53 protein-coding genes and 1 tRNA gene (1 of these 54 running past the window's edge) are annotated in these 57,671 nt (G+C 60.5%); 36 read left to right on the forward strand and 18 right to left on the reverse strand.

Going from position 1 to position 57,671, the window contains the following annotated elements:
• Positions 1–488 (forward strand): plastocyanin/azurin family copper-binding protein (locus tag A6A03_RS09560; RefSeq protein WP_066787041.1); only part of this gene is annotated, 488 nt, incomplete at its 5' end.
• Positions 489–559: 71 nt separating this feature from the next.
• Here the strand turns inward: A6A03_RS09560 and rlmD are convergent.
• The 3 genes from rlmD to thrC form a co-directional block, all read right to left on the reverse strand.
• Positions 560–1,750: a 23S rRNA (uracil(1939)-C(5))-methyltransferase RlmD gene (gene rlmD, locus A6A03_RS09565; protein ID WP_066787044.1), complete on the reverse strand. Its 1,191-nt coding sequence runs from the start codon at positions 1,748–1,750 to the stop codon at positions 560–562.
• A gap of 66 nt (positions 1,751–1,816) precedes the next feature.
• Positions 1,817–2,809: an STAS domain-containing protein gene (locus A6A03_RS09570; RefSeq protein ID WP_066787049.1), complete on the reverse strand. Its 993-nt coding sequence runs from the start codon at positions 2,807–2,809 to the stop codon at positions 1,817–1,819.
• Between the two features lie 41 nt (positions 2,810–2,850).
• The gene (gene thrC, locus A6A03_RS09575) at positions 2,851–4,179 is read right to left on the reverse strand and encodes a threonine synthase (RefSeq protein WP_066787052.1); all 1,329 of its coding nucleotides are present in this window, start codon (positions 4,177–4,179) and stop codon (positions 2,851–2,853) included.
• Positions 4,180–4,607: 428 nt separating this feature from the next.
• Between thrC and cpaB the strand changes: the two genes are divergently transcribed.
• The 13 genes from cpaB to A6A03_RS09640 all read left to right on the forward strand — a co-directional run bounded on the left by cpaB (position 4,608) and on the right by A6A03_RS09640 (position 16,994).
• The gene (gene cpaB, locus A6A03_RS09580) at positions 4,608–5,372 is read left to right on the forward strand and encodes a Flp pilus assembly protein CpaB (protein WP_172812299.1); all 765 of its coding nucleotides are present in this window, start codon (positions 4,608–4,610) and stop codon (positions 5,370–5,372) included.
• Positions 5,373–5,400: 28 nt separating this feature from the next.
• Positions 5,401–6,651 (forward strand): CpaE/TadZ family protein, encoded by a 1,251-nt coding sequence (locus A6A03_RS09585; RefSeq protein WP_066787058.1) that lies wholly within the window; start codon positions 5,401–5,403, stop codon positions 6,649–6,651.
• Between the two features lie 42 nt (positions 6,652–6,693).
• A complete protein-coding gene (locus A6A03_RS09590) occupies positions 6,694–8,091 on the forward strand; it encodes a TadA family conjugal transfer-associated ATPase (RefSeq protein ID WP_066787060.1) in 1,398 nt (465 codons plus the stop codon).
• Between the two features lie 30 nt (positions 8,092–8,121).
• A complete protein-coding gene (locus A6A03_RS09595; RefSeq protein ID WP_082908949.1) occupies positions 8,122–9,096 on the forward strand; it encodes a type II secretion system F family protein in 975 nt (324 codons plus the stop codon).
• 9 nt (positions 9,097–9,105) lie between these two features.
• Complete coding sequence (locus A6A03_RS09600) at positions 9,106–10,041, forward strand: type II secretion system F family protein (RefSeq protein WP_066787065.1); 936 nt, start codon at positions 9,106–9,108, stop codon at positions 10,039–10,041.
• 20 nt (positions 10,042–10,061) lie between these two features.
• Positions 10,062–11,354, forward strand: coding sequence for a VWA domain-containing protein (locus A6A03_RS09605; RefSeq protein WP_066787068.1), 1,293 nt, complete (start codon positions 10,062–10,064; stop codon positions 11,352–11,354).
• Positions 11,317–11,730: a TadE/TadG family type IV pilus assembly protein gene (locus A6A03_RS09610; RefSeq protein ID WP_066787071.1), complete on the forward strand. Its 414-nt coding sequence runs from the start codon at positions 11,317–11,319 to the stop codon at positions 11,728–11,730. Before A6A03_RS09605 ends, A6A03_RS09610 begins: the two co-directional genes overlap by 38 nt.
• Before the next feature lie 15 nt (positions 11,731–11,745).
• Complete coding sequence (locus A6A03_RS09615; protein ID WP_082908950.1) at positions 11,746–12,147, forward strand: TadE family protein; 402 nt, start codon at positions 11,746–11,748, stop codon at positions 12,145–12,147.
• A gap of 19 nt (positions 12,148–12,166) precedes the next feature.
• The gene (locus A6A03_RS09620; protein WP_066787077.1) at positions 12,167–13,315 is read left to right on the forward strand and encodes a pilus assembly protein TadG-related protein; all 1,149 of its coding nucleotides are present in this window, start codon (positions 12,167–12,169) and stop codon (positions 13,313–13,315) included.
• A gap of 181 nt (positions 13,316–13,496) precedes the next feature.
• Positions 13,497–14,579: an endolytic transglycosylase MltG gene (mltG, locus tag A6A03_RS09625; protein WP_066787079.1), complete on the forward strand. Its 1,083-nt coding sequence runs from the start codon at positions 13,497–13,499 to the stop codon at positions 14,577–14,579.
• The gene (aroE, locus tag A6A03_RS09630) at positions 14,558–15,415 is read left to right on the forward strand and encodes a shikimate dehydrogenase (RefSeq protein WP_066787191.1); all 858 of its coding nucleotides are present in this window, start codon (positions 14,558–14,560) and stop codon (positions 15,413–15,415) included. Before mltG ends, aroE begins: the two co-directional genes overlap by 22 nt.
• A complete protein-coding gene (locus A6A03_RS09635) occupies positions 15,412–16,152 on the forward strand; it encodes a prepilin peptidase (RefSeq protein ID WP_066787082.1) in 741 nt (246 codons plus the stop codon). Before aroE ends, A6A03_RS09635 begins: the two co-directional genes overlap by 4 nt.
• Before the next feature lie 29 nt (positions 16,153–16,181).
• The gene (locus tag A6A03_RS09640) at positions 16,182–16,994 is read left to right on the forward strand and encodes a nucleotidyltransferase family protein (protein ID WP_245668933.1); all 813 of its coding nucleotides are present in this window, start codon (positions 16,182–16,184) and stop codon (positions 16,992–16,994) included.
• A gap of 22 nt (positions 16,995–17,016) precedes the next feature.
• Here A6A03_RS09640 and A6A03_RS09645 read toward each other — a convergent pair whose 3' ends face one another.
• Together A6A03_RS09645 and A6A03_RS09650 are read right to left on the reverse strand one after the other, a co-directional pair.
• On the reverse strand, positions 17,017–18,309 hold the full coding sequence (locus A6A03_RS09645) for an adenylosuccinate synthase (protein ID WP_066787088.1): 1,293 nt from the start codon (positions 18,307–18,309) through the stop codon (positions 17,017–17,019).
• Between the two features lie 103 nt (positions 18,310–18,412).
• Positions 18,413–19,615 carry an aspartate aminotransferase family protein gene (locus tag A6A03_RS09650; protein ID WP_066787090.1) on the reverse strand — a complete coding sequence of 401 codons (1,203 nt, stop codon included), beginning with the start codon at positions 19,613–19,615 and terminating at the stop codon, positions 18,413–18,415.
• Between the two features lie 775 nt (positions 19,616–20,390).
• Here A6A03_RS09650 and A6A03_RS09655 point away from each other — a divergent pair.
• The 5 genes from A6A03_RS09655 to A6A03_RS09675 all read left to right on the forward strand — a co-directional run bounded on the left by A6A03_RS09655 (position 20,391) and on the right by A6A03_RS09675 (position 24,226).
• On the forward strand, positions 20,391–21,011 hold the full coding sequence (locus A6A03_RS09655; RefSeq protein ID WP_066787091.1) for a class I SAM-dependent methyltransferase: 621 nt from the start codon (positions 20,391–20,393) through the stop codon (positions 21,009–21,011).
• The gene (locus A6A03_RS09660) at positions 20,989–21,627 is read left to right on the forward strand and encodes a ribonuclease HII (RefSeq protein ID WP_066787095.1); all 639 of its coding nucleotides are present in this window, start codon (positions 20,989–20,991) and stop codon (positions 21,625–21,627) included. Before A6A03_RS09655 ends, A6A03_RS09660 begins: the two co-directional genes overlap by 23 nt.
• Positions 21,624–22,190: a hypothetical protein gene (locus tag A6A03_RS09665; RefSeq protein ID WP_066787096.1), complete on the forward strand. Its 567-nt coding sequence runs from the start codon at positions 21,624–21,626 to the stop codon at positions 22,188–22,190. Before A6A03_RS09660 ends, A6A03_RS09665 begins: the two co-directional genes overlap by 4 nt.
• A 22-nt stretch (positions 22,191–22,212) precedes the next feature.
• Entirely contained in the window at positions 22,213–22,701 is a 489-nt protein-coding gene (locus A6A03_RS09670; protein WP_066787098.1) for a hypothetical protein, read from the forward strand.
• A 274-nt stretch (positions 22,702–22,975) separates the two neighbouring features.
• Complete coding sequence (locus A6A03_RS09675; protein ID WP_066787100.1) at positions 22,976–24,226, forward strand: hypothetical protein; 1,251 nt, start codon at positions 22,976–22,978, stop codon at positions 24,224–24,226.
• A gap of 81 nt (positions 24,227–24,307) precedes the next feature.
• Here A6A03_RS09675 and A6A03_RS09680 read toward each other — a convergent pair whose 3' ends face one another.
• Both A6A03_RS09680 and A6A03_RS09685 read right to left on the reverse strand, forming a co-directional pair.
• A complete protein-coding gene (locus A6A03_RS09680) occupies positions 24,308–25,387 on the reverse strand; it encodes a GAF domain-containing protein (protein ID WP_066787104.1) in 1,080 nt (359 codons plus the stop codon).
• Positions 25,388–25,492: 105 nt separating this feature from the next.
• A complete protein-coding gene (locus tag A6A03_RS09685) occupies positions 25,493–27,973 on the reverse strand; it encodes an ATP-dependent Clp protease ATP-binding subunit (RefSeq protein WP_066787109.1) in 2,481 nt (826 codons plus the stop codon).
• Positions 27,974–28,108: 135 nt separating this feature from the next.
• Here A6A03_RS09685 and A6A03_RS09690 point away from each other — a divergent pair, with 135 nt between their 5' ends.
• The 10 genes from A6A03_RS09690 to A6A03_RS09735 all read left to right on the forward strand — a co-directional run bounded on the left by A6A03_RS09690 (position 28,109) and on the right by A6A03_RS09735 (position 38,026).
• Positions 28,109–30,040 (forward strand): hypothetical protein, encoded by a 1,932-nt coding sequence (locus tag A6A03_RS09690; protein ID WP_066787112.1) that lies wholly within the window; start codon positions 28,109–28,111, stop codon positions 30,038–30,040.
• A 272-nt stretch (positions 30,041–30,312) separates the two neighbouring features.
• Positions 30,313–31,272 (forward strand): cytochrome c biogenesis protein, encoded by a 960-nt coding sequence (locus A6A03_RS09695; RefSeq protein WP_066787114.1) that lies wholly within the window; start codon positions 30,313–30,315, stop codon positions 31,270–31,272.
• A 2-nt stretch (positions 31,273–31,274) separates the two neighbouring features.
• Positions 31,275–31,478, forward strand: a complete 204-nt coding sequence (locus A6A03_RS09700) for a CcmD family protein (RefSeq protein WP_066787115.1) — start codon at positions 31,275–31,277, stop codon at positions 31,476–31,478.
• 60 nt (positions 31,479–31,538) lie between these two features.
• Entirely contained in the window at positions 31,539–31,958 is a 420-nt protein-coding gene (locus A6A03_RS09705) for a cytochrome c maturation protein CcmE domain-containing protein (protein WP_066787118.1), read from the forward strand.
• Between the two features lie 63 nt (positions 31,959–32,021).
• A complete protein-coding gene (gene ccsA / locus A6A03_RS09710) occupies positions 32,022–34,415 on the forward strand; it encodes a cytochrome c biogenesis protein CcsA (RefSeq protein ID WP_066787121.1) in 2,394 nt (797 codons plus the stop codon).
• A gap of 148 nt (positions 34,416–34,563) precedes the next feature.
• On the forward strand, positions 34,564–35,664 hold the full coding sequence (locus A6A03_RS09715; protein ID WP_066787125.1) for a J domain-containing protein: 1,101 nt from the start codon (positions 34,564–34,566) through the stop codon (positions 35,662–35,664).
• A 33-nt stretch (positions 35,665–35,697) separates the two neighbouring features.
• Positions 35,698–36,537 carry a redoxin domain-containing protein gene (locus A6A03_RS09720; RefSeq protein ID WP_066787128.1) on the forward strand — a complete coding sequence of 280 codons (840 nt, stop codon included), beginning with the start codon at positions 35,698–35,700 and terminating at the stop codon, positions 36,535–36,537.
• A 32-nt stretch (positions 36,538–36,569) separates the two neighbouring features.
• Positions 36,570–37,253 (forward strand): response regulator transcription factor, encoded by a 684-nt coding sequence (locus A6A03_RS09725; protein ID WP_066787195.1) that lies wholly within the window; start codon positions 36,570–36,572, stop codon positions 37,251–37,253.
• A 44-nt stretch (positions 37,254–37,297) separates the two neighbouring features.
• Positions 37,298–37,373 (forward strand) — tRNA-Gly (locus A6A03_RS09730).
• A 224-nt stretch (positions 37,374–37,597) separates the two neighbouring features.
• Positions 37,598–38,026, forward strand: coding sequence for a GxxExxY protein (locus A6A03_RS09735; protein ID WP_066787131.1), 429 nt, complete (start codon positions 37,598–37,600; stop codon positions 38,024–38,026).
• A 186-nt stretch (positions 38,027–38,212) separates the two neighbouring features.
• Here A6A03_RS09735 and A6A03_RS09740 read toward each other — a convergent pair whose 3' ends face one another.
• From A6A03_RS09740 to A6A03_RS09760, 5 genes are all read right to left on the reverse strand, one after another.
• A complete protein-coding gene (locus tag A6A03_RS09740) occupies positions 38,213–38,929 on the reverse strand; it encodes an ABC transporter ATP-binding protein (protein ID WP_066787132.1) in 717 nt (238 codons plus the stop codon).
• Positions 38,930–39,027: 98 nt separating this feature from the next.
• Positions 39,028–39,807, reverse strand: coding sequence for an ABC transporter ATP-binding protein (locus tag A6A03_RS09745; RefSeq protein WP_066787134.1), 780 nt, complete (start codon positions 39,805–39,807; stop codon positions 39,028–39,030).
• 27 nt (positions 39,808–39,834) lie between these two features.
• Positions 39,835–41,160 carry a branched-chain amino acid ABC transporter permease gene (locus tag A6A03_RS09750; RefSeq protein WP_066787137.1) on the reverse strand — a complete coding sequence of 442 codons (1,326 nt, stop codon included), beginning with the start codon at positions 41,158–41,160 and terminating at the stop codon, positions 39,835–39,837.
• Positions 41,161–41,163: 3 nt separating this feature from the next.
• Positions 41,164–42,330, reverse strand: a complete 1,167-nt coding sequence (locus A6A03_RS09755; RefSeq protein ID WP_066787142.1) for a branched-chain amino acid ABC transporter permease — start codon at positions 42,328–42,330, stop codon at positions 41,164–41,166.
• 78 nt (positions 42,331–42,408) lie between these two features.
• Entirely contained in the window at positions 42,409–44,838 is a 2,430-nt protein-coding gene (locus A6A03_RS09760; RefSeq protein ID WP_066787145.1) for a branched-chain amino acid ABC transporter substrate-binding protein, read from the reverse strand.
• A gap of 285 nt (positions 44,839–45,123) precedes the next feature.
• Here A6A03_RS09760 and A6A03_RS09765 point away from each other — a divergent pair, with 285 nt between their 5' ends.
• The 3 genes from A6A03_RS09765 to tsaD all read left to right on the forward strand — a co-directional run bounded on the left by A6A03_RS09765 (position 45,124) and on the right by tsaD (position 47,603).
• Positions 45,124–45,708 (forward strand): hypothetical protein, encoded by a 585-nt coding sequence (locus A6A03_RS09765; protein ID WP_066787147.1) that lies wholly within the window; start codon positions 45,124–45,126, stop codon positions 45,706–45,708.
• Positions 45,705–46,439, forward strand: coding sequence for a YggS family pyridoxal phosphate-dependent enzyme (locus A6A03_RS09770; RefSeq protein WP_066787150.1), 735 nt, complete (start codon positions 45,705–45,707; stop codon positions 46,437–46,439). Before A6A03_RS09765 ends, A6A03_RS09770 begins: the two co-directional genes overlap by 4 nt.
• Before the next feature lie 99 nt (positions 46,440–46,538).
• Entirely contained in the window at positions 46,539–47,603 is a 1,065-nt protein-coding gene (gene tsaD / locus A6A03_RS09775) for a tRNA (adenosine(37)-N6)-threonylcarbamoyltransferase complex transferase subunit TsaD (RefSeq protein ID WP_066787153.1), read from the forward strand.
• Between the two features lie 32 nt (positions 47,604–47,635).
• Here tsaD and A6A03_RS09780 read toward each other — a convergent pair whose 3' ends face one another.
• The 4 genes from A6A03_RS09780 to A6A03_RS09795 are packed head-to-tail and all read right to left on the reverse strand — an operon-like array spanning position 47,636 to position 51,722.
• Complete coding sequence (locus A6A03_RS09780; protein WP_066787156.1) at positions 47,636–48,268, reverse strand: glucosaminidase domain-containing protein; 633 nt, start codon at positions 48,266–48,268, stop codon at positions 47,636–47,638.
• 15 nt (positions 48,269–48,283) lie between these two features.
• Positions 48,284–50,461, reverse strand: coding sequence for an HD family phosphohydrolase (locus tag A6A03_RS09785; protein WP_066787160.1), 2,178 nt, complete (start codon positions 50,459–50,461; stop codon positions 48,284–48,286).
• Between the two features lie 23 nt (positions 50,462–50,484).
• Positions 50,485–51,036, reverse strand: coding sequence for a GatB/YqeY domain-containing protein (locus tag A6A03_RS09790; protein ID WP_066787163.1), 552 nt, complete (start codon positions 51,034–51,036; stop codon positions 50,485–50,487).
• A 56-nt stretch (positions 51,037–51,092) separates the two neighbouring features.
• Positions 51,093–51,722: a guanylate kinase gene (locus A6A03_RS09795; protein WP_066787166.1), complete on the reverse strand. Its 630-nt coding sequence runs from the start codon at positions 51,720–51,722 to the stop codon at positions 51,093–51,095.
• Between the two features lie 59 nt (positions 51,723–51,781).
• Here A6A03_RS09795 and A6A03_RS09800 point away from each other — a divergent pair, with 59 nt between their 5' ends.
• From A6A03_RS09800 to A6A03_RS09810, 3 genes are all read left to right on the forward strand, one after another.
• The gene (locus A6A03_RS09800; RefSeq protein ID WP_066787169.1) at positions 51,782–53,530 is read left to right on the forward strand and encodes an Rqc2 family fibronectin-binding protein; all 1,749 of its coding nucleotides are present in this window, start codon (positions 51,782–51,784) and stop codon (positions 53,528–53,530) included.
• Positions 53,531–53,612: 82 nt separating this feature from the next.
• Positions 53,613–53,849, forward strand: coding sequence for a ferredoxin (locus A6A03_RS09805; protein WP_066787170.1), 237 nt, complete (start codon positions 53,613–53,615; stop codon positions 53,847–53,849).
• A gap of 67 nt (positions 53,850–53,916) precedes the next feature.
• Positions 53,917–54,207 carry a hypothetical protein gene (locus tag A6A03_RS09810; protein ID WP_066787176.1) on the forward strand — a complete coding sequence of 97 codons (291 nt, stop codon included), beginning with the start codon at positions 53,917–53,919 and terminating at the stop codon, positions 54,205–54,207.
• Here A6A03_RS09810 and apaG read toward each other — a convergent pair whose 3' ends face one another.
• Positions 54,208–54,621, reverse strand: a complete 414-nt coding sequence (apaG, locus tag A6A03_RS09815; protein ID WP_066787181.1) for a Co2+/Mg2+ efflux protein ApaG — start codon at positions 54,619–54,621, stop codon at positions 54,208–54,210. It abuts the gene before it with no gap.
• A gap of 68 nt (positions 54,622–54,689) precedes the next feature.
• Positions 54,690–57,071, reverse strand: a complete 2,382-nt coding sequence (locus A6A03_RS09820) for an alpha/beta hydrolase family protein (RefSeq protein ID WP_066787183.1) — start codon at positions 57,069–57,071, stop codon at positions 54,690–54,692.
• A 263-nt stretch (positions 57,072–57,334) separates the two neighbouring features.
• On the opposite strand from A6A03_RS09820, the gene A6A03_RS09825 reads away from it, so the two are divergent.
• On the forward strand, positions 57,335–57,671 hold the 5' end (the start) of the coding sequence (locus tag A6A03_RS09825; protein WP_066787187.1) for an LCP family protein. 1,052 nt of this gene lie beyond the right edge of the window; only the first 337 of its 1,389 coding nucleotides appear in the window; its start codon is at positions 57,335–57,337; the stop codon falls past the right edge of the window.

Below are 57,671 nucleotides of genomic sequence, written 5' to 3' on the forward strand. Positions count from 1 at the left end.
CCGCCACCCCCCGCCCCACCGCGGCGCCGGCCGCTACTCAGCCGACCCAAGCCCCAGCCGCTCAAGCCACCAACGCCGCTGGCGGCGCCAATGTGGTGAACGAAACCCCGGCCCAAACGATCCAGATTCAAGCCGATCCGAATGCTTTGGCCTTCGCCCAGACTTCACTGAGCGCACCTGCGAACACCGTCGTGAAGCTCGATTTTGTCAACCAAAATAATCTCGGCGTCCAACACAACTGGGTGCTGGTCAATGGCGGTGATGATGTGGCCGCCGCCGTGAACAACGCTGCGCAGGCCAACGCTGATGCCCTCTTCGTGCCGCCGCCCGATACGCCCGGCGCTTTGGCGTGGACGCCGATGCTCAATGCTGGCCAGACCGGCAGCGTTACCTTCCGCACGCCGCCCCCCGGCACCTATCTCTACATCTGCACCTTCCCCGGTCACTATCTGGCTGGCATGAAGGGCACGCTGACGGTGACGCCGTAAGGCGGACAAGCTCGACTCTGGCAGAGCGCAGGCGCGGATGCTGGCGACACTAGCATCCCGCTGCGCTCAGTTTATGCTGCTCGCTCTAATACCGCAATCGCCTCGACATGCGGCGTGTGCGGGAACATATCGTATCCGCGCAGGCCGATCACGCGGTACGACACCGTTAATATCTGGAGATCAGCGACTTGGGTGAGCGGGTTACACGAGACGTAGACGATCCGCTGCGGCCCAATTCTGAGGAGTTCTTGGCACACCTGCGGCCCTAAGCCGGTGCGCGGCGGGTCAGCCACGATCACCGGCAAGCTGCCCGCTGGCTGCGCGCGCAAGTACTCCAGCGTATCGGCGCAGATCGGGTTCAAGTTTGCTACGCCATTGGCGATCGCATTGCGCTGCGCCAACGTGACGCTGTCCGCCACCGCTTCAACGCAATCAACGCTGGCTGCCCGCCGGGCCAGATGTAACCCTATCGCGCCGACCCCTCCGTAGAGATCGGCTACCCGCATGGTTGGCTCAACTGCCGCCGCCTCAACCGCATCGCCGATCAACCGATCCGCGAGATAGACATTATTTTGAAAGAAGGTATTGGGGCCAACGAAACAGACCATCTCGCCAATGCGCATCGCCAGCTCGGCAGCGCCCCAATGCCGGCGCGGCTCGCCGAACGATAGATCGGTGAGGGTGTCATTAACCAACCAGTGAAAGCCTGTCACCCCCGGCTGGGCCAGCGCCGTCTCTGCTAGCGCAGCCATCGTTGCTTCATCACCGCCGGCAGCCGTCACCGCCGCGATCAGCAATTCGTCGTTTAGGTTGCGCCGCACCACCACATAGCGTAAAAAACCGGTATGGGCCCGAATATCGTAATCGGGCAAGCCCAACTCGCCGGCCCGCCGCCACACCGCTTGCGCCGCGGCAAATGCCGCCGGTGGAATCAAATGGCATGTCGTGAGTTCGATAATGTAATTAAACTTGCCGCGCGCTCGCAAGCCAAAGCGCCCCTTCGTAGCGACGTAATCCATCCGGGTGCGGTAGGCAAATGGGTTCGGCGAGGGCACAACCACAAACCCATCAACCCTGATCCCGCTGCTCGCGTACAGTTCGCGTAAGACGGCAGCTTTCGCCGCCACTTGATCGGCGTACGCTCGATCTTGAAATGCGCACCCGCCGCATTCCCGCGCATGCGGGCACAATGGCGACGTTGGTTGTCCGGCCAATGCCCGGTCAACAATCGCCTTGCGCAGCGTCTTACTGGTCAATGTCATAGCAGATGCTCACATCCAGCGGCGCTGCCGGCGCTTTTTTCACCATAGCTACCCGTCTTGACCGCATCAATTCAACCCATGACGCTGATTGCGCGCCAGCGTGCTCTGCTCGCTCAGCCAACGCTGCAACGCCTCTTGCGGCGATGCCGCCACTTCCAGCTCATGCAACTCAATCCCAATGTGGGTCAAGGTCAACGCTACCTGCGACGAAATGCCGGTTAACGTCACCCGGCAACCGAGCAAACGCAACGCCCGCACCGTCTGCGTCAGCGCATTAGCGACTGCGGTATCGATCACCGGCACGCCGGCCACATCGAGAATCACCAGACTCACCCGCCGTTCATAGACCAGTTCGAGTAACCGGCTAGTGATCCTGCTTGCCCGCCGGCTATCGATCCCGCCCACCAGCGGCGCCAGCAACACCCCCTCGGCAATCCGCACCGCCGGCGTCTCAAGCTGGCTGACCAGCTCGAGCAGCTCTTGCTGGCGCTGGTTTTGCTCGGCCAGCTCGCGCCGCTGTTGCTCGATCGCCGTTGCCCGCGCCTCGATCTCCGCTTTGGCGGCTTGGGCTTGCGCGGCATTGCGCTCAGCTTCGATCCGGGCCGTATCAAGCGCAAAACGCGCCGCAGCAAAGGCGATCACTTGAACGAGATAACTGGCCCCGACGGCAAGACTGGCGTAGACGCTATCGAACACGCCATCAGCAATATCGCGACCGAGCAAAACGACCAGCATCGCCAACCCTACCCCGGCCACCCATTGCGTATTGGTGATCGCCACTGCAAACGCTAGCGGCGTAAAGAGCACCAGCGATTCTTGACTGAGCGGCAAACCAAACGCTACAACTAGCGCAACGCCAGCCGTGGCAAAAAAGCGTGCCCCTTCCCAACCCCGCCAGTAGAGCCAAGTCGCCACGCCGAAGATCGCCGAGACGATGAACGTTAAGACGATCGTTTGCAGCGGATCGCCGAAGATAATGTTCAGCAACCCGCGCACCAATGTGTAGCCGGCCATGCCGCCGAGAAGGGCGAAAGCTAGTTGGCGTTGATCGATTCTCACATGACCTCCTTCGCTGATAGGCGGGTAACGCCTCTTTGGCGTCATTCCCCAAACCGCTGCTCAATCGCGCGGCGCACGGCATCGACGTCGGGCGGCAATTCGATCGGTGGGTTGGCATAGTGCCCAACCACATCGCGCAATGTACCCTCATGATACTCGACTTTAAAGCGGCTAAACTTGAGCCCATGCGCCGTCGAGATCACCACGACCCGATCACTGCGCTTGATCTCGCCGCGTTGCACCAATTTAATCAACGCTGCTAGCGCCACCCCGGTGTGCGGACAGGCATACGCGCCGGTGCGATCGGCGCGGGCCGCGGCATCGGCTAGCTCTTGCTCGGTCGCCTGTTCCACAATCCCGTTAAACCGGCGCAAAATACTGATCGCGCGATTAATGCTCACCGGATCGCCGATCTGGATGGCGCTCGCCGCGGTCGGTTGCGCCTTGATCGGCTCATACTCGCGAAAGCCGGTGAGGTATGACCGGTACAGCGGGTTGGCATTTGCCGCTTGCGCGGTCACAATGCGCGGCAACCGGTTGATCAGACCGAGTTCATACATCATCAACAGACCTTTGCCGAGCGCAAAGGTGTTGCCGAGATTGCCGCCGGGAATGATGATCCAATCCGGCACTTCCCAATCAAACTGCTGCACAATCTCGATCCCAACCGTCTTCTGGCCTTCGACCCGCAGCGAGTTGAGCGAATTGGCGAGGTAGATGCCGTTGTCAGGGTTGGCCGTAATCTCGCGCACGATCCGCATGCAACCATCGAAATCAGTGTCGAGCGCCAGCACCAGCGCGCCATGCGCGACCGGTTGCACCAACTGGGCAATGCTGACCTTGCCTTTCGGCAAGAATACGATCGTCGGAATGCCGGCCGCCGCGCCATACGCCGCCAGCGCCGCTGATGTATCCCCCGTCGAAGCGCAGGCAATTGCCCGGATCGGTTTGCCTTCGCTGATCATCTGCTTGACGACGCTGACCAGCACGGTCATACCGAGATCTTTGAACGAGCCGGTGTGCGAATTGCCGCACATCTTGATCCAGAGGTCATCGAGCCCGATCTCACGCCCAAAGCGCTCGGCCCAAAAGAGATTGGTGCCGCCTTCAAACATACTGACCACGTTGTCGTCAGCAACGATCGGACAGACCCATTCCTTCTTCCCCCAGACGCCACTGCCGTATGGCCATGTGGTTCGCATCCAGCGCTCATCAAACAGCCGCTTCCACTCTTCCGGACTGCGCTGGGCCAGCGCAGCCATGTCGTGCTGAACCTCGAGTAACCCGCCTGACCGGCTGTAATACACCACTTCTGTCAGCGGATACCGCTCGTTGGGATCGTCTTGGGCGGCAAACCATGCGTGATACATTGTCGTGCGCTCCTCATATAGTGCTTGCGATTGGCGGCTGAGATTGTGAACGACGCTAACAAGTTGTCAGTTCTCTCATCAAAGAATCATACCATCCGCGACGCATTACGCCTACGTTTAACCCTCGTAGACACGTCGCCATGACACGTTTCCCTGTTTTTCTACATGCCATCAAAGCGAAGATACGACTTTTTGCTTTCTAACGCTGTAAAATCATTGTCATGATTTTGTAATGTTCTCGTATTGACAAGTTCAACCAACAAATAATTTCGTCGTCATGCTAAAAATGTTCATTTTTCCGGGTTATAGCACAAACTGATTAAAGGATTTGTTATTTCACAAATGCGCCTTCGCTCGCTATGATACGGTTGCCAAGATAACAGGCAAGTCTCACTATCGGTCATCAGTCTTGGTCAAGGAGAACAGCGGTGAATCGGCGATACGGTTGGCTTTTCATCGGTCTTGGCGCAATCCTCGCCATTAGTACAGGACTGCTCGTATTTTACCTCATCCGGCAACAAGAGCTGCGCGCCATCGAACAGGCCCGCCAAGAAGTGCAGCTTGCTGCGCAACGGTCAGCAGCCACTATCCCGATCCCAGTCGCGGCGCGCTCGCTGGAAATGGGGGCGTTGATTAGCAGCGCTGATCTGGTGTTAAAAGAGTTTCCGGTTGATTTAGTGCCGCCCACGGCGATTACTTCGCCGCAAGAACTCGAGAACCAGATCACGATCGCGCCGATTGGCGCGGGTGAATTCTTTACTGCGCGCAGCCTCGCTAGCGCCACCGATGCGCCGATCAGCAGCCAAATCCCCGCTGGCAAAGTATTGTTCGCCTTCCCCGTACTTGATCTGCTGGCTGAACTCGACATTATTCGCCCCGGCGACCGGCTCGATCTGCTGCTGAGTGTGCCAATTGAAGTTGATCCAGAGCGCGATCCGATTATCGCCACCGGGGTGACCCTGCAAAACATCGAGGTGTTTCGCGTGATCCATCCCACCGTTACCGATGGCAGCGAAACGGCGCCGGTCTCGCTGCTGCTGCTGGTTGATCCGGCTGAGGCCGTCTTGATCAAACAGGTGAAGGACGTTGGCGGTGTGGTTGACTTCACCCTGCGCTCGATCCGCGATCGTGAACCGTTTACTGTGCCCTCGATTGACACTGATACCTTAATGAGCCGCTACCGCCTGCGCTAGGCGTCTACCTACAAAGGAGTACTGCGTTATGACTATCGTGAATGAGCGTTCGATGCGGATTGTGGTCTTCACCGGCGCCGATCAACTGGATGCCGATTGGATCCGGCGATTGGCTGCCGAACCCGATACCAACCGGCTCGAACGGGTAGGCGTCGCCGCCAGCGGGTTGGAATTGGTGTGGCAGACCCGGCCCGACGTGGTGATTGTCGATCGACCGGTAGCGCAGACCGAACAACTGATCAGCCAAATCTACGCCAATTTGCCCTCGGTCGTGTGCATTGCGCTCGTCGAACAGCAGGATATGGCGAACCTCCGCCGGTTGATGCTGGCCGGCGCCCGCGATGTGCTGGCCAAGCCGGTTCGTTACAGCGAGCTAGTGTCGAGTGTACGGCGCGCGCTCGATGTTGAACTCAACCGCCGCCGCCAGATGGGCGGCACACCCACCGCACGCGGCCACGGTCGCGGCAAGCTGACCGCCGTGATTTCGCCCAAAGGCGGCGCCGGCACCACCTTTATCGCCACCAATTTGGCGGTTGCCCTGCGCCAGCTCAGTGGCAGCCGGGTAGCCTTGGCCGATCTGGCTTTGCAGTTCGGTCACGTCGGCACCCATCTGAATCTGTGGTCGCGCCATACGCTGGCCGATCTGGTGCTGCGCAGCGACGAGATCGATGATGACCTGATGGGCGCCGTGATGCAAAGCCACTCCTCGGGGGTTGATGTGCTGCTCGCCCCCACCACGCCCGAACTGGCCGGTGAAGTGACCGGCGCCCAGATCGAGCGCGTGCTCGATGCGCTGCTCGAACGCTACGATCACGTCATCGTCGATACGTGGAGCTTCCTCGACGAGATCACCCTGACCCTGCTGGCGCAGGCCGACCACATTCTGGTGGTCACTACCCCTGAAGTGCCGGCGCTCAAGAATGCCCGCCATTTCCTTGATTATCTCCGCCAGCACAATATCCTCAAGGGTTCGGTGTCAATTGTGCTCAACCGCTTCCCCAGCGTCGATGGCATCGCGCTCGAAGATGTGCAGCAGCATCTGCGCCAACCGGTCAGCGCCAATATTCCCAGCGCCGGTGAAATGGTGACGTACAGCATCAATCGCGGCATCCCGCTGGTGATGTCGAATGCGCAGAGCTGGGCGGCGGTGCGGCTGCGCAAGTTGGCGGCCCATATCGCCGGCGAGCAGGTTGAACTGCTCTCGCTGGCCCCCAACGAGGGCAAAGAGCAGCGCGGTTGGTTTGGCGGCAAGAGCTTCTTGCCGGCGTGGAAGCGATAACAATCCGTTCCAGCTTACATCATCTGCTAGCGAGGTTTCTCTATGGCTCGGCTGCGTTTCTCTCGCCCTGAATCGACCAATCTGCCTGAACCGGTTGCGCCGGCGCCCGCGCCGCAACCCGAAGCGCCATCACCGGCCCCCCGCGCTCCGACGCCACTCGTCGCTGCCCGCGAAGACCGCGAATTGGTGGCGGCGGTACAGGCCAAGTTGCTGGCGGAACCCGAACCGACCAGCGCCCGCCGCGACCCCGACTACTTTCCCCGCCGGATTGCGGCATTGGTGACGGAACAACTCGAAGGCAGCGGCCGCATCGTCTCTGAGCGCGAACGGGCCCGGTTGATCAAGTTCGCCCAAGCCGAATTGCTTGGGTTGGGGCCGCTCGAACCGTTCTTGCATGACGACACCGTGACCGAGATTATGGTCAACGGCCCCCATCAGATCTGGATCGAGCGCAATGGCAAGATCGAGGAGACCGGCGCCACCTTTATCGATGACGAACACGTGCGCCGGATCATTGACCGGATTATTGCCCCGCTTGGCCGCCGCTGCGATGAAACCACGCCGATGGTGGACGCCCGCTTGCCCGATGGCTCGCGCCTGAATGCCATCATTCCGCCGCTGTGCCTCAATGGGCCGACCTTGACCATCCGCAAGTTCTTCAAGCAGCCGTTGACCGTGCATGATCTGATTGCGCGCGGTTCGGCCTCGCCCGAAATTATGGAGTTGTTGCGGGTCTGCGTCCAAGGCCGGCTCAATATCATCGTTTCGGGCGGTACCGGCACCGGCAAAACGACGATCCTCAATGTGCTCTCGTCATTCATTCCCCCCGACGAGCGCATTGTCACGATCGAGAACGCTGCCGAGCTGCGTTTGCAACAACGCCACGTGGTGACGCTCGAAACCCGGCCGCCAAACATCGAAGGCAAGGGTGAGGTGACGATCCGCGATCTGGTCGTCAACGCGCTCCGCATGCGCCCCGACCGGATCGTGGTCGGCGAGTGCCGCGCCGGCGAGGCGCTCGATATGTTGCAGGCGATGAATACCGGCCACGATGGCTCAATGACCACGCTACACGCCAATAGCCCGCGCGACGCCATTCACCGCCTCGAGACGATGGTGCTGATGGCCGGTCTCGATCTACCGCAACGGGCCATCCGCGAGCAGATCGCCTCGGCGATTAACCTGATCGTCCAACTCGACCGCTTGAAGGACGGTTCGCGCAAGATTACCAAGATTTGTGAAGTGACCGGGATGGAAGGCGATGTGGTGACGATGTCTGAACTGTTCGTCTTCCAGCAGCAAGGCATGCGCGACGGGCAAGTGGTAGGCCGGATGGTGCCGACCGGCATTCGCCCGCGCTTCCTTGAGCAACTGGCCAGCCACGATCTCTACCTGCCGCCGCACATCTTCGGTTTTGGCGCGTCGCGCCACGAGCGCTAACTCATCGAGGTGGACACGATGTGGTAGCTGTTGGAACCTTCGATCTTGATTGCGCTGGCGGCGAGCGGCGGCATCTTGCTGAGCGTCGCGTTCGTGGTTATCGGTTGGCGCGCCTTCCAAAGCGATCGCGAAGTGCTGCGCAACCGGCTGCGCGATCAATATACCTCTGAACTCGAACAGTTGGCCCGTGAGAGCGCCGAACGCCAGCTCACCGGCGCGCAAATCGCCGAACGGCTGAATGAGTTGATGAGCCGGCGCAGCTTTGCCCGCCGCATTGCCCATTCGCTCGAGCAGGCCAATGTGCCGCTCACCACTGCCGAGTATTTGCTGCTGCGCGCCGCGGTGCCGGTGGTACTGGCCGGCGTGGCATGGTGGATTTGGCAACATCTGCTGGTGATCTTGCCGGCTGCTATCCTTGGCTTCCTCTTGCCGGCATGGTGGATGGCGATGCGGCAGAGCAGCCGTCGCCAAGAATTTAATGCCCAGTTGCCCGAAACGCTCACTATTATTGTCAATGGCCTGCGCGGCGGCTTTAGCTTGGTGCAGGCGTTGCGCTTGGTCGCCCAAGAAGCGCGCGAGCCGACCCGCCTTGAGTTTGAACGCACGAGCCAAGAAATCACGCTCGGCGTGCCGCTGGCCGACGCGCTCGACAATCTTGCCCAACGGATGGAATCAGACGATATGAGCATGGTGGTTACAGCGATCAAGATCAATGCCCGCGTCGGCGGCAACCTCGCCGAGATTTTGCAAAACATCAGCAGCACTATTCGCGAACGCAGCAAGCTGCGTCAAGAAGTGCGGGTGATGACCTCGATGCAACGCCTCTCGGCATGGATTGTCGGCTTGATCCCGATTGGCTTGGCGCTCTTTATCTTCACCATCAATCCCGGCTACATTCTCGCCGTCTTTAAGCCCGGCTGGCCGATCTTGATCCCGATTATCGCCGGCATCTTTTGGATCGCTGGCTTTATCGTCATCCGCCGCATTGCCAACATTCGCATCTGAGAGGCAACCATGTCGCTGACCATCTTGATCACAATGAGCACCCTCGCCGGGGTCAGTGTCTGGTTGATGGTGCTTGGCCTGACACAGGTACGCCGCCACGCTGATATTCGCCGCCGGCTCGATACCTTTCTGGTCAATGGCGAAGAGCATCCGGTCGTCGTCCGCGAGCAAGAACTGGCCCGCCCGTTCAGCCAGCGCGTGATTGTGCCTATTGCCGCCACCATCGCCCGGCTTGCGCTGTGGTTCTGGCCGCAACACTGGCTTGATACGCTCCACCAGCGGTTGTTGCAGGCCGGCAATCCCGGCGGCATGGGGGCCAACGAGTTTGCCGGCTTGAAATTGCTGATGGCCTTGATCGCAGCCGGCGCAGTTGGCGCCGGGTGGATCGGGTTGCAACCGCCGCTCACCTTCAATACGGTGGCTATCGCCCTGCTGCTCGTTGCCGTCGCGTTTGTCATCCCTGACTTCTGGCTTGGCCGCCGGATCAAGCAGCGCCGCCAGCAGATTATCAATGCGCTGCCCGATGTGCTTGATCTGATGGTGGTGACGACCGAAGCCGGCCTCAGCTTTGAAAGCGGCATGCAAGAGATCGTGACGAAGTGGTCGCATCCGCTGGCGCGCGAATTCAGCCGCACCCTGCGCGATTTGGCGATGGGCAGCTCGCGCCGTGAAGCCTTGAATGCACTCGCGCAGCGCACCCAAGTCGAAGATGTGCGCAGCTTTGTGGTTGCGATCAATCAGGCCGAAGAATTGGGCGTCAGCATTGGTCGCGTGCTGCGCACCCAAGCCGATGATATGCGCGTGCGCCGCCGGCAACGGGCCTACGAACAGGCCAATAAAGCGCCGGTCAAGATGATGTTTCCGCTCGTCTTTCTGATCTTTCCCGCGATCTTCGCCGTCCTGCTTGGGCCGGCCGTGGTGCGCTTTGCTGAACTTGGGTTATAACACACAGACAGGGTACTCGTATGACCGCGGAAACAACACCGCAGCCTTCGCTTGAGGAAGCCCTTAACCAGCTTCGCGCCGGCCAACTGGCAACCGCGCTCCAGACGCTCGAAGCGCTCATCGCTGCCGGTGATAACCGCCATGAGGTGGAAGAGCTGGCCGCTACCGTCCGCTTGCAATTGGCGCTCAGCCGGCGCGAACCACCCCGTGAAGCGCCAGCGCCTCGGCGCTGGCAGTGGCAGTGGCAGCGGCCATCGCTGCCGCGCGTCGCCGGCGCCGTCCTCTTCCTCGCCGTCTGCGTGATGCTTGCCGGTATGATTGGCCGCATTGCATCGCCTACACTGTGGCAAGGCGGGTCGGCGCATACTCTCACCCCGATCGGCCAAGCGGTCATTGCCGGCACTGTCACCGATCGCACTGGCGCCGCCAGCAATCTGCCGCCGCTCGCCCCTGAGATGGGCCGCATCGTGGTGATCAACGCTGGCGACGAGCCGCTCGTGCTCCCAACCGTCAGCCAGATTCATCTCATCCTCGACGCTTCCGGCAGCATGCTGGCGCGGTTGAATGGCGAACAGAAGATTGCCATTGCCCGCACGGCCTTGCAACAGCTCATTGACCGCTTGCCAGCCGACATCCCGGTTGGGCTGCATACCTATGGTCGCAATCGTCCGCACGATTGCAGCGACATCGAAATGCTTGCCGCCCCCGCACCGCTCGATCCGGCGGCCCTGCAAACGAAGGTGGCTGCGATCACGCCGGCGCCGTGGGGACGAACACCGCTCGCCGCTAGTCTCGCCGCAACGTTGCAACTGCTCGATCCGCAACAACCGGCCAGCATCGTGCTCCTCAGCGATGGCGAAGAGAGTTGCAACGGCGATCCGGTGACGGTGGCCGCCCAAATGCGCGCATCGCATCCGTATGCTCAGTTGCACGTGATTGGCTTTGCGGTGAATGACGAGCAAGAACGCAGTCTGCAAGCGATTGCCGCTGCGGCTGAGGGCGCCTACTACACGGCTGATAACGTCGAGCAACTGGTGGCCGCGATGTCGCGCGCGATCACGCCGGTCTTCCGGCTGTACGACCAGCAAGGCAACGAGCTGATCCGGGCGCCGTTCGACACGATTGTTGATGTCACGCCGGGACGTTACACCATAATGGTGGGTGATGAACAAGCCACGCCGTTGCAAACCCTCACGATTGCCGCCGGTGAAACCCTGCGCGTGGCAGTGACAGTGCGTAACGGGCAACTCCTAGCAACTGTAGAGGAGGCGAACGATGCAGCGATCTATTCGGCGCGGGCAGAGTCTCGTTGAATTTGCGCTGGTGGCGCCAGTGCTCTTACTGCTGATGCTGGGGGTGATGAATCTGGGTTACGTGCTCTTTGTCAATACTCAAGTCGAGTATGCGGTGCGTGAAGGCGCGCGCGCGGCCATGGTGCGCCCTTGCCCAACTAATGCCGATCTCGCCGCTATTCGCACCCAAGTGATTGACCGGCTGCCGGGGGTGATTGACCTCAATCGGGTGCGGAATGATCTGGTGATTACCTACACCGGCAACCGCAATTTTGGCACCCCCGTCACCGTCACCCTCACCTATCAGGTGCGGATGCTCGATCCGCTGAGCGGTGCAATGATGGGCGATCCAACGTTTACCGCCACCTCATCACGTACTATCTCGACCGGCTGTTAATGCACGGGGCAGGCTATGCATCTACCACGACCGAGAAAGCAAGGACAGGCCCTCGTTGAGACGGCCTTGATCGTCACGGTGCTCATCGTGTTGCTGATGGGCATGTTCGATGCCGCGATGGCGATTAACGTGCGCATGGCGCTGCGTTCGGCGGTCGCTGAAGCAGGCTACGTTGCCGCGCAAAATCCTGCTAATGACTCCGGCATCCGCAACCGGGTGCGCACCGAATTGAATTGGTTGCAACCGCCGGTCACCGATGCCATGATTACTATCGCGCGCAGTCAGTGCAACACGAATACGCCGCAAGCGCGCATCGAGATTCGCTATCCGTTTCGACCACTCTTTTTCAACATTGGCCCGTTAGGGAATCTAACGCTCAACAGTGAAACGACGGTGCCGTTAATTGGCGGCTGTTAAAAGGAATGGGGGGAGAGGAATGCGCTTCATAAGCACCCAATGGCGACGACGCGAACGTGGCCAATCGATTGTCGTCTTTGCGCTCGCGTTGGTAGCGATACTAGCCCTCACCGGCTTGGCGGTTGACGGTTCGTTTGTCTTCGAGCACCGTCGCCGCGCTTCAACCGCTGCCGATGCCGTGGCCCTCGCCGGTACCCGCGGCTTGTTGTTGGCCCGGCAGGCCAATCAGAACGGTACGGCGGTGCGTACCGCCATCGCCCAAGCGTTGGCAGCGCAAAATCTGACCGGCATTACCGATTTGACATGGACAGCGAACTACACCCGCCGTAATGGCTCGGTGATCGGCCCGGTGGTGGCAGGCGGCGCCATTCCCGCTGAAGCACGCGGGATCCAAGTCACCATTTCGTACCAGTTTGCCACGTTCTTTATTCCGGTGCTCGGCTTTGATTGGCTACCGGCTGATGCGCAGGCGACAGCCGCTTACGGCCCGATTGGCGCGCCCCCCGGCGCTGAACTCATCCCGCTCGCCGTGTCGCGGCAGGCCGCCGAAGCGATGCAAACGCAGGGTGGCAATGTGATTATCTTTGGGCCGCAGAGCGGGGCCTTTAAAGACCTGCCCGGCGCCTTTGGGTCGGTTGATCTGGTGCCCAACGGCAATCCGTCTAACGGCAATAGCAGCGACTGCGACAGTGCAACGCCACGAGACACCCAAACCTATTTCTGGTGCCAAGGCACCCGGCACCAAATCAACATTGGCGATCGCTTGCCGGTCAATACCGGCGCGCTGGGCAACGCCCTCACCAAAGAGATCGAGTATCGCGCGCGCACCCGTCCGGTGGGGCTAGTGCCGGTCTTTGATCAAGCCCAAGGCACCGGCAACAACATCTCGTACCGGATTATCGGCTTTGTCACGGTTGAGCTGCTCGATCCGGATGAGCGCGTCGATGCCGATGGAGATGGCTGGGTTGATGATCCGCCCTACAACCTCAACAGCAGCAATTCCCAAGCGTGTCGCACCGGCTTTCCCCCGCCGCCGCCCAACGGGCAAAACGGTACGCCCCGGTGCAGCTACCTCAGCGCCCGCTTTGTGAGTGTGCGGCTCTTTACCGGTGGCATTAGTTCGACCGCGTTTGAAGGCGGCGCCTACACCATTAACTTGATCCGCTAGACCAAGCAGTACTATCATCGCTTCCTGCCGGGCACGGCAAGCCGTGCCCGGTCGTTATTGCACGACAATCATCGCGCAGCGTTGCCCATGTCAGTGTACAATGGCAACTGATGGGCAGCATCCGCCCGTACCGCACCATTGCATACACTGCGCCCCCTGCGGCGCAAGGGAGGTTAGCGCAATGCGGCATGTCCGCGCACTGTTACTCGGCCTTTCGCTGCTGGCGTTGGTAGTTTCCTGCGCCGGCTATATCTTCCTCAGCGAATTGCGCGCGACGCCGGCCACATCCGGCACACCGGTTGAGTTTGTCGTCGCCCCCGGCGAAACGGCCAACGACATCGCCACCCGGCTCGGCGAGGCCGGTCTGATCCGCCAACCGGCCCTCTTTCGGGCGCTGGTGCGTTGGCGCGGTCTTGATCAACAGATACAGGCCGGGCGCTATGTGCTGAGCCCGACCATGACGATGAGCGAGATTCTGATCGTCTTGCAGAGCGGGCGCGTCGTCAACGATATTCAGATTACGATCCCCGAAGGGCTGCGCCTCGAAGAGATTGCCAACATTATTGCCGCCGCCGGTCTGGCCAGCGAGAGCGAATTTTTGGCCGTGGCCCGCGATGGCGACCGCTTCCGCGCCGATTATTTCTTGCTCAATAGCTTGCCGGCAGGCGCGACGCTCGAAGGCTATCTCTTCCCCGACACCTATCGCTTTGCTCCCTCGGCTGACGCCGAGACGATCGTGCGCAAGCTGCTCGATCGCTTTGTTGAACAGTACAGCACCATCGAGCGATCGGTGCGCGTGCCGGGGGTGACGGTGCATCAGATTGTGACCATGGCTTCGATTATTCAACGCGAAGCGGCTTTGCTCAGCGAGATGCCCCAGATCAGCGCCGTCTTCTGGAACCGGCTCAAGCCCCAGTATGCCCCGACGTTCGGCGGCGGCTTGCTCGGCGCTGACGCCACCGTCCAGTATGCGATCGGCTACGACGCCACTGAAGGCACATGGTGGAAGCGTAACTTAACCGTGACCGATTTGGCGATCCAAAGCCCGTATAATACGCGCATCACGCCGGGACTGCCGCCGGGGCCCATCGCCGCTCCCGGCCTTGCCGCCCTCACTGCGGCAGCCCAACCGGATGAGTCATCGCCGTATCTGTTCTTTGTCGCGAGTTGCGAACTCGACGGTTCGCATAAGTTCGCGACGACGATCGAAGAGTTTCGCGCTTATGAAGCGGAGTGGTTGGCGTGCCAACAGAATCGACCCTAACGGCTGAAATTATTTTGATCGGCGATCCGGTGGCCCATTCCCGTTCGCCAGCGATGCACAACGCGGCGCTGGCGGCGCTCGGCATTGCTGCCCGCTACCGCGCCGTGCAGACGACTGCCGCTGACCTGCCGGCCCGCATCGCCGAGCTGCGCCAACCGCAGTTCCTTGGCGCAAATGTCACCTTGCCGCACAAGCAGGCGGTGATGCCGCTGCTCGATGAGCTTGACCCGCTGGCAGCCCGCATCGGCGCGGTCAATACCATCGTGCGCCAACCTGATGGCCGGCTGCTGGGAACTAATACCGATGCGCCGGGATTGTTGGCCGATCTGGCCGCCGCCGAATGGTCACCCGCCGGGCAAGAGGCGGTGATTCTCGGCGCGTCGGGGGCAGCGCGCGCCGCTGCGTTCGCACTGGCCGATGCCGGCATCGCTGATCTCACTATCATCAACCGCAGCTTGATGCGCGCGGTCGATCTCGCCGCCGCTGCCGCCGCCAACCAACCGGCGTTGCGCGCGCGCGCGTTGGCGCTGGCCGATCCAGCCGTCGCCGAGGCTATTGCGGCCTGTACCCTGCTGATCAACGCCACCGCCTTGGGTTGGCGCGACGACGAAACCCCGCTGCCTGATCCGCCGGTCGGCCCGCAATGTCTGGTCTACGATATGGTCTACCGCGAGACAGCCCTCTTGCGCGCTGCCGCCGCTCGCGGCGCGCGGGTGCGTGATGGCCGCGGGATGTTGGTTGAACAGGGATCCCTCGCCTTTGAACGCTGGACGGGCCGTCCAGCGCCGCGGGCAATCATGTGGCAAGCCGCGTTTGGGGTGGAGCACGGGCCATGATCGAGCTGCTCGTCGTTGTTGTTGGTCTGGTGCTGGGAAGTTTGCTCAATGTGCTGATTATCCGCCTGCCCCGCGAGGAACGCTTGCTCGGCTGGCCGCGTTGTATTCGTACCGGCCAACCGCTGCAATGGTGGCAGTTGCTGCCAGTGCTAGGGTGGGTCTTGCAACGCGGCAAGGCTGCCGATGGCCGCCCGCTCCCGATCATCTACCCGCTGGTCGAAATTGGCAGCGCCATCTGGTTGTGGCGGTTGTACGACCTCTACGGATTTGGCCCGCTCTTCCCATATCTGGCCTTTGTCGGCGCGGTCTTGATCGTCACCGGCGTGGTTGATTGGCTCTACCGCTGGATCTACACCGTTGTCATTCTGGGTGGGGCGCTGATCGCCTTTATCTGGGGGTCGTTTGCCGGTGCGGGATGGCGCGAATTGCTTTTGGGCGGGTTGATCGGCGGGGTGGGGTTCCTGTTTCTCTACTTGCTGGCGCTGGTGCTGTTTCCCAGCAAATCGGCCCCGTTTGGGTTGGGTGATGTCTACCTCGCCATCTTTATCGGCGCGGCGCTCGGCTTGCGCCACCTCGGCCCGGCCCTTATCTACGGCATCTTTATGGCCGGCTTGGTCGCCGCCGGCATCCTCATTGCCCGCCGGCTTGGCCGCGCGACGCCGGAATATCTGCCCTACGGCGCGTACCTCTGCCTTGGGGTCTTGCTCTACGTGGCGCTTGGCTATTACCAATGGTGAGATCCGGCAGTGCTTGACATGAGGCGCGTTTGCGCCAGCAATTGCAAGGCATCGCTATGATCGGTCTCATTCCGGCAGGCGGGATGGCAACACGACTTGGCCCCTTGCCGTGCAGCAAAGAGCTTTTGCCGGTTGGCGCGTTCGTTACTCCCGATGGTATGCGCCCGCGTCCGGTCATCACCTATCTGCTCGCTCAATGGCAACGCGCCAGTATCGAACGCGCGTTGATCGTGGTGCGACCGGGCAAATGGGATATTCCCGCCTATTTAGGCGATGGACGCGCTTTCGGGCCGAATCTGGCATATCTCACGGTGCATGAACCGCACGGCGCCGCTTATACCCTTGCGGCGGCGCTGCCATTTCTTGCCGGCGAGACGGTTGCCCTCGGCTTGCCTGATGTCATTCTGGTGCCTGATGATGTCTACGCCACCTTAGTTGCCCATCACACGGCCCACCAACCCGATCTCACGCTTGGTCTCTTTCCCTGCCCCACCCCCCAAACCGCCGACATGGTGGCACTGGCTGGCGACCAGCGGCGAGTGACGGCTATCGAGATTAAACCTGCCCAAACGCATTTGCAGTGGACGTGGATGGCCGCGATCTGGTCGCCAACGGTAACAGACGTGCTTGCCGAGGTGGTGGCAGCCGACCGGCTTGCTAGGCAGCAGGAACCTAACCGCGTCGAGTTGCATATCGGCGTTGTGTTTCAAGCAGCGATTGCACGCGGATTGCGCGTTGACGGGGTGATATTTCCGCAGGGCAGTGCGCTCGACATCGGCACGCCAGCCGGATGGGCCGCTGTGACGGCATCGAACGGCGCACCACCCCGCCTGACCCCATAAGCTGAAGGTACACGTAACCCAATCAAAACACATCCGCGACCATAATCGTCTGATCACGTCCGGGGCCAACCGACACAATCCCTAGCCGCGCGCCGACCAATTGGCAGATGCGGGCCACATAGGCTTGCGCCGCATCGGGCAAATCGGCAAACCGGCGCACGTTGCGCGTCGATTCCGTCCAACCCGGCAGCTCTTCGTACACCGGCTCGACCTGCGCCAAAATGGCGGTTGTGGTCGGCGGATACTCGAGCACCGTGTCATTAAGTTTATAGCCAGTACAAATTTTTAGCGTCTCGATCCCATCCAGCACATCGAGTTTCGTAATCGCCAAGGTATCGATTCCGTTCACCTGCGCCGCATAACGAGCCATGACCGCATCAAACCACCCCACCCGGCGCAACCGGCCAGTGGTCGTACCGACTTCGGCCCACGGCGTGCCAATCTGGCGCAACGCATCGGCCACCGGCCCATCAACTTCGGTCGGGAACGGCCCTTCGCCGACGCGGGTGGTATAAGCCTTCACCACCCCGATCACCGAATTGATCCGGGTGGGGCCAATCCCGCTGCCTTGGCATGCGCCGGCAGCGCCGGGAGGCGATGAGGTCACGAAGGGGTAGGTGCCGTGATCAATATCGAGCAACGCGCCCTGCGCCCCTTCCAGCAACACCGGCAAATCTTTGTCGAGCGCCCGGTGAATGATGGGATGGACATCGGTAATGTGATTGGCCAACCGCCGGCCATATTCGAGATAGGTCAAGTAGGTATCGTGCAGCGAGAGCGGGCGGGCATTGTAGAGCTTGGTCAAAATCCGGTTCTTCTCTTCGAGCACGGTGCGCAACCGGTTGAGCAACGTCTCTTCGTGCAGCAAATCGCCCATCCGGATGCCGGAACGGCTCATCTTATCGGCATACGCCGGCCCAATCCCGCGCCCGGTGGTGCCGATGCGCCCCTCGCCGCGCGCCTCTTCCTGCAACTGATCGAGCTGAATGTGATAGGGCATGATCACGTGGGCACGATCGCTGATGAACAGCTTGGAAGTCGAAACACCCCGCGCCTCGAGGTCTTCAATCTCTTTGATCAGCACCTCAGGATTAATCACAACACCGGGGCCAATCACATTCACAATCCCCGGATCGAAGATGCCGGAGGGAACCAGATGTAATTTAAACGTGCCCAGATGGTTGACCACGGTATGGCCGGCGTTATTGCCGCCGCCGTAGCGGATCACCAAGCGGGCGCGAGCGGCCAACAGATCAACCAGATGGCCTTTGCCCTCATCACCCCACTGAGCGCCGATCAAGGCAAGCACAGGCATTGTTCTTCTCCCTGTTGGATTGCACACATCACGCCGGTCTATTCCTGCTGCAGCAATGCAACCGGCCTCCTATCCCCCAACCTCGCTGCGTTCAGCCGCGCCCTCAGGCCCGCAACGCTGCGCGCAAGCCGGCGATTGCCTCATCAACGTGCTGCGGTTCGATAATCAACGGCGGCAAGAGCCGGATCACGTCTTCCCCGGCGGTTGCCACCAACAACCCATGGCGATGGGCCGCTTCGCGCACCGCACCCGCCGAGCCGGCAATCCGCACGCCGCGCATCAAACCGCGCCCGCGCAATTCAAGCACCACATCGGGTTGCTCGGCGGCCAGATCGTGCAACGCCTCATCGAGATAATTGCTGACCTGCTGCACGTGGGCCAGAAAGGCCGGATCGCTAATCTTGCGGAAGACCGTCGCGCCTACCGCGGTCGCCAACGGATTGCCGCCGAAGGTGGTGCCATGGTCGCCGGGTTGGATCGCATCGGCCACGTGCTGGCCCATCAGGATCGCCCCGATCGGCAGACCGCCGGCCAGCGGCTTGGCCACTGTCATCAGATCCGGTTGCACGCCAAGCTGTTCGTGGGCCCAAACCGTACCGGTGCGGCCCATCCCGCACTGAATCTCATCAAAGATGAGCAAGGCGCCATACTGCCGGCACAACTCGCGCGCACCGCGCACAAACTCAGCCTCGGCGGCGCGCAAGCCCCCTTCGCCCTGTACCGGCTCTAGCACGACCGCGCAGACATCGTGCCCCATCGTCGCAGCCAACGACGCTAAATCGTTATAGCGGGCGAAGCGCACTCCCGGCATCACCGGCATAAACGGCTCACGGTACTTCTCGCGGGCCGTAATCGCCACCGCCCCCATCGTGCGCCCATGGAAGCTGCCGTCAAACGCAACAATCGTCGTTTTGCCTTCGCCGAAATGGGCCCGTGCATAGCGGCGGGCAAATTTAATCGCCCCTTCAATCGCCTCGGCCCCGCTGTTGCAGAAGAAGGCCTTGTTGAACGCCGGACTGCTCTGTACCAGCAACGCGGCCAACTCGACCGCCGGGCGGGTGTGGTAGAGGTTTGACACGTGGATCAGGCGCGCCGCCTGCTCGTTGATCGCGTTCAGCACATCCCGATCGCCGTACCCCAGCGCATTGACGGCAATCCCGGCCACAAAATCGAGATAACGCCGGCCCTCGCTGTCGTAGAGATAAACACCCTCGCCGCGTTCGATAACGAAATCGGCGCGCACATAACTCTGCAACAGATAGTCGTGATCGGCCTGAATCAGGTCTGCGGCGCTCTCGCCGGTCATAGCTCGTCCTTTCCTACGCGATGTGCGAACCCTCTCACGCGCAATTATACCACCTGCGGGCGGTTGAGGGGCGGACAGCGCATGTGGTCGATGACAACCGTTGGCGGACAGAACGTTTGATTGAGTACAACCGGTGATCGCTGCGCAATGCCGTACAGACCCGTGCTGCGCTCCTCATCACCCCTCCCCCAGCGGGGGAGGGGCAAGGGGTGGGGGCATCAACCCGCACAGCGGGCTTCGTACCCCTTCCAGACCGATGTGCTGTCCGCCCGTGAACCCCAGCGGGCGAAGGCTAGGGTGAGGGCCATACCCACCCCGTTTGTCATTGCGAGGGAGTGGCGGCCCCAGCGCAGCGCGGGGCCGCCCGACCGAAGCAATCTCCCACTTCAGCGGAGCGCATACCTGAGCGGGTATCTCTCGTGCGCGCGGGTTGAGGAACGGACCGAACAAGTGACCAAGTACAACCGGTGATCGCTGCGCAATGCCGTACAGACCCGTGCTGCGCTCCTCATCACCCCTCCCCCAGCGGGGGAGGGGCAAGGGGTGGGGGCATCAACCCGCACAGCGGGCTTCGTACCCCTTCCAGACCGATGTGCTGTCCGCCCTGCAACGGCAGACGGAAGGGGCGGCATAGCTTGCTCGCCCCGCCGTGCGGTTCCGAGATTATGGTATAACGATAGCAGCAGCCATCTCGCATGACCGGCAGCAGGGTGTATGGAGTGCGGCAGTTTCACTGCCGCCTGCTGAAACCTTGCAACGCCAGAGTACGCATCCTATGATCTCACTCTACCAGCGCCTCATCCGCTGGCTTTTCCAGCGTCTCTACCACGAATTCGCGTGGAGTTACGATCTGATCGCGTGGCTCGTATCGGGCGGCTACTGGCAACGCTGGGTGCTGGCCGCCCTGCCCGCGCTGCGTGGGCGTGTGTTGGAACTCGGCTGCGGGCCCGGCTACCTCCAGCGGGCCTTGGCGGCCCGGCCCGGCGTCGCCGGTCTCGACGCCTCACCCGCGATGCTGCGTCGCGCCGCGCGGTTCACCAACCGGCTCGTGCGCGCCGATGCCCGCCGCCTGCCGTTTGCCGATGCCAGTTTCGATACAGTCTGCGCCACCTTCCCCGCCGAATACATCCTTGATCCGGCGACCCACGCCGAAATCCGGCGGGTGCTAGCGCCCGACGGCCAATTGGTCATTGTTGATGGCGGGCGGCTGGAAGGAGGGTATGGGCGGTTGATTGATGTAATCTATCGCCTGATCTGGCTGGGGCGCAACCCGCGCGATCTGCCAGAGAGCATCACGTTTGGCGATGTTCGCCTGCGCGTGCAGCGCGTGACCATTGGTCACAGCAGTGTCCTTGTGCTGACTGGGAGGCCGCATGAGTCCGGATCTGAGCGTTGAACAGACCCTGCGTGCGCGCGGCTATCCGGCGCTGGCCGGGATTGACGAAGCCGGACGTGGCTGTTGGGCCGGGCCGGTAGTGGCTGCCGCGGTGGTGTTAGCGCCCATTGTCTACGAGCAGCCGCACCTCTTGGCGGCAGTCAACGACTCGAAGCAGTTAAGCGCCGTAGCCCGCGAACGCGCGTTTGCCACCGTCCAAACCTACGCCCAAGGCATCGGGGTCGGCATCGTGCCGGCCTTCCTCATCGACGCCTACGGCATTCTGCCCGCGACCCGCCTTGCGATGACGCAGGCCCTGCTCGCGTTGCCCTGCCCGGTTGATGCGCTGTTGATCGATGCCGAACACCTCCCCGGTATTCGCCTGCCCCAAGAATCGTTGGTGCGTGGCGATGCCCGTTCGCTCTCGATTGCCGCCGCCTCGATCATCGCCAAAGTCACCCGCGACCGGCTGATGCACACCGCTGATCACTGTTACCCGGCTTATGGCTTTGCCGTGCATAAAGGGTACGGCACTGCCGCGCATCGCCGCGCCTTGGCGCACCACGGCCCGTCACCCATCCATCGCTATACCTTCCAGCCGGTGATCGAGGCGCTTGAGCACTTGGAACCTGCATGAATCTTCGTGAACATCTCTTGTACTCGAGCATGCTGGCTGCCGGCTTGTACCCGCGCCAACCGGTCGCCGCCGCGCTCCTGATCGCCGGCGGCGTGCTGATCGATCTCGATCATCTCGCGCTGTACGTCTGCCGCACTGGTGATTGGAGCATCAGCGGCGCATTGGTGTACAACCGCTATCGCAACCGGCTGCCTCGTCACGGTGACAACCGGCCGCGCTATGGCTCGCTCCGCTCGTGGTTGCACCGGCCCCTCCTCGTCTTGCCCCCGCTGTGGATGCTGGCCCAGCGTTACCCGCAGCTCCGCCCGTTCGCGCTTGGCATCACCTTCCATCTCTTGCTTGATCACCTCCCCCTGCCCTTGATCTGGGCCGCCTACCTGCGCGCTGGCGGGCATTGCGGGCACTGCGGCAGCCGGCAACCGCTGGAAGTCTACCGCCGGCCACGCCTCCCCGATCGCCGCATGCACTGGATCGCGCTCTGCCGGCGGTGCGCAACCAAGAGAATGTGGTACACTGATCATAACACGCATGCTACCACCACTTCCGCGCTGCCCAACGATTGAATAAACCGGAAGGAGTGCATAGATGGATCCGGATGACGAGCTAACCCCGGAAGATCCGCTCACTGAACTGAGCCGGCTGGCGAGTGAAGCCATCGACGGCCAATCGAAGGGCGCTACCTCAGCCGAGCGTCGCCGGCGTTGCGATCGGGTGCTCGAACTTGAAGCGCAAGGTTTCATCACCGACGATCGCGCCTGCTTCCTCGCCGGTTTAGTCATGATCTGCGGCGAATCGGTGGCCGATTTTCACCACGCCCACCGGTTTGCCCGCCGCGCCACCGAATTGGGTGACGAACGCGCATGGACATTACGCGCAATGGCGTGGGATCGGTTGTTGATCGAATTGGGCCGGCCACAACACTTCGGCACCCAGATCATCCGCATGGGAGGACGCTGGTCGCTAGGTGAAGTCAACCCGCGTGTGACTGATTGGGAACGGGCGTTGTTCGGCGTGCCGCCGCTGTATGTGCAATTGCAGCGGGTCGAAGAATTGCAACGCTCTGAACAAGGGTGAAGGCAGGATGGCGGCGGGGCGATGGCAACCATTGCCCCGCCAGTTTACTATCGTTCGTGTTCGCTGATACCTCTAACCCCACTATCGTCTTTCCGGTTGCTTTTCTAGCAATCTGCCCGCATTCCTCGCCTGCATTGGGCAAGCTCTTTCTAAGGATACATCCTCTGTAACTATTGCGTAATCTATGCAGATTGTTCGTTAAACGCAATCCGGCGTACAGTTTCATTGTCCTATCAGGCATGTCTCAGGTTCAAAATAAGACAGGGGGGACACGATGAGACGCCTTTCGTTGCGTTCGCTGTTCGCTGTCGGTTTCGGCACGGCCCTCGCCCTTGTGCTGGCCTTGTTCACCTACGGCGCTGCTGCATCACGCGCCACCGTCGAGATCTTTACGCCGCAGGGGCAAGCCCAATGCGCAGCCACCGGCGCACCGGCGCCGGCTATCTTCCAAACCCAAACCTTGCTCGCTCGTTTCGACTACTACCGTGTGCTTGAACCGCCATTTGGGCCGGAACCCATCGAGGTTGACATCACCTTCCCTGATGGGCGCATTTTTACGGTCAGTGCCGCCCAATTTCTCGATGGTGTAATCGACATGCCCACGAACGTGCAATTCGCCCGCTTCACCAACAACGCCGGCCAACTCTCGCTCAACATTACCATTCCGGGCACATGGCCCTACGGTTGTTATCGCCTTACCGGGCGCGGGCTAAGTGTGGGTGGCGCTCACACAGCCTCGGCCTTCTTCGTCGTCATTCCCGGCGGACGACCCGGCCCGACCGGCAACGCCACCCTGCGGACAACCTTGAACGGGCAAGAGACGAATGTCCTTCAGCAAGGACAAATTCTTGAGGTCGACGGGCGCAATTTCTTGGGTGGCGAGTTGGTCTCGTTTTGGCTGACCGCCCCCGATGGCACCGTCATTAACTTCCCGCCCGGCCAGCAGGTCGTGCAAGCGACGCCAAGCGGAGCGGTATCAACATCGTTTCAGTTTGAGGGGAAGAATCCGGTGGGGCGCTACACCGTAACGGCGCTCGGCAATACCAGCGGCTTTCGCGTCTTTGCCCACTTCGAGCTCAAGTCGCGGCCTGTCACCCAACGCGGCCCGGCCCGGCTTGCGGTCGTGGTGCCATTTGGTGCCGAAGCGCCACAACGCTCGATCTTCTACGCCAACGGCGATCTCTTCTTCCCCGGCGAGCGGGTGGATCTATGGCTGACCATGCCCGATGGCTCGGTGCGCGGCTTTCCCTCAACCTTTGCCGATCCGGTGGCCGGCCAGTTTTTGGTTGAGCTCTTCCTCGATGAGCGGCTGCCGGTCGGATTCTACCAGTTGACGGCGCAGGGAGCGGTTAGCCAACAATTGGTCATTGCCACGTTTACCTTAACCCAAACCGCCGACACGATCGCCAATCCGCAACCAGTGCCGCAAATCGGCCTCGATAACAACCCCGTGACGCCGCCCAATCTCAGCTTCATCGATCCCAACCCAGCGGACATCAACGAGTACGGTAATCCTGACGAATAACCGTTAGCGGGCGTAGGGGCATAGCGTTGCTATGCCCCTACGCCCGCGTCGCTATGCCCCTACGCCCGCAGTACGATGCCGCTACGATGCCGGCGGTATCGCCATATTGAGGGAAAGGAGCTGTTGCACGTCACGCAAGCGAGCCAGTTGCATTTCGAGCTGGTCAAACGCTTGGGCATCACCAGCGCGGGCAGCGACCAACGCAGCGCTCATCCGCGCTTCAATGTCGTTGAGGAGTTTGGCGCTCTGCTTGCGGCGCGTTTCGAGATCAGCCGCATAAATCGCCAGCGAGATATGGCAAGCCACCAATTCTAACAAGTTAAGATGGGAGCTATCGAACTGGCGGCTCTGGGTCGTGGTCACAGTTAATGCGCCGAGCAAGCGCGGCCCCCACCGCAACGGAGCCGCCATCGCGCACCGCGTCGGCGCATCATACTCACGCATCCGCAACGAGAGCCAACGCCGGTCAGCATCGGTTTCATCAATAATCAATGGCTGCCCTTCGCGCAGGACAAAACCGGCAAAGCCGTGCTCGCGCACTTCGCGCGCGCGCTCAGGCGTAGCAACATGGCCGTTGCTCAACAACAACATCGGTGCGGCGCTGTTATCGAGCGGGAGCAAGAGCAATGATGCCCGTTCGCCTCCCACCATTGCTGGCACCTGTGTCGCTAATTGCAAACCCAAATGGAGCGGATCGGTCGTGGCGCTAGTCACCATGCGGCCAAACTGTAGCAACTGATCGAGCGTGTCGGCATGGGCGCGGGCTTGGTTGAGATACTGGTCAAGCTGGCCTTGCAACGACGATTGCTCAAGCACAACGCCGACAATCTGGCCCAACGCCGTCAACAACTCACGATCATCACTATCAAACGGCGGCGTCGATCGGGTGACTTCAATCCGCCCCACCACTCGCCGGCCAATCATGATCGGGCCAACCAACATGGTCGGCGCGTGTGCTTGCAAACTGCCAGTTCCGGCGGGAACAATAATTTCAACTTTATCGGCCAGCAACCACTCACCGCACAGATCGCGCAACATCGGCAACGGGTCAGATTGGCGCGCAGCAGCAAAAAAAGCGCCTACCGTCATTAAGGCATTGCGCAGACGGGCAGCCCGGCGCTGGGCGGCAATCAACTGAGTAGCAACATCGGATGCGGTCACAACCACTCCTGATCAGCGACACGAGACGCCTATCACTCTTGAGTCTTGATCATACCACGATGCCGGGCTGGGCAAGATGACAAACCCGGCATCGTAGATTACAGTTCAGGCATCAAGCGGTTCGGCGGGGCGGCGCTCTGCCATGGTCAGGATGCTGCCGCGGTGAAACACGAGCTGGCCATGCTCAACATCCACCTCGATCTGATCACCAGCGGCAAACGTTCCGCGTAGCAGCTCGCGCGAAATCGGCGTCTCGAGCAGGCGCTGAATGGTGCGGCGCAACGGGCGCGCGCCAAAGACCGGGTTGTAGCCTTCGTTGACGAGATACTCTTTGGCCGCCTGCGTTAACGTCAAGCCGATATTCTGTTCGCGCAGCCGGTTAACCAATTCGCTGATCTGCAATTCGACGATCTTGGTCAAATCTTCCATCGAGAGCGGATGGAAGAGAATAATCTCGTCGATCCGGTTGAGAAATTCGGGCCGGAAGGTCTGCTTAAGCGCCTCATCAACCTTCTTGCGCGCCTCGCGCAGATCGAACGCTTTTTGCGCCTTGCCGCCCACATTAAAGCCGATCCCGCCGCCTTGCAGATGCTCGGTGCCGGCATTGCTGGTCATGATGATGATCGTATTGCGGAAATCGACCGTGCGGCCTTGGCCATCGGTCAGCCGGCCATCGTCAAGCACTTGCAGCAAGGCGTTGAAGACATCGCGGTGCGCCTTCTCGATTTCGTCGAAGAGCACGACCTGATACGGACGGCGGCGAATGCTCTCGGTCAACTGGCCGCCTTCGTCATAGCCGACATAGCCGGGTGGCGCGCCGATCAAGCGACTGACGGTGTGCTTCTCTTGATACTCGCTCATATCGACCCGCGTCATCGCCTCTTCGCTGTCGAACATAAACTCGGCGAGCGCGCGGGCTAGCTCCGTTTTGCCCACGCCGGTTGGGCCGACGAAGAGGAACGAGCCGATCGGACGGCGCGGATCGCGCAGGCCGGAACGCGCGCGGCGAATAGCGTCGCTCAAGGCGACAATCGCCTCGTGCTGGCCGATCACCCGCTCGTGCAGCCGTTCTTCCATGTGGATTAGCTTTTCACGCTCGGTTTCGAGCATGCGGCTGACCGGCACCCCCGTCCAACTGGCAACGATCTGCGCGACATCTTCATCATCCACCACTTCATCGAGATTGTTGCGCGCCAGCCACTCGTTGCGCTCAGTCTCAAATTCCGCTTGCAGGGCCAAATAGCGCGCGCGCAGCATCGCCGCCCGTTCGTAGTCGCGGCGGGCCCCGGCTTCTTCCTCTTCGGCTTGCAGCCGCTTCAGCTCCTCTTCCTTCGCTTTCAGCTCAGGCGGCATCGAGAAGATGTCAATCCGCAGCTTGGCGCTGGCTTCGTCAATCAGGTCAATCGCTTTGTCAGGCAAAAACCGGTCGTTGATATAGCGGCTCGACAGTTGCACCGCCGCCCGCAACGCCTCATCGCTGATCGTCAGTTGATGGTGCTCTTCGTAGCGCTTGCGCAGGCCGCGCAGCATCTCAACTGTCGTCTCCGGGTCAGGCTCTTCGACAAACACCGGCGAGAAGCGCCGTTCGAGCGCCGCATCCTTCTCGATATGCTTGCGATATTCGTCAATCGTCGTCGCCCCAATTACCTGAATCTCGCCGCGCGAGAGAGCGGGCTTGAGCATATTCGAGGCGTCGATGCTGCCGGTAGCGGCGCCAGCGCCAACAACCGTGTGCAGCTCATCAATGAAAAGGATGATGCGGCCCTTCGCGTTGCGCACCTCATCCATCACTGCCTTCAACCGCTCTTCAAACTCGCCGCGGAACTTCGAGCCGGCCACCATCCCGGCCAGATCGAGCGCCAGCAGTTTGCGATCGACCAACGTCGGCGGCACGTCGCCACGAGCAATGCGTTGGGCCAACCCCTCGACAATCGCCGTCTTGCCGACGCCGGTTTCGCCAACCAAGACCGGATTATTCTTAGTGCGGCGCGATAGAATGCGAATGACGCGGGTAATCTCGGCCTCGCGGCCAATCACCGGATCGAGCTTATCTTCACGGGCGAGCTCAGTCAGATCGGTGCTATACTTAGTCAGAATTTCATAGCGGCTCTCAGCCGAGGGGTCATCGCTGCGCTGGCTGCCGCGAATCTCCATCAACACTTGATAGATCCGCTCCTGATCAATATGATAGCTCTGCAAAATCCGCGCTGAAGGGCCATCGCGCTCGCTCGCCAAGCCGATAAGTAAGTGGTCGAGGCCGACATACTGATCGCCTAGCCGGTTGGCTTCTTCCTCAGCGCGCTTGACCAACCGCTGCGTGCGCGGCGTAATGAAGACTTGACCACCGATGCCATGCGAATTCAACATCTTCGGGAGCTTCTCCAGCTCGCGCTCGATGCGCCGTTCCACCTCTTGCGGATCAACGTTCAAGCGCGCCAGCGCCCGCGTTGCCAGACCATCGCGCTGGCGGAGCATCGCCAAAAAGAGATGCTCGACATCGAGCTGCGAATGCTGGTGATCCTGCATAATCTCTTGGGCAATATGGAAGGCGCTCTGCGCCTTTTCAGTAAATCGCTCCAGTCTCATTGCTATCCCTCGTGCGTGTCTGCCGCAGGGCAGATGGGCAGATCACAAGATTGACCTGCTTTGGTAGTATAGCACAGCAAGTCGTTGAAAACAGGCTGAGTCTATTGGATTTGTGTTATCGTGCAGGGAGCATGTATGGGTAATCAACTGGCCAAACTGCGGCCTGATCTGTTCGTCGCGCTCGGCCTCGCCATAGTAGGCATCGTCTGCGCTGGTCTCGCCAGCCTGATTCCACCGGCGGGACGGCTCGATATTGGCACCACCTATGCCCAACCCTATATCACCGGCTTTCACAGTCTGGAACGTAACCAGTACTTTTCCTATTCGTTCACCAAAGCCAAAGCAAGTGTCTCATTCCCCGGCATCGGCTCAAACTGGACGACCATCGTCTTCCGGGCTAACGGCTACCGGCCCGAAGGCGCGCCACCGGCTGAACTGACCATCACTACCGATGAGCTAACGCCGGTACGGATCACGTTACGGAGTCATCCGGCGCGCTATTACTTGCTCGTGCCGCCGGGTGATGATGACCTTACGCTGCACCTGACCAGCTCAACCTTCTCGACCACCGCCGATCCGCGCCAACTAGGGGTCGCTATCGACTGGATCGAAGCGCATCAGCTAGAATATGGCTGGCCTTTCTGGCAAGCGATTCATTTCGCGCTCATAGGTGCGCTGGGCTATTGGCTGGCGCGCCGGGTGGCAGTCCAACCGTTGCCGGCAGCCATCCTCGTCGCCACGGCACTGGTCACATTAGGGAGTTTGTTGGCAGCTCACCGGATCTGGTGGGCCATGTTTACGCCGATGCTCTGGGGGTTGCTGGCAGGATTGCACCTCGCGCTCGGGCCGTTGCGTGCTTTTACCCGCTTCGCCTTTGCTCGCGGCGGCGAAACCTTGCCGCAACCCTACGAAACATGGCTCTGGCGGATTGTGCTGCTGGCGGCGTTGATCAAGATCGGCGGCGTGATCTACCCGCAAACCATTGTCTACGACGAACGCTGGCACGTGCCGCGCACCCAGATGGTGCTCGATGGCCGGTTTATTGAATTGGTCGTGCCCAGCCGGGTCACCCTGCTCGGCGATACGGTCGGCTTCGAGGGCGGTCATTTTCCCTATTCGCCATTGTGGTACCTCATTACTGCCCCCTTTGGTCTGGTGGGGATTGATCTGGGATTGGCCTCGAATGTGCTGAATACGGCGCTCGATGTCTCGCGTAGCCTGCTCATCGCCTATATTGCCCTCCGCCTGTTTGGCAGGCCGGAAATTGCCGTGGCCGCAGCAGGTTGCTACCATCTGCTCTTGATGCCCTACTTCTTAATCTCGTGGGGCAATTGGCCAACCCAACTGGGCTTGTGGGGCGCATTAGTCCTGATTGCGGCAGTGCTGGCTTCCTACGATCACCCCACTGATCGGCGCGCGCTCTGGGGGGTGGCGGCAGCAGCGACGCTTGCGATGCTCACCTACACCGTCGTCGGCATTATGGCGTTTACGATGATGGGCATCTATGCCCTCATCGAGCTGATCCGGCGCGAGAACCACGCCATGCAACGCGGCAGGCTGGCCCTGCTCGGAATGGTCATTGCCGAAGCGGCAGCATTCTTCATCTACCATATCTGGTATGTGCCAGTCATCGTGGCCGAAACCTTGCCGGTCATCGGCTCGGCCTTGGCGCGGCGGGCCAGCCGGGCCGAGGCGCTGCCCTTGCCGACCCCCGCGATTGATGGCGCATTTATGCTTAACCACCTTACATGGGTTGGCATCGCGCTGATCGTGGGTGGTGCCGTGCTGGCATGGTTGGCGGCGCGGCGGGGGCATAGCTTGTTCATCGCTTGGTGGGCGATCTTGATCCTTTACTCGCTGGTCAACTGGACAATCGCCGACATGATTCTCAAACATGTCTTCTTTATGCTGCCGCTCGCCGCGATCTGCATGGCGCTAGCGCTAGATTGGCTGTGGAAACAGGGGATCATTGGCCGCGCGGTGGCCGGCTTGTCAGTCCTCTACTTGGCGCTGAGCGTGGCGGCGCGCTGGTACCATTTCATCATGGAGAAGCGACATATTGTGTAATCAGCCGCCGTGCCCAACCGGTATGATCAGCATAGCATTGCGATCTTATCGCGTGCGGATCAGGCGCCGTCATGACACGCACCAATCATGATACAATGGTTAAGGCTTACTATATTATGATCGCTTGAGGCTGGTTCAAGCGACGCATCACCGGCTGCCGGCGAACCGGCAAACAATCTGTTGCCAATATTCCTTGCTTTTAAAGCAACAACGTTGTATGATGCGTCAAAGATGTATCGTTTGCAACCCTATGGGCTAGAAGGCAGGTTGCCATGATGCAACGGCTCGCGCAAGCGGCAAAGATCGGCATAGGCGTATGGATGGCCGGCGTGATCATTGCTACCTTTCTGATTGTGCCGCAGTATGAAGGGCTAGGCGAAGCCGGGCGAATTGTGATTGTGCATGTGCCGACGGCGTGGGTCAGTGTCGTTGCCTTTACGATCTCGGCGATCTTTAGCGGATTGTACCTCTGGCGGCGACGCGAGCGGGACGATCATATCGCGGTGGCAGCGGCTGAAGCTGGCTTGCTCTTCACCATTCTCGCCACCGTCACTGGTATGATCTTCTCGCAGGTGGCATGGGGCATCTTCTGGAATTGGGATCCGCGCCAGACTTCGATCTTCGTGCTCTTGTTGATCTACGCTGCCCTGTTTGCGCTGCGCGCCGCGATCGATGATGTTGACCGGCGGCGGCAACTCAGCGCCGTCTACTCGCTCTTCGCCTTTGTCACGATGCCGTTCCTCTTCTTCGTCGCGCCGCGCATCGCCGATAGCACGCTGCACCCTAACTGCGCCTTCATCCAAGGCAGCAACTGCGATGGCGTGGTGCTTGAGGTGGGCAAAGTCGGGCTGATCGGCGACCAAAAGGTGCAATTGCTCGGTCTTGAGCGGCAAGGCAATCTGATTGTCGCCGAAGTGAAGGTGAGCACGCCGGGCTTGCAGCAAGAGGCCATCCTGTATCCGAGCCTCGACCTCGTCGATGGCGGGATGGCAGCGCGGCCTGAGTTCCCCGGTTCGCGGTTCCAATTGGGCCTTGAGGAATACGATGAGGCAACTGGCGCGGTGCGGCTCAATATGGAAGCGCCGGGCACCCAACTCCTCGAAAACCGGCGGACGCTGTACACCTTCCTTGCCGCGAACCTTGGCTTTACCGCACTCTTCTTCTGGATGTTGCAAGTGCGTTCACTGGTGTTGAATGTGCAGTGGGCAGTAGCGCAACGCGGGAGGGCATAACTATGGATAACGCAGCTATTTTGGTGGCAACCGCTGCCGTGTTGTCAGTCTGGATTGCGATCTTTATTTACTTGTGGCGGATCGATGCCGCTGCGCGCGCGTTGCGCCGTGAATTGGAACGTGAGCGCGAACACAACGATGCCTCAACGCCTTCCGCAACCGTCAACCGGGTGCGCGAGGCCGGCGAGCCGGTCGAGCGCCGGTAACCTGTAGGGTTAGCGCACCGCAGCCCAGACCTAGGATGTACATGTAGTAAAGGTGATCGTATGGCAGTCGCAACTACTCCAGTTCGCCGCGGTTTGACCATCAAGCCGCTGCACATTGTCGGCCTCGGCATCATCATGTTGGCTGTTGTCTACGGCTTTTTCGGCTTCCAAGACGGGTTCCGCGCCTATACCACCAGCGTTGATGAGGCGATGCGCAGCACGCGCAGCGTGCAACTGGCCGGCTTCCTCGGCAGCACCGGCGAGATGGATGCCCAAGGCCGGTTTACCTTTATGCTGCAAGATGAAAACGGCAAGCTGATTAAGGTCATCTCTGATGATCCGCGCCCGGCGAATTTCGAGCAGGCGATTAGCATCGTAGCGATTGGGCGCTACGATCAGGCCGAGCAGGCCTTTATGGCCGATGACCTGCTCGTCAAGTGCCCGTCGAAATATCAAGAGATGAATCAAGCGAAGCCATAAGCGCCAGCCGGCCAGCACCACTGGATACTCGGTCGGAGACAACGACCGCTGGAAAGAGTTGCTATGTATCTCTTCGGTACGTTTTTGCTCATGGCCAGCCTTGGCATGACCTTGCTGGCAACGATTGGCTATGGCCTCGTGCTGCGCGGGCAGCGAGCTGCGCTCAGTTATGCCCGGTTTGGCGTGTACGCCGCGCTGGCCGGCGTGCTGATGTCGTGGACGCTGCTGATTACGGTGTTTATTGCCCGCCGCTTCGATCTCGATTACGTGTACAACTATAGTTCACGTGATCTGGAGTTCTTCTTTACGATTGCCGCCAGTTGGGCCGGGCAGCCGGGCAGCTTTATGATCTGGCTGCTCTGGGGGGCGATCGCGAGCGTGTTGCTGGTGCGCCGCACCAAGCACTTTGAGCCGTATGTGCTGCTGGTGGTGATGGCTATTCAAGCGGCGCTAATCGGGTTCGTGCTGGTGCTCAACCCGTTCCAGCCTCTGGTTGATCCTTCGACCGGCGCCGCACTCACCCCCACTGATGGGCGCGGCCTCAACCCGCTGCTGCACAATTTCTGGATGATTATCCATCCGCCGATCCTGTTTGTCGGTTATGCGCTGGCCATGATCCCCTTTGCCTTTGCGCTGGCGGCTCTGTGGCGGCGCGATTACGATACGTGGGTGAAGCGCGCCTTACCGTGGACGCTTTCGGCATGGGCGTTTTTGGGCTTGGCCCTGCTGCTCGGCGGCTATTGGGCCTACGAGACGCTCGGTTGGGGCGGCTATTGGGGCTGGGATCCGGTCGAAAACTCGTCGCTGGTGCCGTGGCTGATTCTGACGGCGCTGATCCATGGGATGCTGGTGCAACGCACCCACGGCGGCTTGCGTAAGACCAATCTGATCTTGGGTGTCGCCACCTATATTACCGTCTTCTACGCTACCTTCATGACCCGCAGCGGCGTGTACGCCAACTTTTCGGTGCATTCGTTTATCGCTGAGGGGATTTTTGAAGGGTTGGTCGGCTTTCAGATCGCCTTGCTTGCGGTTGCGGTCATCTCGCTCATTATGCGCTGGAACGATATTCCTGCCCGTCCGCTGAGCGAGAAGTTCTTCTCACGCGACAGCTTCTTCGTGCTGGCGATCATCACGATTGTCATGACCGCGCTGGTGGTGGGGATCGGCACGTCGATGCCGGTCATCTCGGCTATTCCCGGCGTCGGCCATACCTTGCAAGAGTGGATGGGGCGCTACTTCGAGCTCGATGACGGCACCCTCATGAACCCGCAAGCCCAGCCGTTTGAAGATGGCCGCTTCTCGCTAGCGCCGAGCTTCTACCAGCGCACCGTGCCGCCGCTCGGCGTGGTGGCGATTGTGCTCTTGATCATCGGCCCCTTGTTGGGCTGGCGTGACGCGAACCTGAGCCATTTGCTGCGCGCCTTGCGCTGGCCAGCGGCCTTGGCCGTGATTGCCGCCATTGTCGCGATTATCATTGACGTGCGCGATGTGCTGTCGCTGGCCTACGTCGCCGGCGGCGCCTTCGCCTTCGGCACCAATTTGCTGATGCTAGCACGCACGCTCCGCGGCGGCTGGCTGCGGATTGGCGGCTACCTCGCTCACCTTGGCTTTACCGTGATGGCGCTCGGTATGGTCGCTTCCTCGGCCTACGCCACCCCCGATACCCGCCTGACCCTTGCCCCCGGCGAGTCGGCCCGCCTGTTCGGCTATGAGTTTATCTTCAACGGCTACCAACTCGACGACCAGCAGCGCGGCGTGCTCGATCTGACCGTCAGCGATGGCTCGCGCACCTTCTCGGCCCAACCCTACCTCTATTACAATCAGCGGATGGGCGCTACCATGCAGACGCCCTCGATCCACAGCTATCTCTGGCACGATCTCTATATTTCGCCGGCCGGCTACGATCCTGAGCGTGACCCGGCCCGCCCGGTGCTCGGCGTTGATCAGAGCGTGCAGATGGGGCCCTATACACTGACCTTCCGCGGCTTTAATATTGACCGCGATGCCATGATGCGTGGCGAAGCCAAGGTTGGCGCAAAAGTGGAGGTCATCTACGAGGGACAAACAATTGAGGTTGAGCCACGGATCGAGGTGGTGGTCAACCCTGCCACCAACGAGAGCGAGCTGCAATTTATCCCGGTGACGCTCCCCGGCGGCCATACCCTCCATCTGCGCGAACTTGACCCCACCAACCGCATGGTGTTGCTGGAAGGCAGCGGCCCCGGTCTCGATAACTTGCCGGTCGTGCCAGCCAAAGCAGTGATTGCCGTGAGCGTCAAACCACTCGTGGTCTTGGTGTGGGTAGGCGTCATTCTGATGGTTATCGGCGGCGCCATCGCGCTGGTGCGGCGCTACCTTGAGGGTAGCCTAGCCTTGGCGGGGGTGCGCGTGCGCCTGCCCAAGGCGTTGCCCGAATTGGCGGCGCAATTGGGCTGGCGCGGGATTGGACGTTAACCAAGTGCCATCGGGACACGTATGATGACAGCTGGCCTTGCGGTCATGACGCCGTTCTGGACAGTCAATAGCGAGCGATGATTATGGGACGGTCGCGGTTGGTGGTCAGCCTGATTGGCTGCCGATCGCGGCCGTTGTTGTGAGAGCGATGGCTGATTACTACGAGCTTTTGCAAGTTCACCCCAAAGCTGATGCTGAAGCGATTCGGGCGGCATACGAACGCTTACGCGAACGTTACGCACCCGAACGGCTCGAAGGCGCGGCTGATGAGTTAGTGGAACTCGCGCGGCGGCGGCGCGACGAGATCGAACGCGCCTATAGCGTCTTGAGCGATCCGCAGCGCCGGGCCGAGTATGACCGGCAGTTGCACGAAACGCTGCGGCCAGCGCCGCCAGCGGCTGGCGCCAAAGCTGCGGCGCCACCGCCGCCAGCCGATGATGACGAGCTGATCGATTTTCGCCCGCTGCCGCCGGCGCGCCGGCAAGAGCGACCGCCGGATTTTAATCCGCAACCATACCTGAGCGCGCAGTCACGGCGAGACGCGCCACGCCGCGGGCGGACAGCAACGCAAGCCCAACCGGTCTGGCTCCTGCCATCGCTGATCGTAGCCGCTGCAACGTTTAGTATTGTGCTTGGCACGCTGATCAGTACAATGGTGGTAGCACCGGCAGCTAACGCACCCACTGCCCCCACCGCCACCATCGTGCCACCCACGCCGACCTTGCGCGAAGTCTTGACCCAATTCGATGGGCAGGTGATTGCAGCGCAACAGGTGGTCGCGCAAGTGCCTGATAATCCTAATGCGTGGATTAACCTCGGCAATGCGCTGTTTGACAGCGTCGTCTACGTGCGGGAGCAACTCGCAACTGGCGATGCCGAAACGCAGCGCATCTATCAAGAGCGGCTGCCGCGCTGGCTTGAGGCAGTCGATGCCTACCGCAAGGCGCTGGAATTGCAACCGGGCAATGATGTCGTGCGGGCCGATATTGCCGCCAGCCTCTGCTACTACGGCCTTGATACCGGCAATCCGCAACGCGCCCAAGAGGGGTTGGCCGAGGCCGAACAAGCGTTGCGCGCTGCGCCGCAAGATGCGCGCGTCTTGCTCTCGCACGGCATCTGCTTGATCGCCGTTGACCCGCCCCAAACCGAGCGCGCCCTGCAACAATGGCGGCTGGTGTTGTCGATTCCGGGGGTCAATCCGGGTTTACAGTTGCAAGCGCAAATATTAATCAACGAACACAGTCAATAAGACAACTAAACACATCACTAAGGATATGTTACAATGGCAGAGATGAACGGGCTCCATTATTATCGTCTGCTGGGGATCAACCCAGACGCCGATCAAGCAGCGATTGCGGCTGCTTACGAACAGCAACGGCAGCGGTACACGCCCGATCGCCTCGCCGAGCTTGACGATGAATTGCAAGCGGTTGCGCGCAACCGGTTGGCCGAACTCGAACGCGCCTATCAGGTGCTGAGCGACCCCGAACGCCGGCGACAGTACGATATTAGCCAAGGGTTGATCAAGCCGGCGCAACCGCCGGCGCGGCGTAGCCTCAGCCAGCGCGAAGCCATCAACGCCTTCATCTTTGCCTTTCTGGCGGTGGGTCTGGTAGCTGCTGTCTGGATGTTCACCAACCGCGACACCATCAGCGGTCAGGCAATGGGTGAGGTCAACCGTCCGGCGCCCAACTTTACGGCGCCGGAGTTGCGCGGCGGTACGATCGAACTGGCCCAGTATCGCGGTAAAGTGGTCTTAGTCAATTTCTGGGGCACATGGTGCGAACCATGCAAACGCGAACTGCCCGCTTTGCAACAGGCCTACGAGCAGTTTGCCGACCAAGGGTTGATGGTCATCGGCGTGAATCTGACCGATGATGAGCGCGTGCAAGGCCAAACCATCGAAGGAGTAGCGGCATTTTTAGCCCAATACGGTGTGACCTATCCGATCGCGCTTGATGTTGATGGCAAGATCACCGAAGCCTATCGAGTGTTTCCCTTGCCGACCAGCTTCTTCATCACGGCTGATGGCCAGATCCGCTACGTACATATCGGTGAACTCACCTTTACCGATATTGCCGCCCGCTTTACTGAACTCCGGCCAGCCGGCGGCAGCCAATAACAATGGGCACAATTGACATCGGGGTAATCGCTATGGAGCAGCAGCAAACGATATTGGTTGTCGATGATGACAACGGCTTGCAAGAATTGGTGCGCGTCCGGCTCGAGCAAGAAGGCTACCGGGTTCTGCAAACGATCAGCGGTCTCGAAGCGATCACAATGGTGCGCCAACAACGGCCCGACCTCATGATCCTCGATATTATGCTGCCCGATCTTGATGGCTTGACCGTCTGCCAGCGGGTGCGCGAGTTTGCTACTACGCCGATCCTGATGCTGACCGCGAAAACAATGCCCCAAGACATCATTACCGGCCTTGATCAAGGAGCCGACGATTATCTGACCAAGCCATTCAACTACGATGAATTGCTGGCCCGGATACGAGCGCTGCTCCGGCGCGTGCCGCCGGTTAATCGCCTGCTCACCGCCGGCAACGGCGTGCTGAGCATTGATCAGCGCAAGCGCGAGGTGCGGGTGCGCGGCGAGTTGATCGATCTGACCCCGACCGAGTATCAGTTGTTGCAAGTGCTCGCCGAACAAGTCGGCACCGTCGTGACGCACGAGCAGCTTTTGCGCGCTGTGTGGGGCAACGAACAGGCACGCGACAACGATTACCTCAAAGTCTATATTTGGCATTTACGACGCAAAATCGAGCTTGATCCGCGCCAGCCGCAACTCTTGTTGACCGAATGGGGTGTAGGGTATCGCCTCGTTCCCTGATTGACAGCTAGCCGCGAGCGTGCTATACTATCACTCGCAATCAAGCGGGAGTAACTCAGTTGGTAGAGTGTGTGCTTCCCAAGCACAATGTCGCGGGTTCGAGTCCCGTCTCCCGCTCCACTTCAATCCCCTGACCAATTGGTCAGGGGATGTTCTTTTGATCACTCCGCACCACTCCATCCTCTGCTAACTCAGCGGCTCGCTCGCCGCATGAAAACTGCCCACAACTTCCGCGTTACCATCGCCCTTTTCGCGCAGTATTCATAGTAGAGACGACTCAATGGAAGCCAGCGCAACGGCAGCCAGCAACCACACGAAGCACAGCGGCAGAGGAGCACAACGGTATGTCACAATGCATCGACGATCAACTTGGCGGTTTAACCTACGCTATTATCGGCATAGCAATGGCAGTGCATAACGAGGTTGACCCCGGCCACCGCGAAGCCGTTTACCATCGGGCGATGCACCAACAATTGTGCATGCGCGGGTTCGCATCTGAGTACGAACCCCGCCTGCCAGTCATGGATCAGCACGGGAACCTTGTCACCGTGTACCGGCCCGATCACCGCGTTGAACACGTGCTACTCGTGGAATACAAAGCGCACTTCTACCCCTTGACCAATGACGAGATCGCGCAATGCCTGAAATACTTCGCCGCCTCAGACTGCAACGTATGTCTCCTGTTTAACTTTGGCCGGCACAGACTCGAATGGAAACGCCTGTTTCCTCCCCAAAAGATCTTGCAACACCGTCATCGCCGGCCAAGATCATAACCTTTGTGCCGCTCATCTCCTCACAACAAAAGATGACCATGCACAGCTCACTGTGCATGGCCATCCATCATTTATTCGTTTATTCGTTATCCTATTCGTTGTCCTATTCGTTTATTCGTTATCCTATTCGTTATCCTATTCGTTGTCCTATTCGTTTATTCGTTATCCTATTCGTTGTCCGTTGTCCTATTCTAACCCCAAATACGCTTTCTGCACCATTTCGTTATCGCGCAGATTGGCAGCAGTATCTTCAAGCACAATTTCGCCGCTCTGCAACACATACCCGCGATGCGCGATCGAGAGCGCCTGCAACGCATTCTGCTCCACCAACAGCACAGTGGTGCCCTGCTGATTAATCGTCTGGATAATCTCGAAAATCTGCTCAACCAGCACCGGCGCCAACCCCATCGACGGTTCGTCAAGCAGCAACACCTGCGGACGGGTCATCAAGGCGCGACCAATGGCCAGCATTTGCTGTTCACCACCTGACAACGTACCGCCTTTTTGGCTGACCCGTTCGCGCAAGCGGGGAAACAGCGTCAGCACCCGGTCAAGATCAGCCTGATACTCTGGACTGCGCGTATTGTAGAGAAATGCCCCCATCTCAAGATTTTCCAGCACCGTTAGGCGGGGGAAAATCCGGCGCCCTTCCGGCGACTGGGCAATCCCCAATTTCACAATTTCATGGGGCGGCAAGGTGTCAATGCGCTTCCCATTAAACAATACCTGCCCTTGGCGCGGTTTAAGCAAGCCGGAAATCGTGCGCAAGGTTGTGCTCTTGCCGGCGCCATTTGAGCCGATCAGGGTGACGATCTCGCCTTTTTCGACCGTCATCGAGATGCCCTTAAGGGCATGGATCTTGCCGTAATAGGTATGAACGTTCTGCAATTCAAGCAGGGCCATGCATATCCTCAATCTTCCGTCGCAGCCATTTTACTGTATGACTGCGGCATGACAACCGCAACGATATACCGATCCAGATCAATTGCTGACCCTCATCCTTATGCCGCTTGGCCAGCAGCACCCTTGCCAAGGTACGCTTCGATCACGCGCGGATTGGTGCGGATCGCCTGTACATCGCCTTCGGCGATCTTGCTGCCATAATCGAGCACCGAAATCCGTTCGGAAATCGACATGACCAGCCGCATATCGTGCTCGATCAAGATAACCGTAATCCCACGCTCATCACGCAAGCGCCGGATCAATTGCGTCGCTTCGGCAGTTTCGTGCGGATTCATGCCGGCAGTCGGTTCGTCGAGCAAGATAATCTTCGGATCGCCGGCCATTGCGCGGGCAATCTCCAGCCGGCGCTGATCGCCGTACGGCAGATTCTTGGCCAATTCATCGCGCTTATCGGCAATACCGACAAAGCTGAGCAATTCGAGCGCCTTGTTCCGCGCCTTCGCCTCTTCGCGCACCATCGTCCGGCCACGGAAGATAATGCTCCAGATCGACGCATGCAAATGGACATGCATCCCGATCAACACATTTTCCAGCACCGTCATATTGCCGAAGAGGCGAATATTCTGGAACGTGCGCCGCATGCCGAGGGCCGCAATCTGATCCGATCGCCAACCGGTAATATCCTGCCCGGCAAAGACCACCCGACCTTTGTCGGGCTTATAAATACCGGTCAACACGTTAAAGAAGGTCGTCTTACCGGCGCCATTGGGGCCAATCACGCTCACAATACTGCCCGGTTCGACCGTAAACGTCACATCATTCACGGCCACAAGGCCGCCGAAAATCTTAGTGATATTTGTAGCTTCGAGAAGCGCCATGCGTCATCTCCCTGAATCGGCGCCGGTTTATTTGGCGGCCTTATCCGCTTCCAGCTCTTCATCGGCGATCTCAACCTCGTGCTGTTCTTCGCGCCGGCGCTCATCAGGCCACAACCCTTCTGGGCGGAAAATCATCATGACCACCAGCAGCAAACCGAACAGCAGGCGTTGATACTGGGTCGGATCAAACTGGCGCGGAATCGGCGCGCCGGCCGCTTGCGCTTCGCGCAACACGGCGGCAATGCGCGGCAAGATTTGCAAATCGAGCATGGTCACGATAATCGCGCCCAACATCGCGCCGGGGATCGACCCCATCCCGCCGAGGATCACCATGGCCAAAATATTGATCGAGCGCAACAAGTCGAAGGTCGGCGGGTTGATAAAGAGCTGCTTAGAGGCAAACACCACCCCCATCACCCCGGCGAACGACGCGCCGATCGCAAAGGCCATTAATTTCATCCGCACCCGCGGAATACCTTGGGCAACCGCCGCCACCTCATCTTCGCGGATCGCCTCCCATGCGCGGCCAATCCGGGAATGCTTGAGCCGAGCCACGACGATTACCGTCAGCAGCACAATTATCAGCACCAAATAATAGAAGAAGAGCTGGTACAACCGGTTATCATCGGCCACAATCCCCAGATTGCGAATTTGGTCAACGATGATCAGCGGGGGACGTTCGATCGCACGGATACCCTGCGATCCATTCGTGATGTTGATCGGGCGGTCGAGGTTATTCGCCACCACCCGGATCACCTCGCCGAAACCGAGCGTCACGATCGCTAGATAGTCGCCGCGCAAGCGCAACACCGGCAACCCAAGCAACACACCGGTAATCAGACCTAGAATGAGACCGATGATGAGGAAGGGGTAGAACATCACTGGATCAACCGGGCCCCACGCCGGATTAATCTCAGAGATCTGGGGAGTGCTAAAGATACCCCACGCATACGCACCGACCGCGAAGAAGGCCACATAGCCAAGGTCGAGCAGGCCGGCAAAACCCACCACCACATTCAACCCCAAAGCCAGCGCGGTAAAGATGCCCGCCTGCGTCGCAACATCGATGTAAAACGGGTTCAGGGTGCCAAAGTAGGGCAATACCACGCCGAGCGCAACCACCCCCAAGACCACCTTGAACCAACCCGCCACCCGCGAGCGGTAGGCAACCAACATCGACAGCATAAAGAGCACAAAGACGATGTCGGTGCTCAACTCGGTGCGGGGATTGGTCAAGAGCAACACCGAACAGGCCAGCACATAGAGGGCCAAAAACCCATACGCCGCCGGCCCGCTGCTCAGAGGCGCAGTCACCCGTTGCCAGAGGCTTTGCGACGAAGTGCTCGTAGTCATAAGCTACACCTTCTGCGTGGTCGCCTCACCGAGCAGACCGGAAGGCCGGAAGATCAAGAGCAAGATCAAAATGCTAAACGCGGCCACATCGGCATAGGCTGCGCCAGAGAAGTTGCCGGCGGTGAAAATTGACAAATAGGCCGCCACAAACGCCTCAAGGAAGCCAAGCACAACCCCGCCGACCATTGCGCCGGTGATGTTGCCGATCCCGCCCAACACGGCGGCAGTAAACGCCTTGAGGCCGGGGATCAATCCCATATACGGATTCACCGTCCCGATGCGCAAGCCAAACAGCGCGCCAGCCGCACCGCCCAAGGCGCCACCGATCAAGAAGGTCAGCGCAATAATCCGGTTAACGTCAATCCCCATGAGGCTCGCCGTCGGCATATCTTGCGCCGTGGCCCGGATCGCCTTGCCCAGCTTAGTGGCATTAACCACATAATTCAGCACGACCAGCATAATGGTCGCGGCCACAATAAAGATCAAGTCGCGCGGGATCAGGATCACCGGCACGCTGCGCTCACCGACTTCCATCGTAAACAGTTGAATTGGCTGGCCAAAATTCGGGGTCTGGTAGCGGGCATTAAACCCCAGCGGCGTGCTGGTCATCACCAAGCGGGCAAGGTCTTGCAAAATCAGCGACATCCCGATCGCCGAAATCAACGGCACCAACCGCGGCGCATTACGCAACGGACGGTAGGCAATTCGTTCCACCGTCACCGCCAGTATGCCGCAAAATGCCATCGCCACTAATATGACCAGCAACACGAAGACCAGTGGCGGAACACTCTCCAGCGTACCGGCGCTCACGAGCAAAAAGCTCACGGTGGCGCCAACCACGCCGCCGATCATAAAGATTTCACCGTGGGCGAAATTGATAAACTCAAGCACGCCGTAGACCATCGTATAGCCAAGCGCGATGGTGGCGAAGAGAAACCCGCGCACCAAGCCGTCAATAATGACCTGCGGCAGAATGATGAGAACCCGCTGCATCATATCGGGCTGGGCGGGAGAAAGGATCAGGGCGAGCACAACGACGATCAGCGAGAGACTGGCGGCGCTTCCGACAATGAATGCCAGCAACTGACCGACCGGGCCAAACACAACCCCAAGCACTTCACCGAGCGAGCGGCGAGCAGTCGTGGGGGCAACCGTTGCATCGACAGCCATGCATGCTCCGAACAAAGTAGTGGGCACATACGCGAGAGGGTAGCTCTCGCGTATGTGCGGTACGGACAACCGATCGCCTTATTGCGGCGGCGCAATCTCCAGCCGGCTGATCAACTCGTTCTTGTTCCAATCAGCCGCGTTGACACGCAACACAAAGTAGGTTGCAGAGGTCGGGTCACCCTTGGCGTTGAACTTGAACGTACCGGTAATACCGGGGAAGGGCGGCAGGTTGCGGATCGCCTCGAGCACCTGCGCGCGGGTCGGCTTGCCGCCAGCGGTTATGGCCGCCGACAGAATGCCAGCCGCGCAGATATTCGCGGCATCGAAGGCCTGCGCCGAGAAGGGCGGCGCGCCTTCGCCATACGCGGCCTGATAGTCGGTCGCATACTTCGCCGCCTTGGGGAACTGGCTCACCGGCGCGGCCACCGAGGTGTAGAACATCTTATCCACCGCGTTGCCAGCCAGCTTCACCAGCTCGTCCGAATCAAGACCGTCAGGGCCCATGAACTGGGCGGTGATGCCGCGATCGCGGGCCTGCCGGAAGAGCGGGCCAGCCTGATCGTAGATGCCGCCGAAGAAGATCAGGTCGGGGTTAGCCGCCAAGATCGGGGTCAGAATGGCCGAGAAGTCACTCTTCTCTTCGGTGCCCTCGAAACCAAGCACTTGCAAACCGTTGGCCTCAGCCGCCTTGCGGAAGAACTCCGCCACACCCTGCCCGTAGGCAGTGGTGTCGTGGATGATGTAGACCGACTTGACCTTCAGCTCTTCGCGGGCGAACTTCTCGGCCACCGAGCCTTGCACGTCGTCGCGACCGACCACGCGGAAGGCCACTTCGTAGCCGCCCTCGGTGATGTTCGGGTTGGTGTTGGCCGGCGAGACCATCGGCAGGCGGGCATTCTTGTAGTCGGGCAGCGAGGCCAGCGCCACACCCGAATTCAGGTGCCCAACCACACAGAGGATGTCCTGATCCGAGACGATATTCTTGGCGTTAGCCGAACCCACCTCCGGCTTCGCCTGATCATCGAACGGCACGACCTCGAACTTCACGCCCAGCGGCGCCAATTGCGCATTGAGCTGCTCGACCGCCAGCTCAACCGCGTTCTTCATACCGGTGCCGAGCGCCGCTTGGCCACCCGACAGCGGGCCTTGGGTCGCAATCTTGACGGTGCCGAGCCGGCTAGCTACTGGACCCAACTGGGCCGCCAGCGCCGCCAGATCGAACTCAGCCGCGCCACCGGTCGCAGCCTCGCCGGGAGGCGCAATCTCAAGCCGGGTCACCAGCTTGTTGTCGTTCCAATTCGCCGCATTCACCTGCAACACGAAGTAGGTCGCCGGGTTGGGGTCACCCTTCGCGCTAAAGGTGTAGGTGCCGGTAATGCCCTTGTACGACTTCAAGCCCTTGACCGCGGCCAGCACTTGCTCGCGGGTCGGCTTGCCGCCAGCCGCCTTCGCCGCATCGGCGATCGCGGTCAGACAGATGCCGGCAGCATCATACGCCTGCGCCGAGAAGGCCGGCGCCGGGCTGCCGTAGGCCGCCTGATAATCCTGCGCATACTTCGCCGCATCGGGGAACTGGCTCACCGGAGCGGCCACCGTGGTGTAGTACATCTTGTCCACGGCATCGCCAGCCAGCTTCACCAGATCTTCGGCCTCAAGACCGTCGGGGCCCATGAACTGGGCGGTGATGCCGCGGTCGCGGGCCTGCCGGAAGAGCGGGCCAGCCTGATCGTAGATGCCGCCGAAGAAGATCAGGTCGGGGTTAGCCGCCAAGATCGGGGTCAGAATGGCCGAGAAGTCACTCTTCTCTTCGGTGCCCTCGAAGCCGAGCACCTGCAAGCCATTGGCGATGGCCGACTGGCGGAAGAACTCAGCCACGCCCTGACCGTAGGCAGTGGTGTCATGGATGATGTAGACCGACTTAACCTTCAGCTCTTCGCGGGCGAACTTCTCGGCCACCGCACCCTGCACATCGTCGCGACCGACCACGCGGAAGGCCACTTCATAGCCGCCCTCGGTGATGTTCGGGTTGGTGTTGGCCGGCGAAATCATCGGCAGGCGGGCATTCTTGTAGTCGGGCAGCGAGGCCAGCGCCACACCCGAATTGAGGTGCCCAACCAAGCAGAGGATGTCCTGATCCGACACGATATTCTTGGCGTTGGCCGAACCAACTTCCGGCTTCGCCTGATCGTCGAACGGCACCAGTTCCACCTTAAAGCCGAGCGCCTCCAGCGGGCCGGCCAACTGCCGCACCGCCAGCTCAGCGCCATTCTTGATACCGGTGCCAAGCGCCGCTTGGCCGCCCGACAACGGGCTTTGGGTGGCAATCTTGATCACCTGAGCGGGGGCTGCGGTCGTCGGGGCCGGGGCTGCCGTCGGCGCCGGGGCCGCGGTCGCCTGCGTCGCCGGCTGCGGCGTCGCCGTGGGCTGGGCCTGCTGGCCGCCGCCACACGCGGCGAGCATCGAGGCCAGCATACCGACCAGCAACAAGAGACTGATCGAACGCTTCATAACCGATTTCTCCTTGACTTCAAACCGGTAATCTGCCGTCTCCTGCGGTTGTCTGAACGTAACGCAACGGTGCTGAATCGTGAGCGAGTCAGCGTGACGCATCATTGCGTTGCGAACAGTTAACCACAATGGATGACAGTAGGCGAATATACGCGATCCGTGCCAGTTTGTCAAGCTTGCCGGCTAAAGCTACAATAAGGGGAGTATGATGCGGGCCATTCCCCCGGTTGGGGCAAGGCATAGGCGGCTCTTGCCGGGGGCAGCCAATATAAAGAGACGGCGGAGATGCACGACGACGCACCGCCCATTCCGTTTTGGGCAATTGGTCTTTTGGGCGCCATCTTTCTGATCGGTATTAGTATCTTTATGCAGCAATCTCGATCAGCGGCCTTGATCGAGCAATTCGCCCGCCAACCGACGCCGGCGCTGCCCTTGCCCGCGCTCCCGCAACTCGAGGTGCAGAATCTGGCGCCGGAAGCGCAGGCAGCGGCCCGCGCCATTTGGCAACAGATCGCAACCGGCAATCGCAGCCAGCCGATCGACCCGGTCGCAAGCAGCCAGCGGGTGCGGGTAGCGATTGACGTGATCGAACCGACCGCCGATGGGGTGCGGATTAAGGGGACGGTGACGAATCTGACCACTGCCGATCTGCTGGTGCCGATCAGTGCGTTTGAGCTGCGCGACAGCACTGGCGAGAGCTACCGCTCACCCAGCTCGACGATGGCCAGCTTGCCGCCGGGTGGTTCGACGCCGCTAGAGTTGAGCGTGCCATTGCCGGAAGGGCGCGGCTTGTTGTTGATCACCCATTTGCCGCCCGACCCGCCGATCGAGCAACGCTTGCTGATCGATGTGCGAGGAGCGCGACCATGAACACCGAGTTGAGCCAACGACTGGCTGCGGTGCAAGCCCAGATTGCCGCCGCCGCAGCGGCTGCCGGACGCAGCGCAGCGGACGTGCAACTGATTGCGGTCAGCAAGACCCATCCGCCAGCGGTGGTAGCGGCAGCGGTAGCCGCCGGCGTGACCGATCTGGGGGAAAATCGGGTGCAAGAAGCGCACCAAAAGATCAGCGCGTTGCAGACTCTGCGCCCACGGCCACGCTGGCATCTGATCGGCCACCTTCAGCGCAATAAAGCCAAGCTGGCCGTCGAACTGTTCGATCTCATCCATTCCGTTGACAGTCTGCGGCTCGCCGAGACGCTCGACCGGCATGCCCGCGAGCGTGACCGGCGGTTGCCGATTCTGTTGCAGATCAATGTCAGCGGCGAAGCGAGTAAAGAAGGGTTTTGGGCGCCGGGAGGGCTGAAGAATAGCGACGCCTATAGCGCGTTGCTGCGCGATATTGAAGGTATCTTGGCGTTGCCGGCGCTTGAGGTACGCGGCCTGATGACGATCGCGCCGATTGTGGCCCATCCTGATGAAGCGCGGCCCTTCTTTGCCGCGTTGCGCGAACTGCGCGACGATCTGGCCCGCCGCTACCCGCAAGCCACGTGGCGCGAATTGTCAATGGGAATGAGCGATGATTTGGCGGCAGCGATCGCCGAAGGGGCGACCATGGTGCGGATCGGGCGCGCGATCTTTGGCGAGCGGCAAGCGGGATGATGTTCGCGCCTGCGCTCTCGACGAAGATGGCTGCGGTTATGAGCCCGTACTGGCGACGCAACGACATGACGTGAACAATGACAACGGACGAGTGTTAGCATGAATCAGCTTCCCGACGACTTTACCATTTTGGCGCTTGAGACATCGTGCGACGAGACCGCGGCGGCGGTGGTGCGCGGCGGGCGCACGGTGGTGAGTAATATTGTCGCGTCACAGATGGCGACGCACGAGCGGTACGGCGGCGTGGTGCCTGAAATTGCTTCGCGCCAGCATATTCTCAGCTTGGCGCCGGTGGTGCGGGCAGCGCTGGCCGCCTTACCGAACGGGTGGAACGATGTGCATGCGGTGGCGGCCACCCACGGCCCCGGCCTCAGCGGCGCGTTGCTGACGGGGCTGAATGCGGCCAAGGCGATGGCGTGGCAGCGCGGGTTGCCGTTCGTGGCGGTCAACCATCTGGAAGCGCATTTGTATGCGGGCTGGTTGGGCAGCGATCCGCCGCCGCCGTTTCCACTGGTGGCACTGCTGGTCAGCGGCGGCCATACCTTGCTGGCGCTCATTCGCGACCACGGCCAGTATGACTTGCTGGGGCAGACCCGTGATGACGCCGCCGGCGAAGCGTTTGACAAAGTCGCGCGCATTTTGGGGTTGGGCTATCCGGGTGGGCCGGCGATACAGGCTGCGGCGGCGCAGGCTACTCCCGGCGGGGTGTTGCCGCGCGCGTGGCTGCGCGACAGCTACGACTTCTCGTTTAGCGGCCTCAAGACCGCAGTTTTGCACCGGGTGCAAGACCGGCTAGCGCAGGCGGCGCGGCTGAGCGGGCGCAAAGGCGGCAACGACCCGGCGCAGCTCGATGCGCCGTTTGTGGCCCAGATGGCCTACGCCTTCCAAGAGTCGGTGGTGGATGTGTTGGTCAGCAAAACGGTTGACGCGGCCCGCCGGCACGGTGCGCAGGCGATCCTGCTGGCCGGCGGGGTGGCGGCCAACCGGCGCTTGCGCGAAGAGCTGATCCGGCGCGCGCATGTGCCGGTGCATCTGCCGGCGCTCGATCTCTGCACCGACAACGCGGCGATGGTGGCGGCAGCGGCGTTTTACCGCTTCCACGCCGGGGTGCAACACGGCTGGGATGTGGATGTGACGGCGAATTTGCCGTTGGGGGCGTCATAGGGGCATAGCGACGCTATGCCCCTACGACGCCCCTACGACAACGGCACCGCCAAGATTTGATTCGCAATCCGGGCAATCGCCTCGCCGTAATTATGGCCGGGACTGGCCCAACCGGCCCCCTGCGCACCCAGCGGGTTGTGGGCGCGGCCTAGTTGCTTGATCGTCTGCGCGCTGCCGCGAAACGCACGCGGGAAGGGCCGGTAGCTCAGCGCCTTAGCGATCAGCTCGCGCTGGGGCGGCGTTTCGCTCCCTTCGCGCAGCGCGTATGCCAACAACCGCCCGATTTGGGCCGGGATCGCATCATCAGCCCACGTCGCAAAACTTACCCCCGCTTCCCAGCGTTGGCGTTGGGAATTGTAGGCCCAGCCGCTCGGATTGGCCGGCTGGTGCGTCTGCCACTGGCCGGTCACCCCGATTCCAGCGGGATTACGCTGGGGGCGTTGGCTCCAGAAACTGGTCAAATTGCCAGTTTCGTGGATCATCTGTGCCACCGCCAGCACCGGATCAACCCCCACCGGCAGACAGATGCGCACATACGCCGGGATGATGACATCGGCAATATCCTTCTCGGTATACTCGCCGTGCGGACGGCTGAGGATATAGCGGCTCATCTGATCCATCGCGGCGGTCTGCGGCCCCAGAATTGGGCTATCGGCAGTGTACATCACAGCAACACTCCTTTACACGCGAACAATCGGCGGCGCATAGTCAACCCGTGGGTGGTAGATAGATTGTAATGTGTTGATAAAGACCGTCTTGATCTGGCCCAACTCGCGCATGGTCAAGGGGGCATCGTTGAGTTCGCCTTCGCGCACGCGGGCATCAATAATCGACTGCACCAATTCATCGAGGGTGACAGCGCCGTTCGCTGTTCGTTCACCCGGCTCGCCGTTGCGTTTGGCGATCAACTTGCCGTGCTGGGCCTTCGCGCGCACCGTCGCCTCAACCGAGTCAGCCAGCATCAAGATCGCCTGCTCGCGGGTATGGGGGCGGGGGCCGGGGTAGCGAAAATCGCGTTCATCGATATTGTCGTAGCGTTGGAGAGCCTGCTGGTAGAAATGGCGCACCAAGCCGGTGCCGTGATGGGTGGCGATAAAATCGACGATCTGTTCGGGCAAGCCGGCAGCGCGTGCCATCTTGATCCCCTCGCGCACGTGATCGATGATAATCTGCGCGCTGATATAGGGATCGAGATCGTCATGCACATTCTCACGCCCCATCTGGTTATCGGTAAAGAAAGCGGGGCGAATCGTCTTGCCAATATCGTGATAATAGGCGGCCACCCGCAACAAGAGCGCATCGGCGCCGATCGCCTCGGCTGCGGCCTCGGCCAGATTACCAACCGCGACGCTATGGTAATACGTCCCCGGCGCTTCGCGGATCAACTTGCGCAAGAGCGGGCGAGACGGATGGGCCAGCTCCATCAACTGCAACGCCGTCACCTGCCCGGCCAGCCGGCCAATGACATTAAACAGACCAAACGAGAGAATCGTCGTCAGACCGCCATTAGCAATGGCGCTCAGCACCGTGGTAAGCATCCAGTCGCTAAAGCCAGAGAGGGTAAAGATCGCTTGTTGGCTGAGCCAGAAGGTGATTTCCAGTGCCACAACCGTGACCGTGACCCCCAGACCGGCGACCAAAAACGATCGCAGCCGTTCAGCGGGACGCACCAGCAAAATCGCGCTGGTCGAACTAGCAAACAGGGTCGCCGCCAGCGTCAGATCATTCCCTTCCATCACGCTCATCACGATCGCGGCCAGCAAACTAGCGGCGAACCCGATCTGGCCGGTGAAGACCACGGTTGCTACCACCGCCAGCATCGCCAGCGGGAAAAAGATCGGGCGGGCATCGTAGATGAGCAGTGTAATGCGGGCGAGGATCAACGTCGCTACAATCGTGCCCACTAAGACAAACAGCGACCGCGCTTGCTCGGTGAGTTGGGGCTGAAAACCGCGCAAATAGCCGAACAGACCAGCACTGAGCAGGGCAGCCAGCAAGCCGTGGCCGAGCAATTCCGGCCAGCCGAGCGGGCGCGGCATTGCACCGGTGGCTTGCAGCTTCTCAATATGGGCCGGGGTAACAATCTCACCGGCGCGAATGATCATCTCGCCGGCCAACACCTTCACCTCAACCGGCGCCACTTGCGCCGCCGCATTGGCCCGCCGTTCTTCGGTTGCAACCGTATCAAGGGTACGGTTCACCCGCAAAAAAGCGGCGGTGATGGTCTGGGCCAATTCGCGTTGGGCAGGATCGAGGGTGGTGGTCGCCAGCCAAAAACTCAACCACCGATCGCGCAGTTGGGTGAGCGCCCGCTCATCAACGGCATAGTCATACCGTTCAATAGCCCGATCGTACAAACTCAAGATAGTGGTGCGCAACAGCGACCACGCTTCATCATCAAGCGCGAGTATCAAACGCGCCTGATCGGCTGACAATTGCACATCGGCGCTGGGCAATTCGCGCAGCGCGCGCAACCGGCCCGCCTCATCGAGGGTCGGATCGCTGCGCACCCGCCCGATCAATTCGAGGAGGCTAAACAGATTGCGACGCTGTTCGATCGGGATCTGCGGATCGTTGAAATAGACCAGATTATCGGGGTTATTGGCCGCCTGTTTGCGCCGTTCGGCGGTCAGCACCTCGCTGGTATAGATCACCTCGGCGGGCGCAGTAATGCTGAGCGGGCTCGGCTGGCCGGCCTGCAAGCCGCTGGCGCCGGGGAGGCGAAAGGTAAGCACAGCCCAGATCCCGGCCCAGAGCAAGAGCGCCGCCAGCACCAACCGCGCCTGTGCGCGCGACAGCGCCAACATGTGCGGTTGGACAAGCCAGCGGGAGAGCCGGTGGCGCGAGATGGCTTTCATAGGCGCCTCTGGGTGCGAGAACGTTATGACGCGCTCAAGAGTTCGCGCGCAACCTGACTCAGGGTGCGATTTTCCGCTTTCCCCTTAAACCGTTCGAGCAAGACCGGCATCACTTTCCCCATCGCCGCAGGGCCGCTCACGCCGAGTTCGGCGATCACGGCGGCTACCAGCGGGCGCAACTCTTCGGGACTGAGCATCTTGGGCAGATATTCGCTCAACACGGCGATTTCGGCCTCTTCGGCGACCGCCAGATCGGTGCGACCGGCCTTGTGATAGATATCGGCGGCATCGCGCCGGCGCTTGATTTCACGGGCAATCACCGCCTCTTGCTCGGCCTCGCTCAAGGCCGCGTGGCTATCAATCGCGATCGCAGCCTTGGCTGCTTCCATTGCCGCCGGATCGCCGGCATACTTGGCTTCAATCTCGGCAAGCGCGGCATCGAACCGCTGCTTGGCCGCGTCGAGCTGGGCCGCTTGCAAGGCGGCACGAGCGGCGCGAATCGCATTCACGCGCACCTTATCACCGGCGCGCATCGCTTCTTTCAGATCGTTGGCAAGGCGTTCTTGGATCGTCATACGTTCTTCTCCAACCTCATTGGTATGCGGGCCATAGGCGCTATCGCCCGGCAAGATTACAACGTCACCCGGCGCGGATAGACGCGGGCCTTTTCGGCGCTGATAATGGCTCGAATCTGGCCAACCGCTTCATCCAGCCGGTCGGCATGGTTGATCACTACGTAATCAAAATTGGGTAACTGGGCCAATTCATCGGCCACCATCGCCAAGCGGCGCTCAACCTCGGCGGGTGATTCGGTGCGGCGCAGCATCAGCCGGTGGCGCAGCTCATCGAGCGAAGCCGGCGCAAGGAAGATAAACACCGCTTCGGGAGCGAGCCGCTTAATCGTGGCCGCGCCATCGACATTGATCCGTAAAATAACATCGCGCCCGCTGGCCATCGCCTGCCGGATCTCGAATTTGGGAATGCCCTTATATTGGCCGTACACTTCAGCCCATTCGAGCAGCTCGTCGTTATCGATCATCTCACGAAAACGCTCGGTGGAAACAAAATGGTAATCAACGCCGTCAATTTCACCGGGCCGTTGTGGCCGGCTATTTGCGGTCACGACAAAATGGAACGGGAACCCTAGCTCGCGCATCCGCATCAGCACCGAGTCTTTGCCGACGCCAGACGGGCCTGAGATCACGACGAGTAGCGGTTGCGGCGGCTTGCCGTGCAACACCGGATTAAGCAACTGTTCCATGCCTAAGCTCATCTTATGGTATCCTGCCGGCAATAGGGCTGACACCTGCTGGTGCAACAATGTATTTTGATGCTTTGACGTTGACGGCTGTCGTTGAAGAACTGCGTGCAACGCTCCTCTTTGGGCGGATCCAGCGCGTGGTCTTGGTTGGGCCGCTCGCCATCGGGCTAGAGGTCTACGCGCATGGCCGCCGCCAATATCTTCTGGCGTCGGCTGACGCGCAGACAGCGCGTATTCATCTGGTCAGCCAGCGCCTCAGCCGTGGCGTTGAGGGTGAACCGCCCTTTTTGCTCTTGATGCGTAAATACCTGCTCGGCGGTCGCATTGTGGCGATCGAACAACCGCCCTACGAGCGAGTCGTTTTGTTCAGTATAACGAAAGCGGCGGAGTCGCGCAAACCGCCGGTGAGCGCCGATGAATTAGCCGATGATGAGCTGGATGACGATGAGACGGTGGATGAAGCGGCATTGTTGCGCTGCGATCTGATCGTCGAGCCGCAAGATCGGCGCAGCAATATCATTTTGGTTGATGACAACAACCTGATTCTCGACGCGATCAAGCGGGTGACGCCGCGCATGAGCAGCCGGGTGATCACGCCGCGGCGGGTGTACGAATTGCCGCCAACGCCAGCCAAGCGCGATCCGTTGCGAGCCACTGCCGCCGAGATCGAAGCAATGCTGGGGCCGGATGATCCGGTGAAGGCCTTGGTAAACACTTACCGCGGCATCTCACCGCAGGCGGCGCGCGAAGTATTGGCGCGGGCGTGCGGCGCAGTGCCAACGACGGGGCTCGGCTTGCCGGCCTACACCATCGCGGCCCGGCTGCGTGAAATCGTGGCCGAGCCGCCGGCTCCGCATCTGGTGCGCGATGAGAACGGGCCGATCGCCTACGCGCCATACCGCCCGTTGCACCTGCCCGGCGCCGAGGCAATGCCGAGTATGAGCGCGGCGCTGGAGGCGTTTTACGCCGCTCGCCAGCAACCGTTGGGACGCGACCAGCGCCGGGCCGATCTGGCAGCGCGCTTGCACGCCAGCCGCGAGCAACTGGAGCGGCAACGCGAACAGATCGCGGCTGAGCTGGCCCGCGCCAACGAGCTGGATCGGCTGCGCTGGGAAGGCGAGATGATCTTCGCCTTTCTGCACCAATTGCCACGGGGGGCAACCGAACTGGTGGTGGAAGGAGAGCGGATTGCGCTCGATCCCAGCCGTTCGCCGGTCGAACAAGCGCAAGAGCGATTCAAGGTGTATGAAAAGGCCAAAAGCGCCCGCGCCATCTTGCCCGAACGATTGGCCGAAACCGAAGCGCGGCTAGCCGGATTGGATCAAGTATTGGCGCTGCTAGCAGTCGCCGATGACGCCACCCACATCGAGCTGATCGCCGCCGAAGCGGAAGAGGCCGGCTACCTGCGCCCGTCACCCACCCGGCGCCGCCCGCCGCGCTCCCGCCCATTGCAGGTGCGTTCGAGCGACGGCTTGCCAATCTACATCGGGCGCACCGCCCGCCAGAACGAAGAAGTGACCTTTCGCATCGCCCGGCCAACTGATCTTTGGCTGCATGCCCGTAACATCCACGGCGCGCACGTGATCATCCGGGCCGAGCATCCGCCTGAACGGACGATTGCCGAAGCCGCGGCGCTGGCGGCCTATTACAGCCAAGCGCGCAACGATGCAGCAGTCGAGGTTGACCTCTGCCGGCGCCGGGCCGTGCGCAAAATCCCCGGCGGGCCAACCGGATTAGTCAGCTACCACCCTGAACGGACATTGCGGGTGAAACCGCAACTTTGCGGCGAAGTGGTACAAAAGTGGTAGACGGCGGCCCATGGTCTATAGTAGTCTGAACTCAAACAACCACCGCGCGGGAAACCGCAGTGCCGATAGGAAGGAGCTGTCTGTGCCGTACGTTATTGCAGAGCCGTGTATTGGAACCAAAGACGCTTCGTGCGTCGCCGTCTGCCCAGTCGATTGCATCTACGAGGGCGAAGATCAGTACTACATCAACCCAGATGAGTGCATCGACTGCGGTGCGTGCGAGCCAGAGTGCCCGGTCGAAGCGATCTTCGCCGACGACTCGGTGCCCGAGCAGTGGAAGAGCTATATCGAGAAGAACCGCAAGTTCTTCGGCGCGTAACGAAGGGACGGCGGAGGGGCAGGACATCGCTCTGCCCCTCTGCCGCCACTTGTAACCATCCACCCCTATGAACAAACCACCCACCACTGGCGCCAGCCTGCTCGACGCGCTGCGGCTCCCGCTCCCACGCTTGGGAGCGAACCAACCATCGACGCCGGCCACCACACCGGCGTGGCAGCGCCAACTGCAAGCCATTGCCGAAGTACAACTCGCCCGCTTTCCGTTCTTGATCCAACTGCGGGCCGTCTGGCGGCTGCTGCGCGAAGAACGGCCCGATTGGCCGTGGCTGTTGCCACTGCTAGCAATCGTCTTTATCCGCACCTACCGCCGCGAACGGGAGCGGATGCAACCGCGATAGTCACTCCTCGTCATTGATCCATTCGGGGTCAGCGACTAAATCGAAGCGCGGGATGATCGCGGTGAAGTAGGTATTTTCTAGGGTGCGGAAATAGTATTCTCCCTCCATCCAACCGCGCGGCGACTTGAGCACACAAAAACTCTGGTACTCATGCACATCGCCGGGGTTGAGCAGTGGTTGCAAGCCAACCACCCCATCACCCACCACTTCCATCTCTTCACCGATTGAGTCGTAAATCGTCCAACGCCGGCTCATCAACTGAGCGGCGCGCCGGCTGATGTTCTCGATCCGCACATCGTAAGCGAAGACAAAGCGTTGCAGCGGCGGAAACGAATGGCCCGGCAGGTAGTGCGGGCGCACGCTAATGCGCATGCCTTCGCTGAGGCGGTAATAGAAAGGTCGTCGGGTAAACATGGTTGTAATCAATGATCTTCCAGTAGGGGATGGGTTTGCAACCCATCCCCTACTGGGCATGATCCCCCTTATTTCAAATGCGTCCGGAACCACTGAATCTGCTCTTGGGCAGCGTAGAGCTGATTTTCGGGCATGCCCAAGCCGTGACCTTCAAAGATGAAGCGCACCATACGGGCCGGCACGCCGCGATTGACCAACTGTAGATGGAAGTTTTCGTTCTGCACGATCGGCAAGAAATCGTCGGTGCCGTGGAAGGTCAGCACCGCAGCTTTGACCTTATCAGCTCCGTAGCTCGGCGAGTCTTTGATATACTCGTTGAGAGCCTTATACGGCGGCAACCCTTCGAGGTAAGGCGGCAAAATGACGCTGCCGAGCTGCCATTCGCTCAGCACATCAATAAAGGCGCATTGCGGATTAGCTGCCGCATACAGATCGGGATAGCGCACAATACTCTGTATAGTAAAGTACCCGCCATACGAACAGCCGGTAATCCCCACCTTGCCCCGCGATGTCCAGCCCCGAGTGATCGCCTGCTGCACAATTTCGGCCTGCTCATCAATATCGATCTGGCCGAAATTGGCATTATCGACCAGCGAATTGTAGATCGCCGGCGTATAACCGTGGCGACCGGCAACCGGCGTAATCAAGAGCGCAAAGCCAAACGAGGGCAGCAGCGCGTAGGGGTTCTCAACATTGGCCGCCCACTGATTCAGCATCGGCACATTCGGCCCGCCCTCTTGCCAAACGATCATGCGCACATTCTTGGGCGGGAAGGGCGCATCAGCCGCTTGGATCAAGGTACCGACCCGCACCTGCCCATTACGCAGGGTAAACGTCACCGGGTCTTCGCGGAGATTGGCCTCAACGCGCAACTCTTCGTTCTGCCATGTCAAGCGGTAGAGCGCGGAGCCATCCCAGCGCAGCCGGTAGATATCGGGCGGCGCGGTATATGAGGTGTGGGTAAAGACGATCTGGCGGGTGCTGCTGCTGGTCGCCACTACGTTAAAGTACGAGCCGGCCCGATCGGCCAGATTGCGCAACTCGCCGGAAACGCGGTTGTAGTAGTAGGGATGGCGATTGCTGCCGACCACACCCCGAATAATGATCTCGTCGGGGCTGACAAAATCGGCAATACTCGCATAGACGACATCGCCACCGGACAGCATCGGATGCTCGAATGTCTTCGTCCAGCGGAACTGGCCGTTGCCATTGCGGTCGTAGAAGCGGAAGCTGGTGCGCGACGAGAAGCGCGGATAGTAGACCGGATACGTGCGCCCTTTGAGGTAGGCCGGATGGTGAGCCTTGATCAACAACGCCTGCCCGCCGGGAGCCCAATCGTGCGCTTCGAGGATCGGCGCGCCGGCGGCGGCATCAGGCCGGATCACCTGCGTCTGGCCGCTAGCAAAGTCGATCACATACGTATTGTTATTCTGAATGACCGGATTCTGGCGTGGCGGCAGATTGCCGGTCATATCGCGATAAATCTCTTCTGAGAAGAGCGAGCCAATGTAGGCGCTGCGCCCTTCGGCATCAGGGACACCGAAAAACGAGATTGCCAATTGAGCCGAATCGCTCGTCCAAGTATCATTAAGCAGGGCCGAAGCATAGGGAATGCTCGTGACATACCGCTCTTCGCCCGTATTCACATCATAGAGGAAGAGGTTATACGGTTCGCGAGTCACTTCGACCGTACTACTATCCTCTTCCTGCTGGAAGAGAAAGCGGGCGAGCAGATCGGGTCGTTGCTGGCGGAAGAGATCGACCCGGCGCTGAAGACGAGCCGGCAGTTCGATCCGCGACTCGCGGGCGATCAACGGGGTAGGCAGGCCAATGGTATAGCGTTTGGTAAACGACTTGGATCCCACCGCCGGCGGCTCCTCGCTGGCTTCCGGCGGTTCACGCAGAATCAGCCAACTGGTGAGATTCGGCGCCACCGAGACAAAACCAAAGTTTTGATCGGGAATGGCCACTGGCGCCGCGTTGATCGAACCGGTAAACCGGTCGATGAAGAGGGCCGCGAGCGCATCTTGGTTGCCGGTGGCGAAGAAGTTGACTGCCAGCACGCCCAGCGTGCTCTCATCTTGCCAACTATAGCTGCCGAAACCAAAAAAGGGCAACGGAACGAGGAAGTCGAACACCGTGGTATCAACCGGCACCGTATCGCCAGTGGCGATATCGAGGAAGGCAATTCCTTCATTGGAGCTGATCAATACGGCGGCGTCATCGGGACTGATCTCGCTGATGGCAAGCGGATACGAAGCGCCATTCTGCAAGCGATCAATCCGCTCAATCTCTTCATCGCTGAGCAGATTGGGCGGGAGATCCTTCTCATCGCCGAATTGATCGACATTCACGATATTGTTGCGAATGGGAGCGGCGGCAACCGGAACCACAAGACTCATCATCGCGACCAAGACACCGATCCACCAAAGCCGGCGGGGTCGTCGCATACAAGTGCTCCTTACCATTGCTAAAAGGCGAAGAACGCTCCGTTTTGTATCATAGCAGATGGATAGGCAAAATGGTATACTACACGGTACTATATTCTTGCCGTAACAGTAACGTTGCTCGCGGTTGTGGTCACTGGTGGAGGATTGATAAGCGGCAGCGCAGCAACCCTCTTGGATGCGGAAGGAAAACTACTGCACGCCAGAGTTGAGACTGCAACTCATAACGCAATCCGAATCATGACCGGTGATCGAATGGCATTCGTATGACCTGTAGTGAAGCGCGCGCGCTGCTCGCCGCCGGTATCCGGCCCGGTTCGGGGTCAACCACCCAAGCGCGTCTGCACGATCATTTAGCCCAGTGCGCCGCTTGCCGCGAGCTGGCCGAAGGAAGCGATCAGGCACTGCTAGCAGCCTTGCTGGCGACGCCGCTACCGGCACGGCCCCCCGCACGCAACTGGTCGATCCGCCACCTCCTCTTTCTGCTGCTCGCCTTGCTGGCCGGCTGGCTCGGCTTTCAAACCGGTAGGGTCGTATTGGCAGGGATCACAATTAGCCAGAACGTGGCGGCAATGCAATTGCCCTCGCCAGCGATCACAGTCA

This window comes from Chloroflexus islandicus, assembly GCF_001650695.1.
Lineage (GTDB): Bacteria > Chloroflexota > Chloroflexia > Chloroflexales > Chloroflexaceae > Chloroflexus > Chloroflexus islandicus.

What these genes read in the sequence shown, in the direction of transcription:
- rlmD (WP_066787044.1), bottom strand. Translation starts at nt 1,750, where the DNA reads ATGACATTGACCAGTAAGACGCTGCGCAAGGCGATTGTTGACCGGGCA.
- thrC (WP_066787052.1), bottom strand. Translation starts at nt 4,179, where the DNA reads ATGTATCACGCATGGTTTGCCGCCCAAGACGATCCCAACGAGCGGTAT.
- A6A03_RS09585 (WP_066787058.1), top strand. Translation starts at nt 5,401, where the DNA reads ATGACTATCGTGAATGAGCGTTCGATGCGGATTGTGGTCTTCACCGGC.
- A6A03_RS09590 (WP_066787060.1), top strand. Translation starts at nt 6,694, where the DNA reads ATGGCTCGGCTGCGTTTCTCTCGCCCTGAATCGACCAATCTGCCTGAA.
- A6A03_RS09600 (WP_066787065.1), top strand. Translation starts at nt 9,106, where the DNA reads ATGTCGCTGACCATCTTGATCACAATGAGCACCCTCGCCGGGGTCAGT.
- A6A03_RS09605 (WP_066787068.1), top strand. Translation starts at nt 10,062, where the DNA reads ATGACCGCGGAAACAACACCGCAGCCTTCGCTTGAGGAAGCCCTTAAC.
- A6A03_RS09610 (WP_066787071.1), top strand. Translation starts at nt 11,317, where the DNA reads ATGCAGCGATCTATTCGGCGCGGGCAGAGTCTCGTTGAATTTGCGCTG.
- A6A03_RS09615 (WP_082908950.1), top strand. Translation starts at nt 11,746, where the DNA reads ATGCATCTACCACGACCGAGAAAGCAAGGACAGGCCCTCGTTGAGACG.
- A6A03_RS09620 (WP_066787077.1), top strand. Translation starts at nt 12,167, where the DNA reads ATGCGCTTCATAAGCACCCAATGGCGACGACGCGAACGTGGCCAATCG.
- mltG (WP_066787079.1), top strand. Translation starts at nt 13,497, where the DNA reads ATGCGGCATGTCCGCGCACTGTTACTCGGCCTTTCGCTGCTGGCGTTG.
- A6A03_RS09635 (WP_066787082.1), top strand. Translation starts at nt 15,412, where the DNA reads ATGATCGAGCTGCTCGTCGTTGTTGTTGGTCTGGTGCTGGGAAGTTTG.
- A6A03_RS09645 (WP_066787088.1), bottom strand. Translation starts at nt 18,309, where the DNA reads ATGCCTGTGCTTGCCTTGATCGGCGCTCAGTGGGGTGATGAGGGCAAA.
- A6A03_RS09650 (WP_066787090.1), bottom strand. Translation starts at nt 19,615, where the DNA reads ATGACCGGCGAGAGCGCCGCAGACCTGATTCAGGCCGATCACGACTAT.
- A6A03_RS09655 (WP_066787091.1), top strand. Translation starts at nt 20,391, where the DNA reads ATGATCTCACTCTACCAGCGCCTCATCCGCTGGCTTTTCCAGCGTCTC.
- A6A03_RS09660 (WP_066787095.1), top strand. Translation starts at nt 20,989, where the DNA reads ATGAGTCCGGATCTGAGCGTTGAACAGACCCTGCGTGCGCGCGGCTAT.
- A6A03_RS09665 (WP_066787096.1), top strand. Translation starts at nt 21,624, where the DNA reads ATGAATCTTCGTGAACATCTCTTGTACTCGAGCATGCTGGCTGCCGGC.
- A6A03_RS09670 (WP_066787098.1), top strand. Translation starts at nt 22,213, where the DNA reads ATGGATCCGGATGACGAGCTAACCCCGGAAGATCCGCTCACTGAACTG.
- A6A03_RS09675 (WP_066787100.1), top strand. Translation starts at nt 22,976, where the DNA reads ATGAGACGCCTTTCGTTGCGTTCGCTGTTCGCTGTCGGTTTCGGCACG.
- A6A03_RS09685 (WP_066787109.1), bottom strand. Translation starts at nt 27,973, where the DNA reads ATGAGACTGGAGCGATTTACTGAAAAGGCGCAGAGCGCCTTCCATATT.
- A6A03_RS09690 (WP_066787112.1), top strand. Translation starts at nt 28,109, where the DNA reads ATGGGTAATCAACTGGCCAAACTGCGGCCTGATCTGTTCGTCGCGCTC.
- A6A03_RS09695 (WP_066787114.1), top strand. Translation starts at nt 30,313, where the DNA reads ATGATGCAACGGCTCGCGCAAGCGGCAAAGATCGGCATAGGCGTATGG.
- A6A03_RS09700 (WP_066787115.1), top strand. Translation starts at nt 31,275, where the DNA reads ATGGATAACGCAGCTATTTTGGTGGCAACCGCTGCCGTGTTGTCAGTC.
- A6A03_RS09705 (WP_066787118.1), top strand. Translation starts at nt 31,539, where the DNA reads ATGGCAGTCGCAACTACTCCAGTTCGCCGCGGTTTGACCATCAAGCCG.
- ccsA (WP_066787121.1), top strand. Translation starts at nt 32,022, where the DNA reads ATGTATCTCTTCGGTACGTTTTTGCTCATGGCCAGCCTTGGCATGACC.
- A6A03_RS09715 (WP_066787125.1), top strand. Translation starts at nt 34,564, where the DNA reads ATGGCTGATTACTACGAGCTTTTGCAAGTTCACCCCAAAGCTGATGCT.
- A6A03_RS09720 (WP_066787128.1), top strand. Translation starts at nt 35,698, where the DNA reads ATGGCAGAGATGAACGGGCTCCATTATTATCGTCTGCTGGGGATCAAC.
- A6A03_RS09725 (WP_066787195.1), top strand. Translation starts at nt 36,570, where the DNA reads ATGGAGCAGCAGCAAACGATATTGGTTGTCGATGATGACAACGGCTTG.
- A6A03_RS09735 (WP_066787131.1), top strand. Translation starts at nt 37,598, where the DNA reads ATGTCACAATGCATCGACGATCAACTTGGCGGTTTAACCTACGCTATT.
- A6A03_RS09740 (WP_066787132.1), bottom strand. Translation starts at nt 38,929, where the DNA reads ATGGCCCTGCTTGAATTGCAGAACGTTCATACCTATTACGGCAAGATC.
- A6A03_RS09745 (WP_066787134.1), bottom strand. Translation starts at nt 39,807, where the DNA reads ATGGCGCTTCTCGAAGCTACAAATATCACTAAGATTTTCGGCGGCCTT.
- A6A03_RS09750 (WP_066787137.1), bottom strand. Translation starts at nt 41,160, where the DNA reads ATGACTACGAGCACTTCGTCGCAAAGCCTCTGGCAACGGGTGACTGCG.
- A6A03_RS09755 (WP_066787142.1), bottom strand. Translation starts at nt 42,330, where the DNA reads ATGGCTGTCGATGCAACGGTTGCCCCCACGACTGCTCGCCGCTCGCTC.
- A6A03_RS09760 (WP_066787145.1), bottom strand. Translation starts at nt 44,838, where the DNA reads ATGAAGCGTTCGATCAGTCTCTTGTTGCTGGTCGGTATGCTGGCCTCG.
- A6A03_RS09765 (WP_066787147.1), top strand. Translation starts at nt 45,124, where the DNA reads ATGCACGACGACGCACCGCCCATTCCGTTTTGGGCAATTGGTCTTTTG.
- A6A03_RS09770 (WP_066787150.1), top strand. Translation starts at nt 45,705, where the DNA reads ATGAACACCGAGTTGAGCCAACGACTGGCTGCGGTGCAAGCCCAGATT.
- tsaD (WP_066787153.1), top strand. Translation starts at nt 46,539, where the DNA reads ATGAATCAGCTTCCCGACGACTTTACCATTTTGGCGCTTGAGACATCG.
- A6A03_RS09780 (WP_066787156.1), bottom strand. Translation starts at nt 48,268, where the DNA reads ATGTACACTGCCGATAGCCCAATTCTGGGGCCGCAGACCGCCGCGATG.
- A6A03_RS09785 (WP_066787160.1), bottom strand. Translation starts at nt 50,461, where the DNA reads ATGAAAGCCATCTCGCGCCACCGGCTCTCCCGCTGGCTTGTCCAACCG.
- A6A03_RS09790 (WP_066787163.1), bottom strand. Translation starts at nt 51,036, where the DNA reads ATGACGATCCAAGAACGCCTTGCCAACGATCTGAAAGAAGCGATGCGC.
- A6A03_RS09795 (WP_066787166.1), bottom strand. Translation starts at nt 51,722, where the DNA reads ATGGAACAGTTGCTTAATCCGGTGTTGCACGGCAAGCCGCCGCAACCG.
- A6A03_RS09800 (WP_066787169.1), top strand. Translation starts at nt 51,782, where the DNA reads ATGTATTTTGATGCTTTGACGTTGACGGCTGTCGTTGAAGAACTGCGT.
- A6A03_RS09810 (WP_066787176.1), top strand. Translation starts at nt 53,917, where the DNA reads ATGAACAAACCACCCACCACTGGCGCCAGCCTGCTCGACGCGCTGCGG.
- apaG (WP_066787181.1), bottom strand. Translation starts at nt 54,621, where the DNA reads ATGTTTACCCGACGACCTTTCTATTACCGCCTCAGCGAAGGCATGCGC.
- A6A03_RS09820 (WP_066787183.1), bottom strand. Translation starts at nt 57,071, where the DNA reads ATGCGACGACCCCGCCGGCTTTGGTGGATCGGTGTCTTGGTCGCGATG.